This is a genomic window from Bradyrhizobium sp. UFLA05-153 (assembly GCF_054185185.1).
In genome coordinates this window covers 1-43,083 of sequence record NZ_JBBIAM010000083.1, presented here as the reverse complement: position 1 = coordinate 43,083, position 43,083 = coordinate 1, and the positions used below count along the sequence as shown (strand labels likewise).

The window sequence follows — 43,083 nt, the reverse complement described above, 5'->3', positions numbered from 1 at the left end:
CGCTCGCACTGATCGAGGTGCTGTTCGCGCAGGGCGTAGCCTACTACTCGTTTAAGCAGCCGGTTTCGCCGCGCGAAATCTTTGGGATCGTGCTGATCGTGGTCGGCGTGGCGATACTGGTCGGTGCCTAGTTCCGGTCTTCCGGCAGCACCGGCAGCGGCGACACCTCGATGCCTTCATCGATCAGCGCCTTGGCTTCATCGGGCGAGGCCTCGCCGTAGATCGGGCGGTGCTCCTTGTCGCCGTAATGCATGGCGCGGGCTTCATTCGGGAAGCGCTCGCCGACATTGTCGGCATGCTTCACGATGTGGTCGCGCAATTCCTTCAGCTTGGTGCGCAGCTCGCGCTCCTGCGCCATCATCAGCGAGGCCGGCTGCTGCGGCGTGACCTCGGTCGCGGGCGCGGGTGCCGGGGTTGGCTCGGGAGCGCGCTCGCGGCCCTTCTTGCCGACGATGCGTGGCGCCATGATCGCCTTGTCGACCTTGGCCGAGCCGCAGATCGGGCAGGTCACGAGCTTGCGCTTGACCTGCTGGTCGTAAGCCGACGAGCTCTGGAACCAGCTTTCGAACGCGTGGTCCCGCTCGCAGCGGAGGGCATAGCGGATCATGCCGATCCCCGCACCAGATGCAGATGATCAGGGCCGGCCTTCGGATCGGCGACGCCGAAGCGGCGGCCGTGTTGCAGCGATGGAATCGCCTTTCGCGCGGTGTCGACCTTGGCCGGATCGATCTTGGCCATGATGATGCCTGGCTCGACATTGCCTTCGGCGAGGATTTCGCCCCAGGGATCGATGATCAAGGAGTGACCATAGGTCTCGCGCTTGTTCTCGTGCAGGCCGGCCTGCGCCGCGGCAAATACGAAGCACCCGGTCTCGATCGCGCGCGAGCGGAGCAGCACATGCCAATGCGCTTCGCCGGTCTTGCGGGTGAAGGCGGAGGGTACGGTGATGAACGACGCGCCAGCCTCTGCCAGCGCGCGATAGAGCGCGGGGAAGCGCACGTCGTAGCAGATCGTGAGCCCGACACGGCCCCAGGGCAGGTCGGAGATGACAGCAGTCTCGCCCGGCTGGTAGTTGGCGGATTCGCGATAGCTCTCGCCGTCCGGCAGCTCGATGTCGAACATGTGGATCTTGTCGTAGCTCGCCAGCAGATTGCCGTCGGGGCCGATCAGGAAGGAGCGGTTGACCGCCTTCTCCGGCGAGTAGCGTAGCGCCAGCGAGCCGATATGCAGATGGATCTTCAATTCGGCGGCGAGCGCGCGATAGGCTTTCAGCGACTTGTCGTCCTCTTCGCTGGCGAGGTGATCGAACAGCGCCTTGCGGTTCAGCTGCATCATGTTGCTGACTTCGGGCGTCTGCACGTAATTCGCGCCGTTCGCCGCCGCCTTTCGAATCAGCTTGCTTGCCTGCTCGAAGCTCGGTTCAGGCAGAAGGCCGGTGCGCATCTGCACCATGGCGGCGGTGAAGGTACGATCCTGATTCTGGCTCATGAGACGGCCTTGACGCTTTCGAGCAGCGCATCGAGCTTGCCTTCGCGATCGAGCGAATAGAGCTCGTCGCAACCGCCGACATGCTTCTCGCCGATCCAGATCTGCGGGAATGTCGAGCCCTCGCCCGCACGGTCATACATCTCCTGGCGCCACGACGGGTTCTTGGCGATGTCGAACTCGGTGAAGGCGGCCTTCTTGCGGGCCAACAGCGACCTGGCCGCGGAACAATAGCCGCAGCCCGGCCTCGTATAGATCTCGACAGCAATGCTCATCTCGCCTGATGCTCTCAATTCATGAATTGATCGAATTATATGGGACGTGACCCGGTCTCCACAACCCGGGCAAAGACCAGTGCGTCGACGTGCGCTGCCTTGGCGCGGAGCAAGGCCCGGGCGCAGGCATCCAGCGTCGCGCCGGAAGTCAAGACGTCATCTATGAGGACAATACGCCGGCCCTGCACCTCGGCCTGGTGGTCGGCAGATACCTGGAATGCGCCCTGCACATTGGTGGCGCGCTGGGCGCGCGACAGCTCGATCTGCTGCTCGGTGGCGCGGATCCGGCGCAGGATGTCGCCTTTCACCTTGACCCCGGTCTGGCGCTCGATCACGCGGGCCAGCGCGCCCGACTGGTTGTAGCGGCGGCGCCAGGCCCGCCGCCAATGCAGCGGCACCGGGACCAGCATGTCGGCCTCGCCGAGCAGCTCGCGCCCCGCGCGCGCCATCCAGCGGCCCATGGCCGGCGCAAGGTCGGTGCGGTCCTGGTATTTCAGCGAATGTACCAGCGTGCGCGCGACGTCGTCATAGCGCACCGCGGCGCGCGCCCGATGATAGGCGGGCGGGCTCGCAATCGCCTCCATCGACAGCATCTCGGGGCCGCGCGTAGAGATGCGGATATGGAACGGTTGGGGGCGCTGGCGGATTCCATGGGCGAGAGGCTAGCGCTACGCCGCAGAGGGCTCAAGCCGCGCTCCGGTCTCTTGCCCCGGACGCAGCGCAGCGCCATAAGCGCGTTTACGCGCGTCTTCGACGCGCTATGGCGGTGCGCTGCCGAGCCGGGCCTAAAGCGTGCACTCGGAAGCGTGGGTCCCGGATCAGCGCAGCAGCGCAAAGAGCGCTGCAGCGCGTCCGGGACACGAGGGAGAAGATTGCCAGAAACATCGTAATCGGCGTAACCAGCGGCATGGCGCAAAACCCGCAAATCCCGCCCGCCCTGTTCGATCGCGCGCTTCTGCATATGCGGCAGTCCCGTGCGCGCGCGCAGGGGCCGGTCAGCTTCCTGCTCGACCGCGTCGACGAGGACATGGCCGACCGGCTGGCGGCGGTGATGCGCGACTTCGGCGTTGTTGCCGATCTCTGGACCCCCGGCGAGGGCCTGGCGGCGCTGCGCTCACGCTTCGGCAACGCGCAGCGGATCGAGCTCGATGCGGCGGGCGAGGAGAAGCTGCCCCTGGCGCCGGAAAGCCTCGATCTCGTGGCGTCTGCGCTGGCCCTGCAATTCGTCAACGATTTGCCGGGTGTGCTCGCGCAAATCCGTCGGGCGTTGAAGCCCGACGGTCTCTTGCTCGCCGCGATGGTCGGCGGCGACAGCCTGACCGAGCTGCGCCAGGCCTTTGCCGCGGCCGAGGCCGAATGCGAGGGCGGAGTGTCGCCGCGTGTCGCGCCGTTCGCTGATCTGCGCGACATCGGCGCATTGTTGCAGCGGGCGGGCTTTGCGCTTCCGGTGACCGATGTCGATCGAATCGTCGTGCGCTACGCGAATGCCTTCGCGCTGATGCAGGATTTGCGGCGCATGGGCGCAGCCAACGTTCTGGTCGAGCGGCGGCGGACGCCGACACGGCGCGCGACCATGCTGCGGATGGCCGAGATCTATGCCGCGCGGTTTGCGGATCCCGACGGTCGCATCCGCGCAACGTTCGACATCGTCTGGCTCTCCGGCTGGGCGCCGCATGCGAGCCAGCAGCAGCCGCTCAAGCCCGGCTCGGCCAAGGCGAGCCTTGCGGAGGCGGTCAAGAAGGTTAAGCGCGACTAGTCTAGCGTGTCCCGGACGCGCTGCAGCGCCCTTGCGCTGCTGCGCAGAGCCGGGACCCAGCCAGTGCCCTCTGGGCCCCGGCTCTGCAGCGCACCGCAAGAGCGCTGCGCTGCGTCCGGGGCATGAGCATCCTCACATCAGCAGATCGATCAGATGCGGTATCAGCGGAATGTCCGCCGGCGGCATCGGATAGTCGCGCAGCTTGTTGGCGCGGACCCAGGCGAGGGTCTGGCCTTCGCGCGCGGTCACCATGCCTTCCCAGCGCCGGCAGATGTAGAGCGGCATCAACAGGTGGAACGTCTCGTAGGCATGGCTTGCGAAGGTGAGCGGCGCCAGGCACGGCTCGCTGACGGTGATTCCGAGCTCCTCATGAAGCTCGCGAATGAGGCTCTGCTCCGGCCGCTCGCCAGGCTCGAGCTTGCCGCCGGGAAACTCCCAGAGGCCGGCAAGCGTCTTGCCCTCGGGGCGCTGCGCGATCAGGACGCGCTTGTCGGCGTCAACAAGCGCGCAGGCCACCACCAATGTCAGTTTGAGTTCGGCCATGCCTGAACTTACGATCGATAGTCGCCGTTGATCGCGACATATTCCTTGGTGAGGTCGCAGGTCAGCACGCGGTCGCGGCCCTTGCCGAGGCCGAGCGAGACCTTGATCGCGATCTCCGGCGCCTTCATTGCCTCCGACACCTGCGCTTCATCATAGGACGGGTCGCGCGCGCCGCTTTTCGCAACGCGGATACCGTTGAAGGAGATCGACAGCTTGTCGCGATCGGCGGGCTCGCCGGCCTTGCCGACCGCCATGACCACGCGGCCCCAATTGGCGTCCTCGCCGGCGATCGCCGTCTTCACCAGCGGCGAGTTCGCGATCGACATCGCGATCTTGCGCGCCGACGCCTTGGTCTTGGCGCCTTCCACGGTGATTTCGACCAGCTTGCGCGCGCCTTCGCCGTCGCGGGCGACCTGCTCGGCGAGGTTGGCGAGGACCTCGTTGAACGCCTTGATGAAGGCCTTCAGGCGCGGGTCGCTAGGGCGGCTGATTCTGGGCGCGCCGTGCTCGGCGGCAGCGCCGGTCGCGAAAGCCAGCAGCGTGTCCGAGGTCGAGGTGTCGCCGTCGATCGTCACCGCGTTAAAGGTGTCCTCGACGCCGCTCTTGAGCAGCGCCTGCAGCGCGGCGGGCGCGATCGGTGCGTCCGTGAAGATGAACGACAGCATGGTCGCCATATCGGGTGCGATCATGCCGGCGCCCTTGGCCATGCCGTTGATGGTGACCTTGGCCTTGCCGAGCTTCACGGTTCTGGTTGCGACCTTCGGGAAGGTGTCGGTGGTCATGATCGCCTTGGCGGCACCCAGCCAGTCGGCGGGCGCGGCGCTCTCGGCGAGGCGGGCGAGCACGCCGTCGAACTTGGTCGCATCCAGCGGTTCGCCGATGACGCCGGTCGAGGCCAGGAAAATCTCGCTTTCGCTACAGCCGACCGCCTTGGCCGCGATCTTGGCGGTCAGCGCCGTCGACGCCCGGCCGGTCTTGCCGGTGAAAGCATTGGCATTGCCGGAATTGACCACCAGCGCGCGCGCCTTGCCGCCTTTCAGCTTGGCGCGGCACCATTCCACCGGCGCGGACGGGCATTTCGACTTGGTGAAGACGCCGGCGATCGCGGTGCCCTTGTCCAGAAGCGCGAGCAGCACGTCGGTGCGGTTCTTGTACCGGATGCCGGCCTCGGCCGTTGCCAACCTGACGCCCGCGATGACGGGCATGTCGGGAACATGTTTCGGGGCAAGCGGGGAGACGGAGGAGGACATCGCGGGGGCGCCTTTTGGGAAGCAAATCCAGATAAGCAGATGCCCGGCACGAGGCCGGGCATCACGATGCTTAGATACTATTGGAGTCAGCGAAGTGACAGCGAATTCTTACTTCTTCGCTGGCGGCGCCATCTTGTTGTCGGCCGGCTTGTCAGCCGGCTTCGCCGCGTCGGCCGGCTTGGCCGCGTCGGCAGCCGGCTGGTCGAGCCGCTCGACCTTGGCTTCAGTGCGCAGCTTCGCGACATAGTCGGCCTGGGCCTTGCGGGTGACGTAGTTCTCGATCTGGGCCTTGACCTGGTCGAAATCCGGCGCCTTGCGGCTGCGCTTTTCCTCGACCTTGATGATGTGCCAGCCGAACTGCGACTTCACGGGGTCGGAGATCTTGCCCGGCTCCAGCGCGAAGGCGACCGCCGAGAATTCCGGCACCATCTGCTCCTTGGTGAAGAAGCCGAGGTCGCCGCCGTCGGCGGAGCCCGGATCCTTGGACTTCTTCTTGGCGAGCTCGGCGAAATCGGCGCCCTTGTCGAGCTCGGCCTTCACGGCCTTGGCCTCGTCCTCGGTCTCGACCAGGATGTGGCGGGCGCGCACCTCCTGCTCGCCGGTGATCTGCTTGGAGGCCTCCTCATAGACCTTCTTCATGGCGTCGGGGGTGGTCGCCGACTTGCCTTCCTGGGCGAGCAGGCTGTCCATCAGAAGCCGGTTGCGGGCGAACGCCAGGCGCTTCTTGAACTCCTCATTGTCGGCGATCTTCTTGTCCTCGGCGGCCTTGGCGACGATCTTCATGTCGATCAGGAAGGCCAGCACGTTCTCGTCCTTGGTCGCCGGGTCCATCTGCGCCAGCGAGGGGCCCAGTTCCTCCTCGGCGAGCGCGACGTCGCTCTTCTTGATCTCCACGCCATTGACCTTGGCCAGGACCGGGTCGTCGGCAGCCCGGCCGGGACCCGCGATCAGCGCCAGCGCAAGGCAGCCCGCAAGGGCGGTGGCAAGGCCGAAGCGCAGGCCGGTTTTCGTTACCGGGAACGAGGTGGTCATGGAAAATCCTTATCCTGAAGGGGGTATTTGGGCGGGGCGGACACTCGCCCAATCGGGGTGCCTTGGCAACGCGAAAAACCTGTCAAAATGATGAATTACCGGAAAGCCGGCCGCCGTTGACAAGGCTCAGACCGGGCCATATCTCTGGCCGGTCGCGTCCATGGCGATAGCGTTTATTTTGCTGCGTTTTTGGCCGTTGAACCCAGATTTGCTCAATTCCCACCCATATGGCGGATGACCCCGGAACGGGGTCTTGGCCGCGAGGCGTCACGGTGAGTTGATAGGCAAGTTGGTGACAACCTCTTGGCTGCAACGCGGTATTCGCGAACACAGGAATTTGGCATGATCGGCGCGCTCGCCCGCAAGTTTTTCGGCTCCGCCAACGACCGGCGGGTGAAGGGATACCAATCCCGCGTCAACGCGATCAACGCGCTCGAGCCGGAACTTTCAAAACTCTCGGACGAAGCCCTCAAGGCCCGCACCGCCGAATTCAAGCAGCAGATCGCAAGCGGCAAGACGCTGGACGACCTCCTGGTCCCGGCCTTCGCCACCGTGCGCGAGGCGGCCAAGCGCACGCTCGGCCAGCGCCATTTCGACGTCCAGCTCATCGGCGGCATCGTGCTGCATGAGGGCGACATCGCCGAGATGAAGACCGGTGAAGGCAAGACGCTGGTCGCAACGCTGGCGGTCTACCTCAACGCGCTCGCCGGCAAGGGCGTCCACGTCGTCACCGTCAACGACTACCTCGCCCGCCGCGACTCCGCCTGGATGGGCCAGATTTACGGCTTCCTCGGCATGACCACCGGCGTGATCGTGCACGGGCTCGACGATACCGAGCGCAAGGCGGCCTATGCCTGCGACATCACCTACGGCACCAACAACGAGTACGGCTTCGACTATTTGCGCGACAACATGAAGTACCGGCTCGAGGACATGGTCCAGCGGCCGCATTACTACGCGATCGTCGACGAAGTGGACTCCATTCTCATCGATGAAGCCCGCACCCCGCTGATCATCTCCGGCCCGCTCGACGATCGTTCCGACTTCTACAACACCATCGACACCTTCATGCCGAAGCTGGAGAAGGTCACGGACTACGAGGTCGACGAGAAGCAGCGCACGGTGACCTTGACCGAAGGCGGCATGGAGAAGCTGGAGACGCTGCTGCGCGATGCCGGCCAGCTCAAGGGCGAGTCGCTCTACGACGTCGAGAACGTCTCTGTCGTGCACCATGTCAACCAGGCGCTGCGCGCCCACACGCTGTTCACCCGCGACAAGGACTACATCGTCCGCGAAGGCGAGGTCGTGATCATCGACGAATTCACCGGACGCATGATGCCGGGGCGTCGTTATTCGGAAGGCCTGCACCAGGCGCTCGAGGCCAAGGAGCATGTCGCGGTTCAGCCAGAGAACCAGACGCTCGCTTCGATCACCTTCCAGAACTATTTCCGCATGTACGAGAAGCTGGCGGGCATGACCGGCACGGCGGCGACCGAAGCCGACGAATTGTTCGACATCTACAAGCTCGAGGTCGTGGAGATCCCGACCAACCTGCCGGTCGCGCGTCTCGACGAAGACGACGAGGTCTACCGCACGCAGAAGGAAAAATACGTCGCCATCCTCGCCGAGATCGAGCGCGCCAATGCGCGCCTGCAGCCGGTGCTGGTCGGCACGGCGTCCATCGAGAAGTCGGAAGTGCTCGCCGAGTTTTTGAAGCAGAACGGCTACAAGCAGATCGATTTCGGTAAAGAGAGCGCGCTGGAGAAGCTCTACGCCGCCGCCCGCGCTGGCAAGCCGGCAAAGCTGTTTGCGGTGCTGAATGCGCGCTTCCACGAGCAGGAAGCCTATATCGTTGCGGAAGCCGGCGTTCCCGGCGCGATCACGATCGCGACCAACATGGCGGGACGCGGCACCGACATCAAGCTCGGCGGCTCCCTGGAGATGCGTATCCAGCAGGAGACCGCAGGGATCGAGGACGAGGCCGAGAAGGCCAAAAAGATCGAGCAGATCAAGGCCGACATCGAGCATTTCCGCGACATCGTGCTCAAGGCCGAGGAGACCGTCGAGATCGAGCCGGCGAAGGGCGGTAAGCCCGCCAAGACCGTGAAGAAGCCCGGCGGCCTCTACATCATCGGCTCCGAGCGTCACGAGTCCCGCCGCATCGACAACCAGCTCCGCGGCCGCTCCGGCCGTCAGGGCGACCCCGGTCGTTCAAAATTCTTCCTGTCGCTGGAAGACGATTTGATGCGCATCTTCGGCTCGGATCGTCTCGACAGCATGCTGCAGCGGCTCGGCCTGAAAGAGGGCGAGGCCATCATCCATCCCTGGATCAACAAGGCGCTCGAGAAGGCGCAGCAGAAGGTCGAGGCGCGCAACTTCGACATCCGCAAGAACTTGCTCAAGTTCGACAACGTCCAGAACGACCAGCGCAAGGTGATCTTCGATCAGCGCGTCGATCTGATGAAGGACGAGAACGTCGCCGAGACCATCGCCGACATGCGCCATGCCTTCATCGACGACCTCGTCGCCAAGCACGTGCCCGAGCATGTTTATGCCGAGCAGTGGGACGTCGCAGGCCTCAAGGAAGAGCTGAAGCGCGTGCTCGATCTCGATCTGCCGGTCGACGACTGGGCCAAGGAAGAGGGCATCGCCGACGAGGAGCTGCTCACGCGCATCGAGAACCGCGCCGACGAGCACATGGCGGCCAAGGTCGCGCAGTGGGGTCCCGACGTGATGCGTTACGTCGAGAAGACCATTTTGCTGCAGACGCTCGATCATCTCTGGCGCGAGCACCTCATCATGCTCGACCATCTGCGCCAGGTCATTGGCCTCCGCGGTTACGGCCAGCGCGATCCGTTGCAGGAGTACAAGACCGAGGCATTCAATCTCTTCCAGGAGATGAGCGCGCACTTGCGCGAGGCCGTCACAGCGCAGCTCATGCGCGTCGAGATCATCCCGCCGGAGCAGGAAGCGCCGGTCATTCCGGCGATGGAAGCGCACAAGCTCAATCCTGATACCGGCGAGGACGAGATGGCCTTCGCCAACGTGACGCTGGCCCCCCAGGCCAACGCCGCGCAGCGCGATCCGAAGAACCCCGCATCCTGGGGTAAGGTCGGCCGCAACGAGGACTGCCCCTGCGGCAGCGGCAAGAAGTACAAGCACTGCCACGGCCGGTATGCGTGAGGACTGAGGTGCGCCGCGTGACCTCTGAGACGCGACGCTCTCGCCTCACTCTCCACTGTCGTCGCCCGGCTTGACCGGGCGACCCAGTACGCCGCGGCTCCTCCGCTCAACCACAACCGTCTCTGGAATACTGGATCGCCCGCTTTCGCGGGCGATTACGATCGCGTGCTTGGTCCACATCATCAAGCCACGACATCTGCACGAACCGCTCAATTCGAGCTATCGATCAGACTCTCCAGCAGCCGCTTCAATTCGCTCGTCGACTTGTCGCCGTAGCTCTCGACGATGTGCTCCTCCTGGTCGACCGCGAGCGAGTTGAGCTTCTTGCACAGCACCTTGCCGCGGTCGGAGATGAACATCAGGACCTTGCGGCGGTCGTTCGGGTCCTGCACGCGATAGACCAGCGCGTCGGAGACCATGCGGTCGATCATCTTGGTCAACGTCGGATGGTTGAGCAGCACGGCATCCGCGAGTTCGCCCATCGAATGACCGTCGCCGTCGGACAGGACTTTGAGGATGCGCCACTGCTCGACCGGTACGCCCTCCTTGCTCAATCGCAGCTCAAGCTGGCGGTTGATCTCCCGGTTGGCTTGCGCCAGCAGGTAGGCGAGGTGCTCGGTGATGGGGGAGTTCTCTTTCGGCGGTTTGGCCACGGCTTAAGACTTCGTATTGGTGCAAATGAGTGAATGTCTTGCAATTGCTGCTGCATCTATATGCACTTCAATTCTTGAATATTCAATATTTTCAAAATAGGATGATTGCCCAACAAAAGGGCGGATGCCGAGGTCGCCCGCTGAATGTGCTTTAGGTCTGGTACCGGACAGGAGTTGGTGTGGGCTCGACGGTCAACTTCCCGGCTTCCGGCGGGCCCGCCTTTCCGCCGTCCCTGCTGTTGAGGAATCTGTCGTCGCCGGCGATCGATTGGGCATTGTCGCCGAGCGATCACTCGTTCTTCCGGCGGCGCGGCGCCAGCAGCAAGCTTCGCATCGGCGGCTTCATCTGCTGCAGCGGCTCGCCCGGGGTCTGGGGTCCGTGCGCCACCAGCAGCGCGCAGCTCGCCGTCGCCGAGATCAACAAGCGCGGCGGCATTCTCGGACGCGAGATCGAGCTGTCGATCTACGACGCCGGCGGGCCGCTCGACGAGATCCTCGATCGTGCCGAGCAGGCGATCGCCTTCGACGAGGTCGATCTCATCGTAGGCCTGCACACCAGCGCGGTCCGCGTCGCCTTGCGCAAGGTCACCACGCGCCACCGCATCCCCTACATCTACACGCCGGTCTATGAGGGCGGCGAACAGACGCCGGGCGTCATGGCGATCGGCGAGACGCCGCGCTGGCAGAGCCGGCCGTCGATCCACTGGCTCGCCGACGTCAAGAAGGCCGCGCGCTGGTACCTGATCGGCAGCGACTATGTCTGGCCCTGGCAGTCGCATCGCGCGGTGAAGCGCTACATCAAGGAGACCAGCGGCCACGTCGTGGGCGAGGAGTTCGTGCCGCTCGGCGAGGACAATCACGAGCCGCACCTGGCGCGGATCCGCGCCGCCAAGCCCGATGTCGTGCTGATCTCGCTGATCGGCACCGACAGCATCACCTTCAATCGCGCCTTCGGCGAATGCGGCCTCGGCGCGACCACGCTGCGGCTTGCCGGTGCGATGGACGAGACCGTGCTGCTCGGCATCGGCGCCGACAACTCCGAGAACCTGTTCTGCGCCTCCGGCTATTTCCCCGCCGTCGGCTCGCGCGCCAATGACGATTTCCAGAGCCGCTACAGCGCGATGTTCGGTCCGAACGCCCCGCCGATCGGCTCGCTCGGGCAATCCAGCTATGAGGGGCTGCGCTTCCTCGAAGCGGTTGCGGCCAAGGCCGGCACACTGGCGATGGGGCCGATGCTCGCGGCGGCACGCAACGTCGTCTACAGCGGCGCGCGCGGCCCCGTCACGGTGCGCAACGGCCACGCGAAAATGCCGATGTATCTCGCCGAGGCCGATGGTCTCGACTTCAAGCTGATCAAGCCGATCTGACACCGGCGCGGATATCCGCAAAGCGCGCCTCTTCAAAATAATACTTGAAAAGGAAAATATTTCCGTTTTGAATGTTGCGACAAGGCCGGTGGGTCTGCGCTCGCAAAGCGGACCGCGGCCGCACGCCCCAGAGACCGTCCAGGGATCGTTCAAAGCTTTGAGGAGAGCGTCGTGTCAGTTGTCCTTCCCACCCCAACCCAGCTCCGCAGCGTCGCCCAGCAGTGCGGCCTTGCGCTGACCGATGAAGACGTCGCCTCGTTTCGCGGCCTGATGCAGGGCTCGATCGAGGCCTACAATCTCGTCGCGGCGATGCCCGACGAACTGCCGCCGGTGAAATATCCGCGGACGCCGGGCTACCGGCCCTCGCCGGACGAAAACCCGCGCAACGCCTGGTATCGCAAGTCGACCGTGAAGGGCGCCCCCAGCGGCAAGCTCAAGGGCAAGACGGTTGCGCTGAAGGACAACATCATGCTCGCTGGCGTTCCCATGATGAACGGCTCGGCGACGCTGGAGGGCTATGTGCCCGATTTCGACGCCACCATCGTCACGCGCATGCTGGACGCCGGCGCCGAGATCGCCGGCAAGGTGCACTGCGAATCCTTCTGCATGTCCGGCGGCAGCCATACCGGCGCGGTCGGTCCGGTGCACAATCCGCACAAGATGGGCTATTCGGCCGGCGGCTCGTCCTCCGGAAGCGGCGTCGTCGTCGCGCTCGGCGAGGTCGACATGGCGATCGGCGGCGACCAGGGCGGCTCGATCCGCATGCCGTCCTCGTTCTGCGGCATCTACGGCATGAAGCCGACCTGGGGCCTCGTGCCCTACACCGGCATCATGCCGATCGAGATTTTTGTCGATCACACCGGCCCGATGACGGCGACGGTCGCCGACAATGCGCTGCTGCTCGAGGTGATCGCCGGCGACGACGGCTACGATCCCCGCATCAAGTCACCCAAGGTCGACGAGTACACCAAGGCGCTGGGGGCCGGCATCAAGGGCATGAAGATCGGCATCCTCAAGGAGGGTTTTGAGCTGCCGACCGCAGAAGCAGCCGTCAATGAGAGCGTGCGCGAGGCGGCGAAGCGCTTCAGGGATCTCGGCGCTACTGTCGAGACCGTGTCGATACCGATGCATCTCGCAGGTCCCGCGATCTGGACGCCGATCGGCACCGAGGGCATGACCCAGACCATGATGTATGGCGACGGCTACGGCCTCAGCCGCGGCGATCTCTATTCGACCTCGCTGATGGATTTCCACCGCGGCTGGCGCCGGCAGGCCGATTCCCTCTCCGAGACGACCAAGCTGTTCCTTCTGCTCGGCACCTACATCAACAACACCTTCGGCCCCCGCTATTACGGCAAGGCGCTCAACATCTCCCGCCGCCTGACGGCGGCCTATGACAAGGCGTTCGGCGATTACGACCTCCTGCTGCTGCCGACGACGCCGATGAAGGCGACGCCGTTGCCGCCGGCCAATGCCAGCCGCGAGGACTATGTCGCTCGCGCGCTGGAGATGATCGCCAACACCGCGCCATTCGACATCACCCATCACCCCGCAATGTCATTGCCGTGCGGCATGGTCGACGGCCTGCCGGTCGGGCTGATGCTGGTCGGCCGCCACTTCGAGGAATCGACGATCTACCGCGCCGCGCATGCCTTCGAGCAGATCGGCGACTGGAAGAAGATGTGAGGCGAGACGTGATGCCGGCTGGGTGGATCGCAACGTATGGCTAACGCATTCGTCGCGGCGTTCGAAATCCTGAGCTTTGGCGCGATCATCGTCCTGATCGTGCTGGGGCTCGGGATCATCGCCAGCATGATGGGCATCTTCAACTTCGCGCAAGGAGAGTTCGTCCTGCTCGGGGCCTACATCACCTATCTCGCCTATAGCCACGGCCTGCCGATCTGGGCCGGCATGGTCGCCGCGCCCTTCCTGGTCGGGGCGCTCGGCTTCGCGCTGGAGGGGCTGATCATCCGCCGCTTCTACGCTGCGCCGATCGTCGCCATGCTCGGCACCTATGCGCTCGGCCTGATCATCCGCGAGTCCGTGCGCGGGCTGATCGGCGGCTTCTATCTGACCGTGCCCGAGCCGATCGGCGGCTCGATCGACATCGGCACCATGCACATCTCGACCTGGCGCTTCATCATCATCGTGATCACGCTCCTGGTGATGGGCGCCTGCTATCTCCTGCTCTCGCGCACCAGCTTTGGCCTACGCGTGCGCGCCACGCTGGAGAACCCGGCTCTGGCGCGCGCCTCCGGCATTTCGACGCCGCTGATCTACGGCGTCACTTTTGCCTTCGGTGCGGCGCTCGCAGGGCTTGCCGGCGCGCTGATCGTGCCGGTCTTCAGCCTGTTTGCCGATCTCGGCATCCGCTTCCTGATTCAAGGGTTTGTCGCCGTCATGGTCGGCGGCGTCGGATCGTTCATCGGACCGGTCGCGGGCGCCGGCGTCATTGGCACGCTCAGCGCCGCGCTGCCATGGGTCATGGCGCCCGTCATCGCCGACGTCCTCGTCTTCGTTCTTGCAATTGCCTTCATCAAATTCCGGCCGCAAGGCCTCATCGCTGGAAAAGGGGTTTAGTCCATGTTCGATCGCGTCAATCTCACCCGCCGCCGCTTCCTCTCCAATTTCGCCTTTGCTTCCGGCGCGATCGCGACCGGCGCCGCCAGCTGGGTGATTCGTCCCGACTGGGCGAACGCGGCGGAGGGCCCGATCAAGGTCGGGATTGCGACCGACCTCACCGGCCCGATCGCCTATGCCGGCAACGCCGACGCCAACGTCGCCAAGATGGTGATCAAGGAGATCAATAACACCGGCGGCCTGCTGGGCCGGCCGCTCGAGCTCTACATCGAAGATACCGCCTCGAACGAATCCGTGGCCGTCGGCAACGTGCGCAAGCTGATCCAGCGCGACAAGGTCGACATGGTGCTGGGCGGCATCACCTCGTCGATGCGCAACGCGATCAAGGATCCGATCGTGGCGCGCGGCAAGACGCTCTACATCTATCCGCAGCTCTACGAGGGCAAGGAGTGCACGCCGTTCCTGTTCTGCACCGGGCCGACGCCTGCGCAGCAATGCGACGAGTTCATCCCCTGGCTGATCAAGAACGGCGGCAAGAAGTTCGCGCTGCCGAGCGCCAACTATGTCTGGCCGCACACGCTGAACGTCTATGCCCGCAAGGTGATCGAATCCAATGGCGGCGAGGTGGTGTTCGAGGAATACTACCCGCTCGACCAGATCGACTTCTCGGCAACCGTCAACCGCATCATCTCCAACAAGGTCGACGTCGTCTTCAACACCGTGATCCCGCCCGGCGTCGGACCGTTCTTTAAGCAGCTCTATGAGGCGGGCTTCCTCAAGAATGGCGGACGGCTCGCTTGCGTCTACTACGACGAGAACACGCTCAACATCAACCAGGCGAACGAGATCGAGGGCCTCGCAAGCTGCCTCGACTATTTCAAGGTGCTGACCAAGGAGGACCCGGTCAACGCCAGGATCCAGGCCGCCTATGAGAAGGATTTCCCCGGCAACTTCCTGTTCGCCGCCGGCAGTGCCGCGACCGGCACCTACCGCGGCTTGAAGTTGTGGGAGGCCGCGGTCAAGGAGGCCGGCAAGATCGATCGCGAGTCGGTTGCCGCCGCACTCGATCACGCCAAGATCGCGGAAGGTCCGGGCGGGCCGGCCGAAATGGTGCCGGGCAAACGCCACTGCAAGATGAAGATGTACACGGCGGTGGCCAAGGGCGGCAATTACGAGATCGTCGGCCGCAGCGACGGGCTCGTCGATCCCAAAGAGTGCTGAGACCGAATGCTGAAGTCGATGAGTGTGGTAAGAGAAGCCATCGACGCCAATGTCGGCGACGAGCCGGACGGTGCGATGGCTGAAAGCGAAGCGCGGCAGGCCGCCTCGGGACGAAAGGTCCTGCCGATCGTCGAGGGTCTGGTGCTGCTGGCGGCGCTGATTGCGCCGCTCGTGCTGCAGGACTATCTCACGGTGTTTGCGACCCGCGTCATCATCCTGGCGCTGTTCGCGCTGTCGTTCGACCTCGTCTGGGGCTATGCCGGCATCATGAGCTTCGGCCAGGCCCTGTTCTTCGGCTCGGCCGGCTACGGCGTGGCGCTGCTGGCGCGCGATCTCGACATCACCAACATCTTCCTGGTGCTCCCTGCGGGCACGATCATCGGTCTCACCTTCGCACTCCTGCTCGGCGGCTTCCTGCTGCTCGGCCGGCATCCGTCGAGCGTGATCTTCGTCGCGCTCGGCACGCTGACCGGCTCCTACGCCGCCGACCGCCTCGCGCGCGGCTGGTATTATCTTGGCGGCCAGAACGGCATCCCCTCGATTTCGCCGATGACGCTCGGCTCCTACGAATTCTCCGAGGGGCCGGTCTTCTACTATCTCACGCTCGGCATCCTCGTCGTCGCCTATCTCCTGTGCCGCTTCCTGGTGCGCTCGCAATTCGGCCTGGCGCTCGCGGGCCTTCGCGAGAACGAGCAGCGTATCGCATTCTTTGGCTACAAGGCCCAGCATCTCAAGGCCATCGTGTTCGCGGTCGGCGGCACCATCGCCGGCCTTGCCGGCAGCCTCTACGCCTTCCACGAAGGGTTTGTCTGGCCCAACATGGTCGGCGTCGTCGTATCCACCCAGGTCGTGCTCTACGTGCTGTTCGGCGGCTCCGGCACGCTGATCGGCGCCGTGATCGGCACCGTGATCATCGAAGGCGTCAGCTTCTGGCTGTCGGACAATTATCGCGACATCTGGCCAATCATCTTGGGCGTGCTGCTGCTGTTCGTCATCCTGTTCCGTCCCCTAGGCCTGATCAGCTTCGTGTTAGGAGAACGCGAGCGCGTCGGCAGCTTTGGTGCGAAGCCCAAGGAGACTGAAAAGGAGAAGCGCAATGCCGCTTCTTGAAGCCGCAGGCATCACGAAAATCTTCGGCAAGCTCACAGCGCTCGATGGCGCCACGCTTACCGTCGGCGAGAACGAGTTTCACGGCCTGATCGGGCCGAACGGCTCGGGCAAGAGCACGCTGATGAAGTGCATCGCGGGCGCCGAGGTGCCGACGCAGGGCAAGGTCTCTTTCGTCAACGCCGACATCACCGCATTCACGCCGACCGAGCGCGCGCGGGCCGGCATGAGCCTGAAATTCCAGATCACGAGCGTGCTGCCGACGCTCAAGCTGTACGACAACATCCTGCTGGCGCTGCAGGCGCAGTCCTCGCTGTTCGATCTCGTGTTCTCGCGCACCCGCGGCGCGCTGCATGACCAGGTGATGGCGATGCTGACGCAGTTCCGTCTTGCGAGCCGCGCCTTCGATGCGGCGGCGACGCTGTCGCACGGCCAGCAGCAATGGCTGGAGATCGCGATGGCGCTCGCTGGCAAGCCGCGGCTTCTGCTGCTCGACGAGCCGACCGGCGGCATGAGCCTGGAGGAGCGCCGCGTCACCGGTGAGTTGCTCGCGCCGATCAAGCAGCACTGCTCACTCGTCATCGTCGAGCACGATCTAGATTTCATCCGCGACATCTGCGACCGCCTCACCGTGCTCGACCAGGGCAAGGTGCTGGCATCAGGTACGGTGTCGGAGATCCAGGCCAACAAGTCCGTCCAGGAGATTTATTTGCGCCGTGCCTGAGCAGGAGTTTTTGCATATCAAGCATCTCGACGCCGGCTATGGCCGCAGCCAGGTGCTGTTCGACGTCAGCCTCGGCATTCCCTGGCGCGGCGGCGTCGCTGTGCTCGGCCGCAACGGCGCCGGCAAGACCACGCTGATGAAGACGATCGTCGGCGAGCTGCCGGCGTGGAAGGGCGATGTCGCCTTCGATGGCCACGACATCAGCCGCCGCGCTACCCAAGAGCGCGTGCGCGCCGGCATCGGCTACGTGCCGCAGGAGCATTCGGTGTTCGCCCGTCTGTCGGTACGCGACAATCTCGCCGTCGGCTCGCTCGCGGCCAAGGATTCCGCCGCCGTCGACCGCGTGCTGACGATCTTCCCGAAGCTCGGCCAGCGCCTCGACCAGCCCGCCGGCACGCTCTCCGGAGGCGAGCGCAAGATGCTCGCCATCGGCCGCGCCATGCTGGGCGATCCAAAACTCCTGCTGCTGGACGAGCCGACCGAAGGCGTCTGGATCGGCGTTATCGAGGAGATCACCGAGCGCCTGATCGAGCTCGCCAAGCAGATCGCGGTGATCATCGTCGAGCAGCACCTCGACCTCGCGCTAAGGGTCGCCGACTACGCTTACGTCCTCGACCGCGGCCGCGTCGCATTGCAGGGCGCGGCGGGAGATGTGCGAGAGAATCCGGAGCTGCTAAGGTATCTGGCGCCGTAGGGAATTTCAGGTGCCCCAACTTGTCGGGCGGGCACAGCCGGTGCGCGCACTCCGCGTCTCGTCGCACGGCTCGACCGGGCGACACAGTTCGCCGCGGCCTCTCCGTATCCTCGCGCTGTCTCTGGAATACTGGATTCCCCGCTTTCGCGGGGAATGACGGCAGAGTGTGTCGCTGGACGCGACGAAGACGTCGCCTACTTCACCGCCCCGAACCGGCTGTCGAACGAGTTCGACGACATCACCGGCGCGGCGCCAGCGAGCTGCGCGTCTTTGCTGCCGGCTGCAGCTGCGTTATCCGACACTGGCGGCTTCAGCGGCGGGCGTGAGGCGGCGACCTTGGTGTCGGCCGGCTTCGGCTCGGCGGGTTTGGCGGCTGCGACCGGCTTGGCTGCTTCCTTAGCAGTTTCCTTGGGGGCGTCCTTCGCGTCCTTGGCCGTGCCGTGTCCCGGCACGAACCGGGTCACCGCGGCCTTCAGCCGGGATGCCGCCGTGGGCGGTGTTGCCGAAGCGGTGGTGGCCGGCGGCGGCGATGCGGTCGCCGTGGTGTCGGCACTACCCATGCCCATCTTGCGGGCGAGGCCGGAGAAGAAGCCGCCGCCTTGCGAATTCTCTTTGTCAGTGGGCGCGGCGGCCGCGACGCGGGTGTTGCTGGCCTGCGCGGGGGCGGCGACGACCGGCTCGCTCTGCGGGCTTGCTGCGGCAGGCTCGAGGTTCGGCCTCGGCGGATTGACGGTGCCGGGGATCGTGCCGGGCGCCTTCGACATCGCCAGCATCTGCAGCGTGGAGCCTTCGGCGCCCTCGGACAGGCCCGTCGAGCCTTCCGGAATCTTCGCGGCGAACACCTTGTTCATGCCGCCGTCGATACCGGTATTCATGCGCGCCATCGGCGTGCCCTTGGCGACGAGCCTGGCGTATTCCGCCTCGTCCTTCTGCTCCTTCTCGCGCACGGCGCTCGCGATGTCGTCGGGGATCACGTAGGCCGGGCACTTTGCGGAGGCATCGAACACGGGATCGCGCTTGGCGTCCGCCGGCTTGGCGGCGTCGAAGACGTATTTCTTTTCGCAGAAATCGACCTTCGGCTCCTGCCGCGTCACCTCGAAATGATCATTGCCTTCCTTGATCATCTTCCAGAAGGCCATGTTCGGATTGTTGCGGTGCTTGGCCATGTTCACCGGCGTCATTCTGAAAGGATACGCCTGGAACTGGAACGCCTTCTGGCCGCCGAAAAAGGACTCACGCCCGAGCGAATAGATCTCCGCGATCTGCTCGTCCGTCATCGCGTAGCAACCGCGCGAGGAGCAGTCGCCGTGCACCATCAACTGCGAGCCGGAGCGGCCGAGCGCGCGGTCGAACGCGTTGGGATAGCCGGTGTTGAACGAGAGGTAATAGGCCGACTGCGGATTCATCTGGCTGGGGTTGATCGAATAGAACCCCTCGGGTGCCTGACGGTCGCCTTCGCGCACCTTCGGTCCGAGATCGCCGGACCAGCGGCAGATCGGATAGGTCTTGAGCAGTGCGAACTGGCCGGAGCGGGTCTGCTTCCAGACCTCGAGCTCGGCCTCCTGCTTGAACAGGCGAACCAGGATCGGCGATTGCAGATCCATGTCCTTCTCGGTCATCGCGGCGAGAAGCTTTGGTGGGACGGGCTGGTTGGCCTTGGCGTTGGTCGCGAGCGAGACCTGATCGGTGTCGCAGCCAGCCAGCAGTACGCTGGTGACAAGCGCAACCGACGTCAAAAGCGCGCGTGCAAGCGAGCTAGAAATCAAGATGGACCCCACACTCACCGGGCAAATCGCAAAACCCCCAAGGTTTGGAGCATGGCCTGACCGGCGATCCGGACCCGCGATTGACGGGTTTTTTGCAGACCAAGCCCCAGCGCTTATGCCCTGAAGCCATTGATTAAAATCTTACCCTCTGGGCCAAACCGTCGCAACCCAGGCGCGGATCACGAGCCCGTTGCCCCATAGGGATGGTCAACAAAGACTAAATCAGGGCGTAGCGGCTCAATTACGGCCGGGATCGCCGATTCGGGCGAAAAAAGGGTTAATGGGGTGTTAGCGGGCTATTGAGGCCGTCATTCGGGGATGGTCTCGTGCCCCGGACGCGACGCAGCGCGGAGCGGTGCGTCGCTGAGCCGGGGCCCATGCCGCAGGTGATCGTGTGGCCTGCTGGGTCCCGGCTCTGCGGAGCAGCGTTGCACGCTGCACCGCGTCCGGGACACGGCACCCCCAAATCACGCCAGTTTGCGGCCGATTTCGAGGAATTTCTGCCGGCGCTGCTTGCGGATGGCGTCCGCATCGAAGTTGCGCAGCTCGATGAAGGCCTGCTCGATCGCCTCGCCCGTGGTGGCGATCATGGCGGCGGGGTCGCGGTGGGCGCCGCCGACGGGTTCTTTGAGGATGCTGTCGATGACGCCGAAGCGCAGCATGTCCTGGGCTGTGATCTTCATGCTGTTGGCGGCTTCCTGGGCCTTGGTGCCGTCGCGCCAGAGGATCGAGGAGGCGGCCTCCGGCGAGATCACGCTGTAGATCGCATGCTCCAGCATCAGGACGCGGTTCGCCGTGGTGATCGCGATCGCGCCGCCCGACATGCCCTCGCCGGTGATGATCGCAACGTTCGGCACGCCTAGCGACAGGCAGGCGTCCGTCGAGCGCGCAATCGCTTCGGCCTGTCCGCGCTCTTCCGCGCCGATGCCGGGATAGGCGCCGGCAGAATCGACGATCGACAGCACGGGCAGGCCAAACCGCTCGGCCATCTCCATCAGCCGCACCGCCTTGCGATAGCCTTCGGGCCGCGCCATGCCGAAATTGTGCTTGATGCGGCTCTCGGTGGAATCGCCCTTTTCCTGGCCCATCACGCAGATGGCTTCGCCGCGGAAGCGGCCGAAGCCTGCGACCAGCGCCTCGTCCTCGCCGAACTTGCGGTCGCCGGCGAGCGGGGTGAATTCGGTGACCAGGCCGTTGATGAAGTCGGAGAAGTGCGGCCGCTGCGGATGGCGGGCGACCAGCGTCTTCTGCCACGGCGTCAAATTCGCATAGAGATCGGCGAGCGCCTGCGCCGCCTTGTCCTCGATCTTGCCGACCTCCTCGGCAATGTCGCCGGAGGCCGAGAGCGCGCGCAATTCGTCGAGCTTGGAATCGAGCTCGGCGACGGGCTTTTCGAAATCGAGATAGCTGCGCATGAGGTCTGACATCGGTTCAATATAGGGGGCAGGGTGGGGAGACGAAGCAGATTTCCGGCGGGACAGAGAAGTGTAGCGTCTTCAACGGCTTGGCGCGGGATAAGAGCAGCCGCGCGCCAAATCGCGACAAAGGCAGACGGCTCTTTCTGCGGAGACGGGGCGGAAGTCAAGGCGGATGGTGGTGGCTCTCGTGTCCCGACTCCAACCTCCGCTGTCGTCCCGGATCTGCGCTTACGCTTGTCCGGGACGACGGCGGAGGTTGCTTCGCCTACTTCTCCGCCAGCGGGTGCAGGTCGCGCACCAGGCTCTTCAGGCGCTCCTCCACTACATGGGTATAGATCTGCGTCGTCGAGATGTCGGTGTGGCCAAGCAGCGTCTGCACGATGCGCAGGTCGGCGCCGTTGTGGAGGAGGTGGCTGGCAAAGGCGTGGCGCAGCACGTGCGGGGAGACGAGGCGCGCCTGAAGACCGGAGGCGACCACGAGCTCCTTCAGGTCGCGGGCAAAATGCTGCCGCGTCAGGTGGCCGCTTTCGCCGAAGGAGGGAAACAGCCATTTCGAGGCGGCGAGGCTGCCTTTCTTGTTCGACTTGCCGTCGCCCTTGCTGTCGCCTTTGGCGGCGTCCGTTGCCGCAAGATAATCCGCCATCGCCTGCCGCGCGGCCTCGTTGAGTGGCACCAGGCGCTCCTTGTTGCCCTTGCCGCGCACCACGATCATGCGCGCGTCGCGCTTTGCGGCCGAGCGCGGCAGCGACACCAGCTCGGAGACACGCAGGCCCGTGGCGTAAAGTACTTCGAGCAGGCAATAGAGCCGCAAGCTGCGCAGCCGCTGGGAGGGCGACGCGTCCGCCGCCTCACTCAGCTCCTTGGCGCGTCTCAGCATGCGATCGACGTCGGCAATCGACAGCACCTTCGGCAGGCTGCGGCCGCGCTTCGGTCCCGAGAGGATCGCGGCGGGATCGTCGCTGCGAATGCGCTCGTTGAGCAGGAAGCGAAACAGGTGCCGCATCGCCGACAGGCGGCGGGCGACGCTGGTCGATTTGAACCCGCGCGTATCGAGATCACCGAGATAGTCGCGCAAGACTTGCGTGTCGGCGCCGATGAAATCCTGGCGCTTGTGGGCGAGGAAGTCGGAGAAGTCGGTGAGGTCGCGCCGGTAGGCGTCGAGCGTATTGGGGCCGGCACCTTGTTCCGCCGCGAGCATGTCGAGGAACAGGCCGGTCAGTTGGGTATTGGAGGGCTTTGCTGGCATGCCCCGGAGGCTAGCGCCTATTTCTTGAGAAACTTGTCAGGCGAGATGGTCACGGTCATTTCCCGCGACTTTGGGCTGACGAAATTCGCCAGCGCGAAGATCACGCCATAGACGATGCCGGCGAGTACGGCGACGACCGTCAGGAAGCGGAACAGGCTGGGCATCGGGCGAAGTCTCGGTAGGGGTCTCGTCGGGGCGAATTAACCAATGAAATCATCCAACATGTTCGCCGTTTCGTGGCAAGAGTCTCTGGCGAGGGTCCCTTCGGGGTCGTATAGGTGGCCCCAGATGCCGCCTTTGGCGGCAGATTGAGCGAGATCCATGTCCGAGGCCGCCGTACCAGCACCAAGCTCGCCCGAGCCCGACATCCTGTCGGCGCTTGCGGGCCGCTCGATCGTGCTGGTCGGCATGATGGGGGTCGGCAAATCCACCATCGGCCGGCGCCTCGCGGCCCGGCTCAAGCTGCCTTTCGTCGATGCCGACACTGAGATCGAGGCGGCTGCCGGCATGACCATACCGGAAATCTTCGAGCGCCACGGCGAGCCTTATTTTCGCGACGGCGAGACGCGGGTGATCGCGCGCCTCCTGGACGGCGGCCCGCTGGTGCTCGCCACCGGCGGCGGCGCCTTCATGCGCGAGGAGACGCGCGCGCGCATCGCGGCCAAGGCGGTCTCGATCTGGCTCAGGGCCGATCATGACGTCATCATGCGGCGGGTGCGCCGCCGCGCCGATCGCCCGCTGCTGCAAACCGCCGATCCGGAAGGGACGGTAACCCGGTTGCTCAGCGAACGCGAGCCGGTCTACCAGAATGCCGACCTCACGATCTCCTCGCGCGACGTGCCGCATGACCGGATCGTGGAGGAGTGCCTGGAGACGCTGCGCGACTATCTCTGCGGCGCTCCCCACCCTTCAATGTAGCGAGTGCCGCGAGATGACCGCGCCGTTGAAACATTCAGATCCTGTTATCGTCGACGTCGCGCTCGGCGAGCGCACCTACGACATCGTCATCGGCCGTGAGGTGCTTGCCTCGCTCGGCGCGCGTGTCGCGGCCCTGCGCCCTGGCGTGCGCACCGCGATCGTCACCGATCGCACCGTCGCAAAGCATTGGCTGGAGCCGGCTGAAGCCTCGCTCGCGGCCGCGGGCGTTCCGACCTCGCGCATCGTCGTCGAAGAAGGCGAGATTTCCAAAACCTATGCCGGGCTCGAAAAGGTCAGCGAGGCGCTGATCGCTGCGAAGATCGAGCGCAACGATCTCGTCATTGCGCTCGGTGGCGGCGTGGTCGGCGATCTCGCCGGCTTTGCGGCCGCGATCCTGCGCCGCGGCGTCGACTTCGTGCAGGTGCCGACCTCGCTTCTGGCTCAGGTTGATTCCAGCGTCGGTGGCAAGACCGGCATCAACTCGCCGCAGGGCAAGAATCTGCTTGGCGCCTTCCACCAGCCGGTGCTGGTCATTGCCGACACCGCCGTGCTCGATACGCTGTCGCCGCGGCAGTTCCGCGCCGGCTATGCTGAGGTCGCCAAATACGGCGTGCTCGGCGACGAGGCCTTCTTCACCTGGCTGGAGAAGAACCACGCCGACATCTTCAAGGGCGGCTCGGCGCGCGAGCACGCGATCGCGACCTCCTGCCGCGCCAAGGCAGGCGTCGTCTCGCGTGATGAGCGCGAGACCGGCGAGCGCGCGCTGCTCAATCTCGGCCACACCTTTGGTCACGCGCTGGAAGCCGCCACCGGCTTCTCCGACCGGCTGTTCCACGGCGAGGGCGTGTCGATCGGCATGGTGCTGGCGGCGGAGTTCTCCGCAAGGCTCGGCATGATCGGTGCGGCGGATGCGGCGCGCGTCGAACGTCACCTTGCGGAGGCTGGCTTGCCAACGCGTCTTCAGGATATCGCGGGCTTTGCGCAGGAGGGGCTTGTCGACGCCGACGCGCTGCTGGCGCTGATGGCGCAGGACAAGAAGGTCAAGCGCGGCAAGCTCACCTTCATCCTCCTGGAAGCAGTCGGGCGCGCCGTCATCGCCAAGGATGTCGAGCCGTCGCTGGTACGCGATTTCCTCAACGACAAGCTCGCGCGCAAGGCGTGATGAGCGATTGATATCGGCGGTTGGGTCATGGATTGGCTCGGATTCTCCATCGTCGTCTTCTGTCTCCTGGTCTCGGCGTTCTTCGCCGCGAGCGAGACCGCGCTGACCGGCGCCTCGCGCGCCAGCATGCTGCGGCTCTCCAGGCAGGGTCATCGCGAGGCCGATGTCGTCTCCCAACTGCTCGATATGCGCGAGCGCCTGATCGGCGCGCTGCTGCTCGGCAACAACATCGCCAATATCGGGGCGTCGGCGATTGCGACCGGCATCTTCACCACCTGGTTCGGTGAGGTCGGCGTGCTCTACGCGACCGGTGTGATGACCGCGCTGGTCGTGATCTTCGCGGAAGTCTTGCCAAAGACCATCGCCATCAACGCACCCGACCGCGTCGCGCTCGCCGTGGCGCGTCCGATGCGGCTGACGATGTACGTGCTCGGGCCGCTATTGACGGTGGTGGAAGTCATCGTGCGCCTGTTGATGCGGCTGTTCGGTCTTGCCGGCGAGCACCAGGCGATCCTGTCGCCGACCGAGCGCCTGCGCGGCGCGGTCGACCTCTTGCACCATGAAGGCAAGGTCGAGAAGCAGGACCGCGACATGCTCGGCGGTCTCCTCGACCTGCGTGAGCTTCAGGTGTCCGACGTCATGATCCATCGTACCGAGATGATGATGATCAACGCCGACCTGCCGCCGGAGGATCTGGTGCGCGAGGTGCTGGCGACCGAATACACCCGCATCCCGCTGTGGCGCGACAAGCCCGAGAACATCATCGGCGTGCTGCACGCCAAGGACCTGTTGCGCGCCATTCGGGCCTCCGAAGGCGACACCTCGCGCATCGACGCCTCGACCATTGCGCTGCCGCCCTGGTTCGTGCCGGAGATGCGCACCGTATCCGAGCAGCTAAAAGCCTTCCGCCGCCGCAAGACCCATTTCGCGCTCGTCGTCGACGAGTACGGCGAAGTTGAAGGTCTTGTGACGCTGGAAGACATTCTGGAAGAGATCGTCGGCGATATCTCCGACGAGCACGACGTGGTCGTCGCCGGCGTGCGCGCCCAGCCAGACGGTTCGGTCGTGGTCGACGGCTCGGTGCCGATCCGCGATCTCAACCGCGCCATGGACTGGCGTCTGCCTGATGGAGAGGCAACGACGGTCGCCGGCCTCGTCATTCACGAGGCGCGCTCGATCCCGGACCGCGGCCAGAGTTTTACGTTCCACGGCTTCCGCTTCCGAGTGCTGCGCCGCGAGCGCAACCGCATCACCGCACTCCGTATTTCGCCGGTGCCGCGCGAAGCGGAGGTGGAGGAGGCCAAGCCGAGGCGGGCAGGGACGTCGTTCTAGCTTCACGCGCTTCTGTCGACCCTCATGGTGAGGAGGCGCGAAGCGCCGTCTCGAACCATGCAGGCCCGGCGGCAGCCTCTCGGCCTTCATACTTCGAGACGCGCGCAAGGGCGCGCTCCTCAGGATGAGGGAAAATGGCGCGATTTGTTGCTCGAATAGGGCGGTTAGCTCCCGCCTTCCCCCGGCGCCTGCGCGTGGATGGCCAGCGCGTGCACGCCGCCGGAGAGTTCCGCGGCCAGCGTCGCATTAATCATGCGGTGACGCTCGACCCGGCTCTTCCCTTTGAAGGCATCAGACACGATATAAACCCGGAAATGCGTCTCGCCGCCCGGCCGGTGGCCCGCATGGCCTTCATGCAAATGTGATTCATCGACCACTTGCAGGCTGTCCGGCGAGAAAGCTTCGCGCAACTTGTTGCTGATAGTGTCTTGTGTAGCCATGTCGTTGCCTGTCATGTGAGCCATAAAGTCGCGCGATCGCGTTTCTTTAATCCCGTGCTTCTAAGCCAATCGCAATGTCAAGACTTGAAGGTTTTTGCATTGCGTAGTCAAAGTTAGCCATGCCGATCGATTCATCAAAATTCTTCGACTCCATCCGCGTCAAGCCGAGAGGTGCGAAGCCGGAAGCGAAGCCGCGCGAGACCGTGGTCGCCTGCGAATGGACCGGCTGCCAGAACAAGGGCAGCCACCGCGCGCCGAAGGGCCGTGAGAATTCGCGCGAGTACTGGCACTTCTGCCTCGATCACGTGCGCGAGTACAACCAGAACTACAATTTCTTTTCCGGCATGAATGCCGACGCCGTCGCGCGCTACCAGAAGGATGCGCTGACCGGCCACCGCCCGACCTGGAAGATGGGCGCCAATGGCGGCGTCAAGAAGGGTGCGGAAGCCGAGATCGATGGCGCCTTCGATCCGTTCAGCATGTTCAGCGAGATCAACGGCCGCGCCAACTGGCGGCGCGGGCCGGAGGCCCAGCCCAAGGCTGAAACGCGCAAGGTGATGAACGCCGAGCGCAAGGCGCTTCAGGTCATGGGGCTCGGCCCCGACGCCACGCTCGCCGACGTCAAGACCAAGTACAAGGCGCTGGTGAAGCAGCATCACCCGGATGCGAACGGCGGCGACCGCTCCACCGAAGACCGCCTGATCGAGATCATCAAGGCGTATAATTATCTGAAGACGGTGGTGAAGGAGGCGTAGGCCCCCGCACCCTGGCGCGCGCTCGCTGCTTTCCCTTCTCCCCTTGTGGGCCTGTTGCGTAATCCGCGATTGTGATTCTCTAGGGCAGAAGCCTTGGAGGTAACGATGGCAGTGAAGCAGACTGGGCAGCCGAGTTTTATTGAGGCGTGGTTGCCGAAGGGAGCCGGTGCCAATGCGGCGCTGAATCGGTTGTCGGGCTTGGTCAAATGGTACCGGTTCGAGAAGCTGATGGCGCATTTGCGGGATGAAGGAAGCCCTGGCCGACCGGGCTATCCGGTGCTGGTGCTGTTTCGCGCGCTGCTGTTGCAGTCGCTCTACGGTCTTTCGGAGCGTGAGCTCGAGGAGGCACTGGGGGACCGCCTGTCGTTCAAGCGCTTCGTGGGCCTCAGTCTTGAGGATGCGACGCCTGATCACACGGTCCTGAACCGGTTCCGGAACCAGCTTGTTGAGCAAGGCCTGCTGGAGAAGCTGTTTGGTGAACTCGATCGTCAGCTTGAGAATGCTGGTGTTATCCTCAAGCGCGGCACGATGCTGGATGCGACATTGATCCAGGCGGTGTCAGCGCCTCCAACGGAAGAACAGCCGTCGAACGATCCCGATGCGCGGTTTGCCAAGCGGCAAGGCAAAAGTGGCTCGACCTTTGGTTACAAGGCTCACGTGGGTGTCGATGAGGGCTCGGGCCTGATCCGGTCGGTGCTGACCACGCCCGCCAATGTCAACGACACCACGCCGGCCGACGATCTGATCCGCGGCGATGAAGCCGTGGTGTGGGCCGATGCAGCCTATGACACCCATGCCAGACGGGCTCGGCTGAAGGCGGAAGGTAAGAAGCCTCGTATCGCCCGTCGCCCCAACCGGCATCACCCGCAGCTGCCGCCGCGGCTCAAACGCTACAACCTTCTCATCGCACGACGGCGAGCGCAGGTGGAGACGACCTTCGCCACCCTCAAACGCCGCATGCGATTGACTTGCATCCGATACGTCGGCCTCATCAAGGCAAACGGGCAGGTTCTGCTCGCCTCCATCGCGTTCAACATGAGGCGGTGGGCCGCAATCGCTGCGTGAACCGCCCGCCGAGGAGCATGAGCCGCTCCATCGTCGGCCCGCTACTCCGACAACTAGCTTCTTCCCTGACCTGTCTTGGCCTCAAAAGCCAGTAACGCAACAGGCCCCTTGTGGGAGAAGGTGGCGCGAAGCGCCGGATGAGGGGTTGGGTCCGCGAGTTCACTGCAAGAGATTCGTCCGCCGAGAGAACCCCTCACCCGTCTCGCCGCTGCGCGGCGAGCCACCCTCTCCCGCAAGGGGAGAGGGGACAGCACGCTCCATCCGGGCTAGACGCCGCTCAATCCTTCGGCATCGCTCCCACATACGACGAACTCGGCCGGATCAGCCGTCCTGTCCGCCGATGCTCGAGTGCATGCGCGGTCCAGCCTGCAGAGCGCGCTACCGCGAAGATCGGCGTGAAGGCCCGGCGCGGGATGGCGAGGGCATCGAGCAGGATCGCGGTGAAGAACTCGACATTGGTCTCCAGCGGCCGATCCGGATTCTTCTTGCGCAGCGCGGCGCGGATATAGGCCTCGACCTCGCCGGCAAACGGCAGGTCGGCGCCGTCGGCGGAAAGCCGCTCGATTGCGGCCTTCAGCACGTCGGCGCGCGGATCGCGCACGCGATAGACGCGATGGCCAAAACCCATCAGCCGTTCGCCGCGCGCCAGCGCCGCATCGACCCACGGCCTAATCCGTTCGCGCGAACCGATTGCATCCAGCATTTCCAGCACCGGCTCCGGCGCGCCGCCGTGCAGCGGTCCCGTCAGTGCGCAGTAGCCGGCGGTGACGGCGGCGAACAGATCGGCCTGCGTCGAGGCCACCACGCGCGTGGCGAAGGTCGAGGCGTTCATGCCGTGATCGCAGACCGTGACGAGATAGGCGTCCAGCGCCGCGACCTCGCGCGGCTCGGGCATAGCGCCACGCAGCATCTTCAGCGTATCGGCGGCATGGCTCGCATTCGGATCGGGCGCGACCGGATCAAATCCCTTCGCCTGTCGCACCAGCGCGCCGGCAATCACCGGAAACGCGCCGACGATGGTCGCCTCGTGCTCGAGCCCGTTCTCGGCGCGAAGTCCTGCGACCGCCGCGCGAAACCCGTCGATGATGCCCATACCGCGCGTTGCCGGCAAAAGATCCGGCAGCCGCGCAAAGGCGCGTTCGCGTGCAAGCCCGAGGCTCGCGCGCACATTGGCTTCGCTGAGCGTGCCTCTAGATGCGCCGTTCCAGAGCCGGGCGGTGACGCCCTCGAAACTCGACTGGCGGGCGAGGGTGCCGACATGCTCGCCGGCAATGATGAGCTCGCCGCGCTCGCCGTCGACATGGCTCAGCACGGTCTCGGCGGCGGGAACCCCGTCCAGCCCAATCTGGCTTTTGGTGAGGTGGATGTTCATGGCCTGTCTCCTTTCACGATGAGAAAGGTCAGGCCTCTCGACAGATTGATCAATCTTGATTACATAAATCAATATGAAAAATTCCGAGGAGCTGTACCTCTCGGCCCGAGAGGCCGCCGCGGAACTCGCGATCTCGCCGGCGACTCTTTACGCCTATGTCAGCCGCGGCCTGATCCGCTCCGAGCCGACGGCGGATTCGCGCAAGAACCGCTACCGCGCCGAGGACGTCCGCAGCCTGAAAGAGCGTCGCGTCCCGTCGCCGGAGCCGCGGGGCCTGCGCAGCTTCGACGCCGACCTGCCGGTGATGGACACGGAGATCTCGACCATCACCGAGGAGGGCGCGATCTATCGCGGCGTGAACTGCGTCGACCTCGCTGAGCGGGACACGCTGGAGCATGCCGCGACGTTGCTCTGGGACGTCTCCGGCGTCGATCCCTTTGCATCGGACAATTGCCCCCAGGTCTCGGACGAGATGCGCGCGATCGCGGAGGCCGCGCGCCGAGCAGCACCAATCGACCGCGCCATCGCGGTGCTGGCGCTTGCCGCGAGCGCCGATCCCCGCGCCTTTACCCGCGCGCCCGATGGCCGCGCGATGGTCGGAGCGCGCATCGTCCGGCTGCTGGTCGCAACCATGCTCAATGCCGAGCCCTCGTCCGCGCCGCTACATCAGCAGATCGCCAGCGCCTGGGCACCCGACAACAAGCATGCGGCTGATCTCGTCCGCCGCGCGCTGGTACTGCTGGCAGAACACGAACTGAATGCGTCGACCTTCACCGCACGCTGCGCGGCTTCTACCGGGCTCAATCTCTACGATGCCGTCATTGCTGGTCTCGCCGCGCTGAAAGGCCCGAAACATGGCGGCGCCGGCGTGCTGGCCTCGCAGCTCGTGAAGACGCTGGTGGATCGCGATGTCGAGCCGATGGTGCGTGAGCGCGTCGCGCTCGGCGAGCATTTTGCCGGCTTCGGCCACGGCGTCTACAAGCGCGGCGATCCGCGCGCACAGTCGCTGCTCAATGCGTTGGCGCGGGCCGGCGCGCCGCGCAAATTCACCCGCGAGGTGCCGGAGCGGATTGCGGAGGCGACCGGCGAGTTCGTCAATATCGACTACGCGCTCGCCGTGCTGGTGCACGCCCTGCGCCTGCCGGCCGGCAGCGAGCTCGCGCTGTTCGCAATGGCGCGCAGCGTCGGCTGGATCGCGCATGCGAGCGAACAATTGCAGCACGGAAGGCTGATCCGCCCGCGGGCGCGCTATGTTGGGCCAGCCCCTGGGCGGCGGGCGGGGACAGTCGATACGAAGGGCTGAGATCGCTCCTCGCCCCAGATCGCTCTGCCACCCCCGAGCTCTCCATCGTCGTCCTGGCGAAAGCCAGGACCCATACCGCGGAATCTATCGATTAGGGACGCTAGCAGTACCGGACGACGAATCTTCGCCGAACCACTCCCTGGGGTAATGGGTCCTGGCTTTCGCCAGGACGACACCTGTGGTGTGGCGGCCCTCTAACCCTCCGGCTTTGCCGGCACGACCCTGCTGCCGTGCCTCCGGCGGATGCTCCAGATCACGAGGCCCACAACGATCGCGACGCCGACGACAGTGAGCATCCAGATGTGCTTGGCGGGATGCCCGTGGTGCGGCAGGCCGGAATAGCTGTGCCAGGCCGAAATCGCGAGGTCGCCCGGCAGCACGTGCGCCGGCGCCCAGACCAGGATTGCAGGGATATTGACCGCATAGAAGCGCGCCGGCGCCATGCCGACCGCACCGGCGGTGACCGGTACGAAAGCCCGGATTGGTGGGACAAAGCGGGCGAAGAACACCGCCCAGGTGCCGAACCGGCGGAAGAAGGTCTCGCTCTCCTCGATCACGCGGGGATAGTTGGTCAGAGGCCAGCTATTGAGGATCTCGCGCTGCTGCTTGTGTCCGATCCAGTAGGCCGAGCCGTCACCCAGAATGGCGCCGAGGGCGGCGGCCAGCAGCACCCATTGTAGTTTCAGTTCGCCGCCCGGGATCAGGGCGCTCAGCGCCAGGATGATGGTCGAGCCGGGAACGACCGAACCCACCACCGGAACAGCCTCCAGCAGCGCCGCGAGGAAGAGAGTCAGGTAGGCCAGCCCAGCATGGGCCGAGACGAAGTCTATGAAGGGATCGAGGAAGGACGTCACGTCGTCTCTGTATCGGGCAGGAGCATTTGGGTTCAGACCTTACACAAGTAGGGCGCAGCCGCCAAAGTACCAAAGCGGGCGGCGAACGCTTGAAGGCCATGGAATTTCGGCGTGATTCGCAGGGCAGCCTTCCAAAAATCGCGTTCCTTGCCTATCTAAATGAAATGACAACGGAACTTTGATTGGGGCGCGGGCTTCTGCCGGCTCGTGGTCTCTGATAGGTTCGCAACTGCACCCAGCCGCCGCCAAAGTGCAAATAACTGGTCTCGGGACCGCCCGGGGCCTCGGAGGATGAATGACGACCGCCGCCCTGTCCAAAGTTGAGGAAGTCAACGGTTTGCCCGACATGAAGGTGTCGGTCCGCCAGGTCTTCGGGATCGACAGCGATCTCGAAGTGCCGGCCTATTCCGAAGTCGATCCTCACGTGCCCGAAGTCGATGCCGATTACCGTTTCGACCGCGCCACCACGCTCGCGATCCTCGCAGGTTTCGCCAAGAACCGCCGCGTCATGGTGACGGGCTATCACGGCACCGGCAAATCCACCCATATCGAGCAGGTCGCCGCGCGCCTCAACTGGCCCTGCGTGCGCGTCAACCTCGACAGCCACATCAGCCGTATCGACCTCGTCGGCAAAGACTCGATCGTGGTCAAGGACGGCAAGCAGGTCACCGAATTCCGCGACGGCATTCTGCCCTGGGCGCTCCAGCACAACGTCGCGCTGGTGTTCGACGAATACGACGCCGGCCGCCCGGACGTGATGTTCGTGATCCAGCGCGTGCTGGAAGTCTCCGGCCGCCTGACGCTGCTCGACCAGAACAAGGTGATCAAGCCGCATCCGGCGTTCCGGCTGTTTTCGACCGCCAACACCGTCGGCCTCGGCGACACCTCGGGCCTCTATCACGGCACCCAGCAGATCAACCAGGGCCAGATGGACCGCTGGTCGATCGTCACCACGCTCAACTATCTCGGGCATGACGAGGAAGTGGAGATCGTGCTGGCGAAGGCCAAGCACTATCGCACCCAGGAAGGCCGCGACATCGTCAACAAGATGGTTCGCCTTGCCGATCTCACCCGCAACGCCTTCGCCAATGGCGATCTGTCGACGGTGATGAGCCCGCGCACGGTGATCACCTGGGCCGAGAACGCCGACATCTTCGGCGATATCGGCTTCGCCTTCCGCGTCACCTTCCTCAACAAGTGCGACGAGCTCGAGCGTCCCCTGGTCGCCGAGTTCTATCAGCGCTGCTTCAACGCGGAGCTGCCGGAATCGGCGGTCAACGTGGCGCTTAGCTAGTCCCATGCCAACCGTCACCGCCGAGCGCAGCATTGGGACGACCAAGAAAGCGGTGCTCGCCGGGCTCATTGGCTACAACAATGAGCGGATGGGAAAGCAGAAGTACAAGCGCCTCGCGATTTCCCTGAAAGAGCGCGGCAAGATCGTCGGCGGCATCGTCGGTGAGGTCTGGACGCAGGTTCTGTTCATCCAGTTCTTCTGGATCGAGCAGAAATTCCGCGGCAAGGACCACGGCACCAAGCTGATCGCGGCGATCGAGGACGAGGCGAGAAAGATCGGGGCGACCCGGTCTTATCTCGACACGATGAGTTTCCAGGCGCCGGGCTTCTACCGCGCTAGCGGCTACGAAGAATTCGGCGCCATTGACGGCTATCCTGGCGGCGTGACGCGCCATTGGTTTACGAAGTCGCTATGAGCAGCACATCCAACTCCAAATTCCGCAACACCAAGGAAGCGCCGACCGAGCCGTTCAAGCGCTCGGTGGCGTCGTGCCTGAAGGCGATCGCCAAGACGCCCGAGCTCGAAATCAGCTTCGCCGCCGAGCGCCCCGGCCTTGCGCCGGGCAAGGCGCGGCTGCCCGAGCCGGCGCGGAAAATGACGAAGCGCGATGCGGCGATCGTGCGCGGCCATGCCGACTCGATCGCGCTCAAGCTCGCCTGTCACGATCCGAAACTGCATCGCAAGCTGATGCCGGGCAATCCGCAGGCACGCGGCGTGTTCGAGGCGGTGGAGCAGGCGCGGGTCGAGGCGATCGGCGCGCGCCGCATGGCGGGCGTTGCCAAGAACCTCACCGCGATGCTCGATGACCATTTCCATCGCGGCAAGTTCGACGAGATCACCGACCGCGCCGATGCGCCGCTGGCGGATGCGCTCGCCATGCTGGTGCGTGAACGCCTGACCGGAATGGCGCCGCCGGCGGCGGCCAAGAAGATGGTCGATCTCTGGCGGCCGACGCTGGAGGACAAGATCGGCAGACGGCTCGACCGGCTCGACAGCCTGGTCGAGAACCAGACCAAATTCGGCGACGCCATCCATGACCTGTTGTCGGCGCTCGAGCTGGGTGACGAGCGCAACGCCGATTCCGACGAGGACGACAATCAGGACGACAACCGCGACGGCGACAACGATCAGGCCGGCGCGGAGGGCTCGCCCGATTCCGACGCCGCGCAGGAGATGAGCGCCGACCAGGCGCAGGCGACGACCGAGGAGATGAGCGAGAGCGCGATGGAAAGCGCGCAGGCCTCGACCTCGGACACCTTCGACGACGGCGAGCTGGGCGACGACGAGACGCCGGGTGAGGCGACGCGGCCGAATTCGCGCGGGGCCAACGAGCCGCGCGGGCCGGAATATCACGCCTTTGCGCCGAAGTTCGACGAGGTGATCGCCGCCGAAGATCTCTGCGACCATGACGAATTGGAGCGCTTGCGCTCCTACCTCGACAAGCAGCTCGCGCATCTGCAGGGCATCGTCGCGCGCCTCGCCAACCGCTTGCAGCGGCGGCTGATGGCACAGCAGAACCGCGCCTGGGAGTTCGATCTCGAAGAGGGCATTCTCGATCCAGCGCGGCTGTCGCGCGTGGTGACCGATCCCTATCACCCGCTGTCCTTCATGCGCGAGAAGGAGGCGACCTTCCGCGACACCGTGGTGACGCTGCTGCTCGACAATTCCGGCTCGATGCGGGGACGCCCCATTACGGTGGCGGCAACTTGCGCCGATATCCTGGCGCGCACGCTGGAGCGTTGCGGCGTCAAGGTCGAGATTCTGGGCTTCACCACGCGCGCCTGGAAGGGCGGACAATCGCGTGAGGCGTGGCTTGCCGCCGGCAAGCCGGCCAATCCCGGCCGCCTCAACGACCTCCGCCACATCATCTACAAGTCGGCGGACGCGCCCTGGCGCCGTGCGCGGAAGAATCTCGGCCTGATGATGCGCGAGGGGCTGCTCAAGGAGAACATCGACGGCGAGGCGCTCGACTGGGCGCACAAGCGCCTGCTCGGCCGCACCGAGCAGCGCAAGATCCTGATGATGATCTCGGACGGTGCGCCGGTCGACGATTCCACGCTGTCGGTCAATGCCGGCAACTATCTCGAGCGGCACCTGCGGCACATCATCGAGGAGATCGAGACGCGCTCGCCGGTGGAGCTGATCGCGATCGGCATCGGCCATGACGTTACGCGCTACTACCGCCGCGCGGTGACGATCGTGGACGCCGAAGAGCTTGGCGGCGCCATCACCGAGAAGCTCGCCGAGCTCTTCAGCGAGACGCACACCGCGCCCGCGCAAGCCCCGAGCCGCCCGCGCCGCAAACTGCATTCGTGACCGCGCGTTTCTCCCGCCGCCAATTTCTCGGCCATGCGGCGGGAGCAGCGACGCTCGCGCTCCCCGCAAATGCGCGCGCAGAGGTCGCGACCCAGCCGCCGAAATCGGCGAGGCAGGCCGAGCACACCGTCACCGAGCCGGTCGCCATCGAGGTGAACGCGCGGCAAATTCCTTCGTTCGAGCCGCGCGATCGCGCGCGCACCCGCTTCGGCGCGCTGGAGTATCGCAGCGGTCTCGTCCTGACCTCGCCCTATCGCGGCTTCGGCGGCCTCTCCGGCATCCGCTTCCTCGACGCCCAAGGACAACGCAAGAAAGGAGAGCGCTTCATCGCGATCTCCGACCAGGGCGCGTGGTTCAGCGGGACCATCCGCTACGCCGGGCGCGACATGGCCGGGCTCGACGACGTCGAGGCCGCGCCGATGCTGAACGCCGAAGGGCGGCCGATCACCGAGAAGCGGCTCTGGTACGATACCGAGTCGATCGCGCTCGACGGCTCCTTCGTTTATGTCGGGCTCGAGCGCGTCAACGCGCTGATGCGCTTCGACTTCTCCAAAGGCTTTACCCGCGCCCGCGGCGAGGTGCTGCCGTTGCCGCCCGCCGCGAAGAAGCTGCCGTACAACAAGGGGCTCGAGGCGCTGGTGTTCGTGCCCAAGGGCCTGCAAAAGGCGCAGCCCTTGGCCGGCACGCTGATCGCGTTTTCCGAGCGCGGGCTCGACCGCGACGGCAACCTGATCGCCTTCCTGATCGGCGGTCCCTCGCCCGGGCAGTTCAGCGTGCGCCGCACCGAGAATTTCGACATCAGCGACGCGGTGCTGCTGCCTTCGGGCGAACTCCTGATCCTGGAGCGCAAATTCTCCTGGTTCACCGGCGTTAACATCCGCATCCGCGCGATCCCCTTGAAGTCGATCGCGCCCGGCGCGCTGGTCGATGGTCCCGAGCTCTTCGCCGCCGATCTCGGCCACGAGATCGACAACATGGAAGGCATCGACGCCCATATCGGCGCCGACGGCGAGACCGTGCTGACGCTGGTCTCGGACGACAATTTCTCCTTTCTCCAGCGTACGCTGCTGCTGCAATTCACGCTGGTGGAGTAGTAGCCTTAACCCCGCTGTCGTCCCGGGCTCGCGCTTCGCGCGCCCCGGGACGACGGCGCGTGTTGAACGCGCAGCCGGAGAGCCGCGACATATCGGCATGCTCATCCCTCGCGCCATCGTCGCTCTCGCCCTCACCCTCGCGGCCCTGTCGCCGGCGCATGCCACGGCCGAGCACGACTATGCCAAGGGCGAGTATGCCATCATCGCGGGCGGGCATGCGCCGAACGGAAAGCTGTCGATCGCGGCACATGGAAGCGGCGAGGGCGGCCGCGACAAATTCCGCGTCTACCTGATGGCCGAACCCGGCCACCGTCGGCTGGCTGTGCTGGACGACATCAGCGAGAACAACAATCTCGATACCGCGCCCGATTCCTATCACGCCGGCTGGTCGCCGGACTCGCACTACGTCGCGGTCTCCTTCCGCAGCGAGCGCCACATCCTCACGCTGAACATCTACAGGATCGAGGGCGGCCGTGCGCAGCTCATCGCCGCGCCGGACCTGTTCCGCGACATGACGGGACGCAAGATCGACCGCAAGACCGACGGCGACATGCGCGCCTCGAGGCCGGGCGTCGAATGGCAGGGCCCGCGCCGCTGCCGCTTCTCGGACCATCGGCTGTTCGTGATGCAGGATGCCGGGCTCGCCGACAAGATCGGCGCGTTCGGCAAGTCGAGCAAGATGGACGACGGCCGCTATTCGATCGAGTTCTCGGCGGAGGCCGTCGTCGACATCGACCGCGGCGGCCGCTTCCGCATCGGCAAGCCGGAGCCGGGCGCGTTCTGGGAGTAGGTGTTGTGGGTGAGGGCGCGTGTGAAGGAGGCATTCCTTCTCCCACCGTCATTCCGGGGCGCGCAACACGCGAGCCCGGAATCCATCACCACAGGGTCGTGTTGTCCAGGCGAGATCGCGGTTGAAGTCCCGCGACGCCACAACTTCTCCCTGGGGGTATGGGTCCCGGGCTCGCTTCGCGCCCCGGGACGACGGCGGAGCGTGTGGCGCCGCCTTGTGACCATGTGAGAGCGCAATGCGCCGCGCCGCTAGCCGCCATTCCTCCCGCGCGGCTAGCATTCCGCCTCCCGCCGACTACACTTCCCGCCCATCGCCCCTCCATCCGCCGGAACCCGCATGAGCGCCCTGTTTTCACCGATCGAGCTGCGCGGCCTGTCCTTGAAGAACCGCGTCATGGTGTCGCCGATGTGCCAGTATTCGGCCGAGGACGGCGTCGCCACCGACTGGCACTTCACCCACGTCAATTCGCTCTCCCTGTCGGGCGCGTCCGTGTTCTGCATCGAGGCGACGCATGTCGAGGCGATCGGCCGCATCACGCCGGGGTGCCTCGGGCTCTACAGCGATGCCTGCGAGGCCGCGCTGAAGCAGATCATCACCTCGGTGCGAAAACATTCCACCGCCGCCGTCGCGATGCAGCTAGCGCATGCCGGCCGCAAGGGCTCTTCCGCGCGGCCATGGGACGGCGGGCAGCAGCTGGCGGAGGCTCAAGGCGGCTGGCAGACGGTTGCGCCAAGCGCCGTGCCGCACAAGGAGGGCGAGGCGGCCCCAACCGCGCTCGACCGCGCCGGCATGATCCGCATCCGCGACGCCTTCGTCGATTGCGCGCGCCGCGCCGATCGGCTCGGCATCGATGCGATCGAGCTGCACGGCGCGCACGGCTATCTCATGGCTCAATTCCTCTCGCCGATCTCCAACCACCGCACCGACGAATATGGCGGGAGCTTGCAAAACCGCATGCGCTTCCCGCTCGAGGTATTCGACGCCGTGCGCGCGGCGTTCCCGCATGACAAGCCGGTCGGCATGCGGGTGTCCTCGACTGACTGGGTCGAAGGCGGCTGGGACCTGCCGCAGACCATCGAATTCGTCAAAGAGTTGAAGAAGCGCGGTATCGACTGGATCGACGCCTCTTCCGGCGGCGTGTCGCCGCTGCAGAAGATTCCGCTCGGCCCCGGCTACCAGGTGCCGTTCGCGGAGGCCATCAGGCGCGAGACCGGCGTGACGACGATCGCGGTCGGCCTGATCACGGAAGCCAAGCACGCCGAGGAGATTGTCGCCTCCGGCAAGGCCGACATGGTCGCGCTCGCGCGGGCCATGCTCTACGACCCGCGCTGGGGCTGGCACGCCGCCGCCGAGCTCGGCGGTGTCGTCGACGCCCCGCCGCAATATTGGCGCTCGCAGCCCTCGACGCAGAAGGCGCTGTTCGGCAAGACGACGTTCGGGGCGCGGTGAGGGGGCGTGTGTGCACGATGCGCTGCGCATGAGTTGCGACGCCGCTTCCCCGCACCCTCGCATCACCCCTCCGTGACTCTACTAACCTTCCGCCACTCCCGAAATTAGCCTAACCTCGCCATCGCAAACCCCCGCGAGGCCTGCCATGCGCTATGGTGTCCGGAAGTCTGCCCACGTGCTGGAGCGCTGCGGACTGGCGCTGGCGGGGGCGGCGTGCGGCCTGTTCGTCGGCGCCTATGTCGGGTCGGCGATCCCGATGCTGACCACGCAGGGATTTCTGGTGCTGATGATGGTGCTGGGGACGATCGGCTTCTATCTCGGCATCGACACCCCGCAGCTTCCCTTCGACCAGGCGCATGAGCAGATCGACGCCGCGGAATTCCTGAGCTCGGCCGGCACCCTCTTCGCCAGCGTGACCGCCTTCGTCTCCGTCGCCGTCATCGTGCTGCGCGAGAACCCGGACATCGTCTGGACCTGGCTCGTCTTTCTCGGCTGGATCGCCGGCGTCGCCATGCAGATCGTCGCGGGCGCGAAGGCGCGGTGGCGGAAGGACAAGTCTTGAGCGTGTACGTTTGTGGGGCTATCGCGCCGCGTACTGCGCTTGCGCTCCCGCGATCGAACGCACCGATGATGCGGCGCGTGCTCTCCGTCTCAGCGAGTGTATCGTCCCCCTAAAACACCACCCCGATCCGCGTCCCGCGCTTCCACGCGACGCGGCAGCGTTTGCGCGTGTTGACGTGGAGCAGCTCGAAGCGGTCGGGGACTTTTACCTGGCCGCCGAGATCGACGCAGGCGCCGCCCGGCGAATAGTCGATCAGCGTGCAGTTGATCACCGGCGCCTTCGGGTCCGTGATGATCTTGGCCTGCCTCGACACCAGCCCGCTCGGCTTGACGCGTGTAAATCGACGCGGATGCTGCATGTCGCTTGTCCTCCGTACGCGAAATGCGTCCTTGCGGGAAAGAATGGCACAGAGCGTCGCACCATCGCGCTAACTGTTGCGCAAGCATTTTAGCGATTCTTCGATGCGATTAAGAAGGCGTTAGCCACGCGCTCCCTGTTCTGTTCGTGTGGCGCGAGCTCTCCACACCGTCGTCCTGGCGAACGCCAGGACCCATACCGCGAGGTCTATCGATTGCGGATTGTGGTAGTACCGAACTCAGAATCTTCGCCAAACCCCTCCCTGGGGTAATGGGTCCTGGCGTTCGCCAGGACGACGATTGAGGATGTGGCGCGCTCCCGCCTCACCTCACATCGCCACTTATCCCCCTCACGCCGCCTCCACCGTCGTCGGCTTCTCCGGCCCGACCGGCATCGGCACCGTCACAAAATCCTTCGGCAAATTCACCGGCCTGTACTCGGGCACGTCAACCATCCGCTTCACCACGCTCTCATGCACATGCGCGCCTTCGGGGATCAGGCGCGGCTCGCAGTCGGGGATGTAGAAGCCGAAATAGACCTGCCGCTCCGGCCATTCCTTGTACTTCGCGCTCTTCGGAAAGTATTCCAGCACGCGCCAGGCCGGCGTCATCGAATTGTGCAGCTCGCCCGTCACGCTGGGCGCGACGTAAGTGAACGGACTGTTCTTGCGCTGGATGCCCCAGGCGAGCTGGTTCACAGTGCGCGGGTTGAAGTGCAGCCCGGCCTTGATCGCCTCGTCGATCATCCACAAGAGCGGATATTTCGACAGCGCGCTCCCGGTCTCGGCATAGCCGCCGCCGACGTCGCAATGCACGCCGGCAAAGTACACCTGCAGAATGTCCTGCGGCTCCTTCTTCTCGTCAGGGACGAAGCGGTTGCTCCAGAACTGCTGCGGCTCGATCCACTCCTTCAGACGGAACATGCAGCGCCGCTCGTCGATCGCGATCGCCTGGCGAAAGATTTTCACGCTCGGGTTCTGCAGCGTGAACGCAAGCTCCTCCAGGCTCGGCCAGTACAGCCGGTCCGGCCGCGGCACAATTACGCTCGCGACCGTGTCCCACACGCCGATGAAGCGGATCGTCGGCCAGCGCGAGGAGGTGATACGCGCGAACTGCGCGGCGAGATCGAAGCGGTCCTGCGGCAGCGGCCCGTCCTCGTCGGCGCCCGCATCGGTGAGCGCGGAGAGGTCATTGCCGCGCCCGGTGCCGGAATATTGCTTGTAGGCAATCAGGCCCGAGCCTGCGAGGTTCGCCTGCTCCGGCGAGATCAGCCCGACCTTGTGGATCAGCCCCGCCAGCACCCGGACGGTATAGGCGCCGCGCGAGAAGCCGAACAGATAGATCTGGTCGCCCGGCGCGTAGTGCTGGACCAGGAAGCCGTAGGCCGCGAGCACGTTGTCATCGAGCCCATAGCCGGTGGCGAGCCCCAGCACCAGGTTGATGTCGGCCTTCCAGCGGTTCCACGTCGACGGCTCCGTGACCGTGCCGACGCCGGGATCATAGAACACCAGCTGCCGCGGCCGCGTCTTGTCGGTCTTGCGCAGGCAACGATAGAGCTTGAGCACATTGGAGATGTTCTCGCTGATCTCGTTGCCCGTGCCGTCGCAGCAGATGACGATGTTCTTGGGTTCGCTCCTGGGTGCGGTCGTGTGTTCGGTTTTGGGTTTGTTGTCGGGTTCGGTTTTTGGTTCGTTCTTGGCCTCGTGCTCCATCGAAGCGTCCCCTCCGATCATGCTACCGGGCGAGTATAGCGGAATTGGATGACAGCGAGCATCTGCTGTTGAAATTAACCGCTTGTTAACCATGCGGTCGCCTAATGTGGGCGATTGGGGGCTCACCATGTCGGCCCATGCGACGCGACCGAAGTTGATGCCTGTTTCGGCCGATCCGGCCATCCGGTCGGTGGCGAGGCTGGCGGTTCGCGCCAAGGCCGTCTTACAGACCAAAACGGCTGTCCTACGGAGTAACCCAATGTTCGGAAAGGACGACTTAGTGGACCATCTCAGCCGCGATCTCGATCGCGTGCGCGGACGGCGCGATGCACTTGCATCCGAAGCCACGACCCTGACGGCCCAGATCGCCGAACTTGAAACCCGCCTGTCGGAGGAGAAAAGCAGGCGGGAACGCGATCGCGTCTTAAGCGAAATCGAGGCGATAAAAACGCGTGTCAAACAAGCCGCAGGCGCGTTTGGACCTGTCGTCGATGGTCTCGGCAAGGCGATCGAGTCGGCTGCGGCAGTCGTACCCGAGGCGCGCGAGCTCAATAGTTTTTTGGTGTCGGTGGCGACCGAAATCGACAGCGTGCTCGATCCCCTGTTGCGCGGGCTGGATCAGCGCGCGGATGCGGTGCGCGTCGGCCACGCTGCACTGGACCTGCCGATCTCGGTCGATGAAGCTCCCATCGAACCGCCAAAGGATGGCAACGATCGCCTGCTTCGTTTCACAGCCTGGCTGTCTCGCGACAAGGAGCCGGACAAAAAGGAAACAGCGGAAAACCCGCGCAGCACGGTAGCGTGAACGATCGGCGCTGCTTGCGTGACTTAAGAACCTCGTCTTAGCGTTGCTCCTGCCGCAAACTCCGCTGTCGTCCCGGCGAAGGCCGGGACTCATAACCCCAGGGAGCGGTTATGACGCGAAGTTGCCAACCACGAGTCTTCGCCAAACTACTCCCTGTGGGTATGGGTCCCGGCCTTCGCCGGGACGACGGCTTTGTTGCTGCGTCGCCTAGCGGCGGCCCATGTCCGGCATTGGGGAGTTGTTGCTTTGCTCCGTCAATCCGGGGCGCGCCTCTTGGCGCGAGCTATGATGCGCAATTGCGCATCTGAGAATCCATTGCTCAACAGTCACTGCGGTCCGATGGATCCCGGGCTCGCGACTACGTCGCGCCCCGGGATGACGGCCTATTGTTGGGCGCGCTGGTCGCCAAGCAAGCGCTTCTCGCGAACCGCTCAGCTGGCGGTGCGGCGCAGGAAGGCCGGGATATCGAGAATGCCGTCGTCAATCGCATTGCGCGGAGAAGCGCGGCCGTAAGGATCGAGCGGCCGGGGAGCCGCCTGGCGCGCATGTTCCGGATTCGGCCTTGGCGGTTGCCCCGCTTGTGGGCGGGCCGCCGGCCGGAGCGGCGGGCTCTCCAATTGCGGGAGGGGAGCGCTGCGCTCGATGCGATCGGCGATGCGGCGGCTGTCGTTGCGCAGCTTGCCGGCGAGCTGCGTGAGTGAGGTTTCCACCGGCATCTGCTGCGCCGGGTCGAGATTGTCGATCCCGGTCGCCACCACCGAGACGCGGACGATACCTTCAAGGCTGTCATCAAAGGACGCGCCGACGATGATGTTGGCGTCCGGATCGGCCTCGTCGCGAATGCGGGTGGCCGCTTCGTCGACTTCGTACAGCATGAGATCCTTGCCGCCGGTGATCGAGATGATGAGGCCGCTGGCGCGCTTGATCGATGGGTTCTCGATCAATGGATTGGAAATCGCGGCCACCGCCGCGGCGAGCACGCGCTTCTCGCCGGACGCCTCGCCCCGTCCCATCATGGCCTTGCCCTTCTCCTTCATGACGGAGAGAACGTCGGCAAAATCGAGATTGATCAGGCCTTCCTTGACGATGAGATCGCTGATGCAGGCCACGCCCGAATAAAGCACCTGATCGGCAAGGGCGAAGGCATCGGCGAACGTGGTCTTCTCGCTGGCTACCCGGAACAGGTTCTGGTTCGGGATGATCA

38 protein-coding genes and 4 pseudogenes are annotated in these 43,083 nt (G+C 64.9%); 24 read left to right on the top strand and 18 right to left on the bottom strand.

Going from position 1 to position 43,083, the window contains the following annotated elements; all coding sequences use genetic code 11:
- A pseudogene (locus Q2941_RS35260) lies at nucleotides 1–131 on the top strand (EamA/RhaT family transporter); the annotation flags it as partial.
- Here the strand turns inward: Q2941_RS35260 and Q2941_RS35255 are convergent.
- The 4 genes and pseudogenes from Q2941_RS35255 to Q2941_RS35240 all read right to left on the bottom strand — a co-directional run.
- Nucleotides 128–607: a DUF1178 family protein gene (locus tag Q2941_RS35255; protein WP_027524057.1), complete on the bottom strand. Its 480-nt coding sequence runs from the start codon at nucleotides 605–607 to the stop codon at nucleotides 128–130. The pseudogene Q2941_RS35260 and the gene Q2941_RS35255 sit on opposite strands and share 4 nt — an antisense overlap.
- The gene (locus tag Q2941_RS35250) at nucleotides 604–1,488 is read right to left on the bottom strand and encodes a carbon-nitrogen hydrolase family protein (RefSeq protein WP_027524058.1); all 885 of its coding nucleotides are present in this window, start codon (nucleotides 1,486–1,488) and stop codon (nucleotides 604–606) included. Before Q2941_RS35250 ends, Q2941_RS35255 begins: the two co-directional genes overlap by 4 nt.
- Entirely contained in the window at nucleotides 1,485–1,760 is a 276-nt protein-coding gene (gene grxC / locus Q2941_RS35245) for a glutaredoxin 3 (protein ID WP_027524059.1), read from the bottom strand. Before grxC ends, Q2941_RS35250 begins: the two co-directional genes overlap by 4 nt.
- Before the next feature lie 35 nt (nucleotides 1,761–1,795).
- Nucleotides 1,796–2,362, bottom strand: a pseudogene (locus Q2941_RS35240) (ComF family protein); the annotation flags it as partial.
- Between the two features lie 305 nt (nucleotides 2,363–2,667).
- On the opposite strand from Q2941_RS35240, the gene Q2941_RS35235 reads away from it, so the two are divergent.
- Nucleotides 2,668–3,516 carry a methyltransferase domain-containing protein gene (locus Q2941_RS35235; protein WP_458195329.1) on the top strand — a complete coding sequence of 283 codons (849 nt, stop codon included), beginning with the start codon at nucleotides 2,668–2,670 and terminating at the stop codon, nucleotides 3,514–3,516.
- A gap of 132 nt (nucleotides 3,517–3,648) precedes the next feature.
- Here Q2941_RS35235 and Q2941_RS35230 read toward each other — a convergent pair whose 3' ends face one another.
- From Q2941_RS35230 to Q2941_RS35220, 3 genes are all read right to left on the bottom strand, one after another.
- Nucleotides 3,649–4,059 (bottom strand): (deoxy)nucleoside triphosphate pyrophosphohydrolase, encoded by a 411-nt coding sequence (locus Q2941_RS35230; RefSeq protein WP_027524062.1) that lies wholly within the window; start codon nucleotides 4,057–4,059, stop codon nucleotides 3,649–3,651.
- Between the two features lie 8 nt (nucleotides 4,060–4,067).
- A complete protein-coding gene (gene argJ / locus Q2941_RS35225; protein WP_458195328.1) occupies nucleotides 4,068–5,309 on the bottom strand; it encodes a bifunctional glutamate N-acetyltransferase/amino-acid acetyltransferase ArgJ in 1,242 nt (413 codons plus the stop codon).
- A gap of 108 nt (nucleotides 5,310–5,417) precedes the next feature.
- Nucleotides 5,418–6,341 (bottom strand): peptidylprolyl isomerase, encoded by a 924-nt coding sequence (locus Q2941_RS35220; protein ID WP_027524064.1) that lies wholly within the window; start codon nucleotides 6,339–6,341, stop codon nucleotides 5,418–5,420.
- Nucleotides 6,342–6,683: 342 nt separating this feature from the next.
- Between Q2941_RS35220 and secA the strand changes: the two genes are divergently transcribed.
- Nucleotides 6,684–9,524, top strand: a complete 2,841-nt coding sequence (gene secA / locus Q2941_RS35215) for a preprotein translocase subunit SecA (RefSeq protein WP_027524065.1) — start codon at nucleotides 6,684–6,686, stop codon at nucleotides 9,522–9,524.
- 209 nt (nucleotides 9,525–9,733) lie between these two features.
- On the opposite strand, the gene Q2941_RS35210 is transcribed toward secA, so the two are convergent.
- The gene (locus Q2941_RS35210; protein ID WP_027524066.1) at nucleotides 9,734–10,177 is read right to left on the bottom strand and encodes a MarR family winged helix-turn-helix transcriptional regulator; all 444 of its coding nucleotides are present in this window, start codon (nucleotides 10,175–10,177) and stop codon (nucleotides 9,734–9,736) included.
- Nucleotides 10,178–10,356: 179 nt separating this feature from the next.
- Here Q2941_RS35210 and Q2941_RS35205 point away from each other — a divergent pair, with 179 nt between their 5' ends.
- The 7 genes from Q2941_RS35205 (at nucleotide 10,357) to Q2941_RS35175 (ending at nucleotide 17,870) form a co-directional block, all read left to right on the top strand.
- Entirely contained in the window at nucleotides 10,357–11,544 is a 1,188-nt protein-coding gene (locus Q2941_RS35205; protein ID WP_458195327.1) for a substrate-binding domain-containing protein, read from the top strand.
- A gap of 171 nt (nucleotides 11,545–11,715) precedes the next feature.
- Complete coding sequence (locus Q2941_RS35200; protein WP_254109872.1) at nucleotides 11,716–13,230, top strand: amidase; 1,515 nt, start codon at nucleotides 11,716–11,718, stop codon at nucleotides 13,228–13,230.
- A gap of 36 nt (nucleotides 13,231–13,266) precedes the next feature.
- Nucleotides 13,267–14,124, top strand: a complete 858-nt coding sequence (locus tag Q2941_RS35195) for a branched-chain amino acid ABC transporter permease (protein ID WP_027524069.1) — start codon at nucleotides 13,267–13,269, stop codon at nucleotides 14,122–14,124.
- A 3-nt stretch (nucleotides 14,125–14,127) separates the two neighbouring features.
- The gene (locus Q2941_RS35190; protein WP_027524070.1) at nucleotides 14,128–15,345 is read left to right on the top strand and encodes a substrate-binding protein; all 1,218 of its coding nucleotides are present in this window, start codon (nucleotides 14,128–14,130) and stop codon (nucleotides 15,343–15,345) included.
- 6 nt (nucleotides 15,346–15,351) lie between these two features.
- Nucleotides 15,352–16,455: a branched-chain amino acid ABC transporter permease gene (locus Q2941_RS35185; protein ID WP_458195326.1), complete on the top strand. Its 1,104-nt coding sequence runs from the start codon at nucleotides 15,352–15,354 to the stop codon at nucleotides 16,453–16,455.
- A complete protein-coding gene (locus Q2941_RS35180; RefSeq protein ID WP_458195325.1) occupies nucleotides 16,442–17,176 on the top strand; it encodes an ABC transporter ATP-binding protein in 735 nt (244 codons plus the stop codon). The genes Q2941_RS35185 and Q2941_RS35180 overlap by 14 nt, the downstream gene beginning before the upstream one ends.
- The gene (locus Q2941_RS35175) at nucleotides 17,169–17,870 is read left to right on the top strand and encodes an ABC transporter ATP-binding protein (RefSeq protein WP_027524073.1); all 702 of its coding nucleotides are present in this window, start codon (nucleotides 17,169–17,171) and stop codon (nucleotides 17,868–17,870) included. Before Q2941_RS35180 ends, Q2941_RS35175 begins: the two co-directional genes overlap by 8 nt.
- Before the next feature lie 194 nt (nucleotides 17,871–18,064).
- Here the strand turns inward: Q2941_RS35175 and Q2941_RS35170 are convergent, their stop codons facing one another.
- The 4 genes from Q2941_RS35170 to Q2941_RS35155 all read right to left on the bottom strand — a co-directional run bounded on the left by Q2941_RS35170 (nucleotide 18,065) and on the right by Q2941_RS35155 (nucleotide 22,464).
- Nucleotides 18,065–19,636, bottom strand: coding sequence for a L,D-transpeptidase family protein (locus Q2941_RS35170; RefSeq protein WP_458195324.1), 1,572 nt, complete (start codon nucleotides 19,634–19,636; stop codon nucleotides 18,065–18,067).
- Between the two features lie 467 nt (nucleotides 19,637–20,103).
- Entirely contained in the window at nucleotides 20,104–21,063 is a 960-nt protein-coding gene (locus Q2941_RS35165; RefSeq protein WP_458195323.1) for an acetyl-CoA carboxylase carboxyltransferase subunit alpha, read from the bottom strand.
- Nucleotides 21,064–21,319: 256 nt separating this feature from the next.
- Nucleotides 21,320–22,300: a site-specific tyrosine recombinase XerD gene (gene xerD, locus Q2941_RS35160; protein WP_458195322.1), complete on the bottom strand. Its 981-nt coding sequence runs from the start codon at nucleotides 22,298–22,300 to the stop codon at nucleotides 21,320–21,322.
- Nucleotides 22,301–22,317: 17 nt separating this feature from the next.
- On the bottom strand, nucleotides 22,318–22,464 hold the full coding sequence (locus Q2941_RS35155) for a hypothetical protein (RefSeq protein WP_035662856.1): 147 nt from the start codon (nucleotides 22,462–22,464) through the stop codon (nucleotides 22,318–22,320).
- A gap of 157 nt (nucleotides 22,465–22,621) precedes the next feature.
- Between Q2941_RS35155 and Q2941_RS35150 the strand changes: the two are divergent.
- From Q2941_RS35150 to Q2941_RS35140, 3 genes and pseudogenes are all read left to right on the top strand, one after another.
- Nucleotides 22,622–23,235 (top strand): annotated as a pseudogene (locus Q2941_RS35150) (shikimate kinase).
- Entirely contained in the window at nucleotides 23,232–24,380 is a 1,149-nt protein-coding gene (gene aroB / locus Q2941_RS35145; RefSeq protein WP_027524076.1) for a 3-dehydroquinate synthase, read from the top strand. The pseudogene Q2941_RS35150 and the gene aroB overlap by 4 nt, the downstream one beginning before the upstream one ends.
- 27 nt (nucleotides 24,381–24,407) lie before the next feature.
- Nucleotides 24,408–25,712 (top strand): HlyC/CorC family transporter, encoded by a 1,305-nt coding sequence (locus Q2941_RS35140; protein WP_027524077.1) that lies wholly within the window; start codon nucleotides 24,408–24,410, stop codon nucleotides 25,710–25,712.
- Nucleotides 25,713–25,876: 164 nt separating this feature from the next.
- Here the strand turns inward: Q2941_RS35140 and Q2941_RS35135 are convergent, their stop codons facing one another.
- The gene (locus Q2941_RS35135; RefSeq protein ID WP_027524078.1) at nucleotides 25,877–26,152 is read right to left on the bottom strand and encodes a BolA family protein; all 276 of its coding nucleotides are present in this window, start codon (nucleotides 26,150–26,152) and stop codon (nucleotides 25,877–25,879) included.
- Nucleotides 26,153–26,271: 119 nt separating this feature from the next.
- On the opposite strand from Q2941_RS35135, the gene Q2941_RS35130 reads away from it, so the two are divergent.
- Nucleotides 26,272–26,907, top strand: coding sequence for a J domain-containing protein (locus Q2941_RS35130; protein WP_254109879.1), 636 nt, complete (start codon nucleotides 26,272–26,274; stop codon nucleotides 26,905–26,907).
- Between the two features lie 105 nt (nucleotides 26,908–27,012).
- A complete protein-coding gene (locus tag Q2941_RS35125) occupies nucleotides 27,013–27,972 on the top strand; it encodes an IS5 family transposase (protein WP_458195321.1) in 960 nt (319 codons plus the stop codon).
- A 277-nt stretch (nucleotides 27,973–28,249) separates the two neighbouring features.
- Here the strand turns inward: Q2941_RS35125 and Q2941_RS35120 are convergent, their stop codons facing one another.
- A complete protein-coding gene (locus Q2941_RS35120) occupies nucleotides 28,250–29,344 on the bottom strand; it encodes a citrate synthase/methylcitrate synthase (RefSeq protein WP_458195320.1) in 1,095 nt (364 codons plus the stop codon).
- Nucleotides 29,345–29,417: 73 nt separating this feature from the next.
- Between Q2941_RS35120 and Q2941_RS35115 the strand changes: the two genes are divergently transcribed.
- Nucleotides 29,418–30,647, top strand: coding sequence for a citrate synthase family protein (locus Q2941_RS35115; RefSeq protein WP_458195319.1), 1,230 nt, complete (start codon nucleotides 29,418–29,420; stop codon nucleotides 30,645–30,647).
- A 194-nt stretch (nucleotides 30,648–30,841) separates the two neighbouring features.
- On the opposite strand, the gene Q2941_RS35110 is transcribed toward Q2941_RS35115, so the two are convergent.
- On the bottom strand, nucleotides 30,842–31,501 hold the full coding sequence (locus tag Q2941_RS35110) for a DedA family protein (protein ID WP_254109881.1): 660 nt from the start codon (nucleotides 31,499–31,501) through the stop codon (nucleotides 30,842–30,844).
- A 295-nt stretch (nucleotides 31,502–31,796) separates the two neighbouring features.
- On the opposite strand from Q2941_RS35110, the gene cobS reads away from it, so the two are divergent.
- The 7 genes from cobS (at nucleotide 31,797) to Q2941_RS35075 (ending at nucleotide 39,006) form a co-directional block, all read left to right on the top strand.
- Entirely contained in the window at nucleotides 31,797–32,795 is a 999-nt protein-coding gene (cobS, locus tag Q2941_RS35105) for a cobaltochelatase subunit CobS (RefSeq protein ID WP_027524083.1), read from the top strand.
- Between the two features lie 4 nt (nucleotides 32,796–32,799).
- Nucleotides 32,800–33,210: a GNAT family N-acetyltransferase gene (locus tag Q2941_RS35100; RefSeq protein ID WP_458195318.1), complete on the top strand. Its 411-nt coding sequence runs from the start codon at nucleotides 32,800–32,802 to the stop codon at nucleotides 33,208–33,210.
- Nucleotides 33,207–35,111 carry a cobaltochelatase subunit CobT gene (gene cobT / locus Q2941_RS35095; RefSeq protein WP_458195317.1) on the top strand — a complete coding sequence of 635 codons (1,905 nt, stop codon included), beginning with the start codon at nucleotides 33,207–33,209 and terminating at the stop codon, nucleotides 35,109–35,111. Before Q2941_RS35100 ends, cobT begins: the two co-directional genes overlap by 4 nt.
- Nucleotides 35,108–36,205: an esterase-like activity of phytase family protein gene (locus Q2941_RS35090; protein ID WP_458195316.1), complete on the top strand. Its 1,098-nt coding sequence runs from the start codon at nucleotides 35,108–35,110 to the stop codon at nucleotides 36,203–36,205. Before cobT ends, Q2941_RS35090 begins: the two co-directional genes overlap by 4 nt.
- A 97-nt stretch (nucleotides 36,206–36,302) precedes the next feature.
- Entirely contained in the window at nucleotides 36,303–36,995 is a 693-nt protein-coding gene (locus tag Q2941_RS35085) for a hypothetical protein (RefSeq protein ID WP_458195315.1), read from the top strand.
- A gap of 336 nt (nucleotides 36,996–37,331) precedes the next feature.
- Nucleotides 37,332–38,444, top strand: a complete 1,113-nt coding sequence (locus tag Q2941_RS35080) for an NADH:flavin oxidoreductase/NADH oxidase (protein WP_458195314.1) — start codon at nucleotides 37,332–37,334, stop codon at nucleotides 38,442–38,444.
- 145 nt (nucleotides 38,445–38,589) lie between these two features.
- Nucleotides 38,590–39,006: a hypothetical protein gene (locus tag Q2941_RS35075; protein ID WP_027524089.1), complete on the top strand. Its 417-nt coding sequence runs from the start codon at nucleotides 38,590–38,592 to the stop codon at nucleotides 39,004–39,006.
- Nucleotides 39,007–39,115: 109 nt separating this feature from the next.
- Here the strand turns inward: Q2941_RS35075 and Q2941_RS35070 are convergent, their stop codons facing one another.
- Nucleotides 39,116–39,364, bottom strand: a complete 249-nt coding sequence (locus Q2941_RS35070) for a PilZ domain-containing protein (RefSeq protein ID WP_027524090.1) — start codon at nucleotides 39,362–39,364, stop codon at nucleotides 39,116–39,118.
- Between the two features lie 348 nt (nucleotides 39,365–39,712).
- Entirely contained in the window at nucleotides 39,713–41,074 is a 1,362-nt protein-coding gene (locus Q2941_RS35065) for a DUF2235 domain-containing protein (RefSeq protein ID WP_458195313.1), read from the bottom strand.
- Between the two features lie 259 nt (nucleotides 41,075–41,333).
- Here Q2941_RS35065 and Q2941_RS35060 point away from each other — a divergent pair, with 259 nt between their 5' ends.
- Nucleotides 41,334–41,879, top strand: coding sequence for a hypothetical protein (locus Q2941_RS35060; RefSeq protein WP_254109885.1), 546 nt, complete (start codon nucleotides 41,334–41,336; stop codon nucleotides 41,877–41,879).
- Between the two features lie 431 nt (nucleotides 41,880–42,310).
- On the opposite strand, the pseudogene Q2941_RS35055 reads toward Q2941_RS35060, so the two are convergent.
- Nucleotides 42,311–43,083, bottom strand: a pseudogene (locus Q2941_RS35055) (cell division protein FtsZ); the annotation flags it as partial.

Coding starts and splice junctions, on each gene's coding strand:
- grxC (WP_027524059.1), bottom strand. CDS start 1,760: ATGAGCATTGCTGTCGAGATCTATACGAGGCCGGGCTGCGGCTATTGT.
- Q2941_RS35195 (WP_027524069.1), top strand. CDS start 13,267: ATGGCTAACGCATTCGTCGCGGCGTTCGAAATCCTGAGCTTTGGCGCG.
- Q2941_RS35120 (WP_458195320.1), bottom strand. CDS start 29,344: ATGAACATCCACCTCACCAAAAGCCAGATTGGGCTGGACGGGGTTCCC.
- Q2941_RS35250 (WP_027524058.1), bottom strand. CDS start 1,488: ATGAGCCAGAATCAGGATCGTACCTTCACCGCCGCCATGGTGCAGATG.
- Q2941_RS35140 (WP_027524077.1), top strand. CDS start 24,408: ATGGATTGGCTCGGATTCTCCATCGTCGTCTTCTGTCTCCTGGTCTCG.
- Q2941_RS35190 (WP_027524070.1), top strand. CDS start 14,128: ATGTTCGATCGCGTCAATCTCACCCGCCGCCGCTTCCTCTCCAATTTC.
- Q2941_RS35220 (WP_027524064.1), bottom strand. CDS start 6,341: ATGACCACCTCGTTCCCGGTAACGAAAACCGGCCTGCGCTTCGGCCTT.
- Q2941_RS35060 (WP_254109885.1), top strand. CDS start 41,334: ATGTTCGGAAAGGACGACTTAGTGGACCATCTCAGCCGCGATCTCGAT.
- Q2941_RS35235 (WP_458195329.1), top strand. CDS start 2,668: ATGGCGCAAAACCCGCAAATCCCGCCCGCCCTGTTCGATCGCGCGCTT.
- Q2941_RS35085 (WP_458195315.1), top strand. CDS start 36,303: ATGCTCATCCCTCGCGCCATCGTCGCTCTCGCCCTCACCCTCGCGGCC.
- aroB (WP_027524076.1), top strand. CDS start 23,232: ATGACCGCGCCGTTGAAACATTCAGATCCTGTTATCGTCGACGTCGCG.
- secA (WP_027524065.1), top strand. CDS start 6,684: ATGATCGGCGCGCTCGCCCGCAAGTTTTTCGGCTCCGCCAACGACCGG.
- Q2941_RS35180 (WP_458195325.1), top strand. CDS start 16,442: ATGCCGCTTCTTGAAGCCGCAGGCATCACGAAAATCTTCGGCAAGCTC.
- Q2941_RS35185 (WP_458195326.1), top strand. CDS start 15,352: ATGCTGAAGTCGATGAGTGTGGTAAGAGAAGCCATCGACGCCAATGTC.
- Q2941_RS35080 (WP_458195314.1), top strand. CDS start 37,332: ATGAGCGCCCTGTTTTCACCGATCGAGCTGCGCGGCCTGTCCTTGAAG.
- Q2941_RS35230 (WP_027524062.1), bottom strand. CDS start 4,059: ATGGCCGAACTCAAACTGACATTGGTGGTGGCCTGCGCGCTTGTTGAC.
- Q2941_RS35125 (WP_458195321.1), top strand. CDS start 27,013: ATGGCAGTGAAGCAGACTGGGCAGCCGAGTTTTATTGAGGCGTGGTTG.
- Q2941_RS35165 (WP_458195323.1), bottom strand. CDS start 21,063: ATGTCAGACCTCATGCGCAGCTATCTCGATTTCGAAAAGCCCGTCGCC.
- argJ (WP_458195328.1), bottom strand. CDS start 5,309: ATGTCCTCCTCCGTCTCCCCGCTTGCCCCGAAACATGTTCCCGACATG.
- Q2941_RS35065 (WP_458195313.1), bottom strand. CDS start 41,074: ATGGAGCACGAGGCCAAGAACGAACCAAAAACCGAACCCGACAACAAA.
- xerD (WP_458195322.1), bottom strand. CDS start 22,300: ATGCCAGCAAAGCCCTCCAATACCCAACTGACCGGCCTGTTCCTCGAC.
- Q2941_RS35115 (WP_458195319.1), top strand. CDS start 29,418: ATGAAAAATTCCGAGGAGCTGTACCTCTCGGCCCGAGAGGCCGCCGCG.
- cobT (WP_458195317.1), top strand. CDS start 33,207: ATGAGCAGCACATCCAACTCCAAATTCCGCAACACCAAGGAAGCGCCG.
- Q2941_RS35255 (WP_027524057.1), bottom strand. CDS start 607: ATGATCCGCTATGCCCTCCGCTGCGAGCGGGACCACGCGTTCGAAAGC.
- Q2941_RS35070 (WP_027524090.1), bottom strand. CDS start 39,364: ATGCAGCATCCGCGTCGATTTACACGCGTCAAGCCGAGCGGGCTGGTG.
- Q2941_RS35135 (WP_027524078.1), bottom strand. CDS start 26,152: ATGGCTACACAAGACACTATCAGCAACAAGTTGCGCGAAGCTTTCTCG.
- Q2941_RS35100 (WP_458195318.1), top strand. CDS start 32,800: ATGCCAACCGTCACCGCCGAGCGCAGCATTGGGACGACCAAGAAAGCG.
- cobS (WP_027524083.1), top strand. CDS start 31,797: ATGACGACCGCCGCCCTGTCCAAAGTTGAGGAAGTCAACGGTTTGCCC.
- Q2941_RS35075 (WP_027524089.1), top strand. CDS start 38,590: ATGCGCTATGGTGTCCGGAAGTCTGCCCACGTGCTGGAGCGCTGCGGA.
- Q2941_RS35130 (WP_254109879.1), top strand. CDS start 26,272: ATGCCGATCGATTCATCAAAATTCTTCGACTCCATCCGCGTCAAGCCG.
- Q2941_RS35155 (WP_035662856.1), bottom strand. CDS start 22,464: ATGCCCAGCCTGTTCCGCTTCCTGACGGTCGTCGCCGTACTCGCCGGC.